Here is a 56,723-nt window from a genome sequence, read left to right on the forward strand (position 1 = left end):
GGTACAGCGCCACGATCACCATGTCGACCAGCGCGAGGGTGCGCAGCAGTCGATCCCGCCACACGAACCGCAGACCCTCGAGCGTGCCCGCCCACATCGACGTCGGGCGGGTCGCGTGGTCCGGACGGCCGGCGTTCTCGAGTCGCAGGAACGCGATCGTGACGATCGACAGCACGAAGCACACCGCGGTGACCCACAGCGTGCTCTCCGGGCCGACCAACGCGATCAGCACACCGCCGATGCCCGGGCCGACCAGATAGGCGACGTTGTAGTTGGCCTCGTAGAGGCTGTTGACGCGGTCGAGGCGCCAGCCCGCGGCCCTGGTCGCGGCCGGCAGCATCGACTCGCGCGCCGAGATCCCCGCCGGGTCGAACGTCGCCCCCAGCGCGGCCAGGATCGCCAGCACCGGCACGGACAGGCCCACGGTCCCGGCGACGATCGGGATGGCGGCGACCGACAACGCGGACAGTGCGTCCGACACCAGGGAGGTGGGACGCCGCCCGAACCGGTCGACGACCGTGCCCGAGAACAGGCTCGCCAGCAGCAGTGGCAGGGTCGCGGCGCCCGCCACGATGGCGGCGTCCGTCGCCCGCCCGGTCTGCTCGAGCACGAGCCACGGCACGGCGACGATCACGATGCCGTTGCCCGTCGCCGACAGCAGTGTGGCGAGGTTGAGCAGGATCAGCGGCCCACGGCGTCGAGTAGTGGTCACATCGGGGGCGGTCACAGCGGGGCCTTCGGGTCGATCGGTCGTCGAATCCGAAGCTAGCAGCGCTGCCGGAATCCGCGCGACCGGTTTTTCGGCTGAAGCGCCTGGCTCGATCCCGGAGGATTCCTCCCGGAGGCCGGGAGGAATGCTCCGGAGTCGGACCTACTCGCGGCTGCCGATCGCCGTCACCGGGTCCTGCCGCATCGCGGCCCGGGTGGGGATCGCGATCGCGACCAGCCCCAGCGCCACGGTGACACCGAGGATCAGGACGTAGGCGAGCGGGGAGACGGTCGGGACGGGCCGCCCGGACACCGCGACGGCGACGCCGGCGAGCGGCGGCAGCGCGATCGCGGACCCGACCACCGCGGCGACGGTCACCACGATCACCGACTCCGCCCGCATCATCCGGCGCACCTGACGGGTGCTCGCGCCGACCAGCCGCAGCAGCGCGAACTCCCGGCCGCGTTCGGCGGTGGCGAGCACCAGCGTGTTCACCACGGCGACGGCGAGGTAGCCGAGCAGCACGGCGAGGGCCACGATGCTCACCCACGCCTGCGTCCGGCGCTGCTCCTGGCCGGCGGCGGCGAACTCCGCGCGATCCGAGACGACCACCCCGCCCGTCGCGGCGATCGCGGCGCGGGCCTCGTCGAGGTGACCGGGTTCCGCGGTGACGAGGAGCATGTCGGTCAGCCCGGTGGTGGTGTGCGCCCGCACCTGCGGCGCCGGCAACGTCACGTCGCCGAAGCCGAGACCGCGGCCGTACGTGGCGACGACCGTCGGCGTGATCAGCGCGCCGTCCCCGAGGCGGATCGGCACCGTGTCGCCCACGCGGGCGCCCATGCCGAACGCGGCATCGGTGCTCAGCGCGACGGTGCCGTCCCGCAACCGGCCGAGGTCGCCGTCGCGGACGTCGAGATCGAGGGTGGACCCGGTCGCGACGGGATCGACGCCCTGGACCGGGTAGGGCTCGGTCGTGGGAGCTTCCCCACTCCCGGTGAACAGTGCCTGGCTGCGGACGATCGGATTGGACGCGCGCACAGCGGGATCCGCGGCGACGGACTCGACCAGCGACGGGGCCAGTCCGGCCGGCGCGGTGACGACGAGGTCGGCGGTGATGCCGCTGCGGGACTGGTCGTCAGCAGCCGCGGCGACGGTGGACTGGGTGAACAACTGCACCGCACCGATCGCGATGGCCAGAGCCAGCGGCGTGATCGCCGCCGCCAGGCGCCGCGCGCGGGCCCCCGAGTTCGCGGCCGCCAGGACCAGCGCGGGGGACGCACTGCGGCGCAGCGGGCCGCCGAACCTGCGGACGGCACCGGACACCAGCATCGGCCCCAGCAGCGCGACCGAGATCACCAGCAGGACAGCCGAACCGCCGGCACCCGCGAGCGCCGCCTGCCCGGGCAGCGCCGCCGGCAGCAACGCCGCGGCGAGTCCGCCGGCGCCCATGACGAGACCCGCGATCAGGCGCCCGCGGCCGATCGACGCCGGTTCGACGGCGGACTCCCGCAGCGCCTCGGTCGGGTCGAGACGGGCCGGACGCCGGGCAGCGACGGCGGCGGCGACGCGCGCGGTGCCGACCGCGAGCAGCACCCCGACCAGCGCCGGCAGTGGACCGTACGCGAGCGCGAAGTCCGCGGGGAGGACGCCCGCCTCGGTGAACTGCGCGCGCAGCACCTGCGCCAGCGCGTAGCCGGGACCCGCACCGAGTACCGCGGCGACTCCCGCCACGAGCAGCACCTCGCTCCCGATGAGCCGGTGGATCTGGCCGGGCGTGGCGCCCATCGCCCGCAGCAGCGCGAACTCGCGCCGCCGCTGCTGGATCGACAGCGACAGCGTGCTCGCGACCACGAACATCGCGATCAGCACCGCCAGTCCCGCGAACGAACCGCACAGCACGATCAGTTCGCTGCGGGCCGCACCGGCGTCGAGGTATTCGACGTCGCCGCGCCCTTCGCCGGTGTAGGTGCGCACGTCGACGCCCGCGAGCGCGTCGCGCGCCCGCACGGCCAGCGACGACGCATCGAATCCGCTGTCGGCGAGCAGGCCCACCGTCGCCACCCGATCCCGGTGCGGCCACAGGTCGCGGGCACTGTCGTCGGACAGGAACACCGCCGCGGGGCGGTCGGTCGGCTCCGCGGTGGGTGCGGCGGCGACACCCACGACCGTGTAGTCGTCTCCGATTCCGCCGTGCCGCAACGTGATCCGATCGCCGGGTGCGCCCGTGCCGGTCACGACGACCTCGTCGGGGGCGGCGGGTGCGCGGCCGGCGGTGAGGGTGTACGGCGCGAGTGCGGCCGACGCCCAGCCGTGGCCGTCCAGAAGGCGACCGTCGTCGGTGGTCAGCGGCACGCTGATGTCACCCACCGCGGCCCGGACGCCCGGCACCGCGGACAGTTCGGCCACGGTGGATTCCGGCAGCAGCGCGCGTTCGACGTACCGCTGGTCGATGTCCTCGCGGACGTCGAGCGACTGGGCGCCGCCGATCACGACGTCGGCGCCCGCGTACCGGTGCGGGGTGACGCCGCCGCGGATCCCCGATTCGAACAGCACTCCGAGCGCGCAGGTGAGCAGGGCGGCACAGAACACCGCGACGAACACGGCCGCGAAGCCGCCGCGCCGCTGCCGGATGTTGGCGCGCGCGAGCGGGCGCAGGCGGGACCGGCGCATGCTCACCACTCCCCGAGATGGGTCATGTGGTCGGCGACCGCGGCGGCGGTGGGGGAGTCCATGCGACCGACCAGGCGACCGTCGGCGAGGAACAGCACCCGGTCGGCGTGCGCGGCCGCCACCGGATCGTGGGTGACCATCACGATCGTCTGGCCGAGGTCGGTGGTGGTGCGGCGCAGCAGGTCGAGCACCTGACGGCCGGTGCGGCTGTCGAGCGCGCCGGTGGGTTCGTCGGCGAACACCGCGTGCGGCTGCGTGATGAGGGCCCGGGCGATCGCGACCCGCTGCTGCTGACCGCCGGACATCTCCGCCGGACGCCGGTCCCGCTTGTCGGCCAGGCCGACCGCGTCGAGCACGTGGTCGAGGTGTGCCCGGTCGGCGGTGCGGCCCGCGAGCAGCAGCGGCAGCGTCACGTTCTGCTCCACGGTCAGGGCGGCCATCAGGTTGTACGCCTGGAAGACGAACCCGATGTGGTCGCGCCGGAAGACGGTGCGGGCCTTGGGCTTCAGTGCACTGATCTCGGTGTCGCCGAGCCACACCGAACCCCGCGACGGCTGGTCCAGGCCGGCGGCGCAGTGCAGGAACGTGCTCTTGCCGGAGCCGGACGGCCCCATGACCGCGGTGAAGCTGCCGGGCGCGAGGGTGAGGCTGACGGTGTCGAGGGCGGTGACCTGGGCGCGTCCGGTGCCGTAGGTCCGGCTGACGTCGGCGAGCCGGACGGCGGCCCGCGGTGGGCTCTGCACGAGCGGCGGTGTGGAAGCGAAGGGGGACATGAGAGGAACGCTATGGAGCGGCGGGTTCCCGGAACATCCCGCGCGGTACCCGATCGATGGTGTAGCTGGCTGTACCGTGCGCGGTGCGGCGGACCCGGCTCCTCCGCACCGCGACACCACACGAGATCCGGAGGCTCGGAAGAATGCGCCAGGTGACCGACAGCGAACGACGTGCGCGGCTCGCGACTCGGCACGCGCTCGCGCCCGGGTGGTCCGCCGGGTCGCCCGAGGACGCAGCCCGGTCGGTCGTGGCCCTGCACGCCACGGATGCTCCGACCGTCTACCTGTCGACCTGGGCGCGGGTCCCGGGTGTCGGCATCGCGGACATCGAGCGCGCGCTCTACGACGACCGCACGCTCGTCAAGCAGCTCGCGATGAGGCGGACGCTCTTCGCGTTCCCCCGGGACGTCGTCCCGGCCGTGCTGTCGAGTGCCGCCGCGCGTGTCGCCACGACCGAACGCACACGGATGGCCCGCGACCTGGAACGCGCCGGCGTGGCCGGTAGCGGGAACGCTTGGCTCGATCGGGCAGGAAACGAGGTCTCGGTGGCGCTGGAGCGGAGCCCCGTCGCGCTGTCCGCCGCCGCGCTCCGGCGCGCCGTCCCGCTGATCGACGTGACCGTTCCCACCACCGCCGGAGAGACGTGGTCGGCGCCGCAGGTCCTCACGCTTCTCGGCGCGGAGGGCGCGATCGTCCGCGGCCCGTCCACCGGCCGGTTTCCCACCGCGCGACCACTCTGGGAACTCCCGTCCCGATGGCTCGGTCCATCTGCCGTCGAACCCGATACGGCCGAGGGATACCGCGAACTCGTCGGACGGTGGTTGCGCGCGTTCGGACCCGGCACCGAGGACGACCTCGTCTGGTGGCTCGGCGCGACGAAGACCGTGGTGCGCCGCGCGCTGCGTGAACTCGACGCCGTCGAGGTCACTCTCGACGGGACTTCATCCGGTTGGCTGCTGCCGGACGACCTCGACGTGGTGGAGCGCACCGCACCCTGGACTGCGCTCCTGCCGCCGCTCGATCCGACGGTCATGGGCTGGAAGGACCGCGACTTCTACCTCGGACCGCACCGCGGCCAGCTCTTCGACACCCGGGGGAACGCCGGCACCACCGCCTGGGTCGACGGCCGAATCGTCGGCTGTTGGCACCAGGACCCGGACGCGGTCGTCAGGGTTCACCTGCTGGAACCGATCTCGGATGAGGCGCGAGACTCCCTGAACGATCACGCGGCGCGTCTCACCGCGTGGCTCGACGGATCCAGGAACCCGACCGGATACCGCTCACCGGCCATGCGGGTGCAGGAGCACCAGTGGCAGACGACTCGAGGTGGCCGTTCGATGGTGTAGCCAGCTGTACCGACATCGGGTGGACGGTGCGGCATGCTGGACCGATGACGTGGACCGAACGCCTGAAGGTGAGATGGGGCGCCGTCCGCTACCTCGCGGTGGAGGCCGCTGCCGCGCTGGTCTCGATGTGCTTCCTGGTCGCCGGCCTGGTGATCGCGGCGACGCTCATCCTGATCGTCGGCTGGCTTGCCGTGCCGCCGTACCTGCGGGCGCTGCGCTGGTGGGCGGGCCTGGCGCGGGAGCGTGCCGGGCGGTACACCGGAACCGTGGTGGGGGAGCGCTACCCGCAGATCCCGGACCGGCCGGGCTTCGACGACCTCCGCCGGCTGCTCACCGCACCGTCCACCCGACGCGACTTCGCGTGGGTCTCGATCCACTCGATCGCTGCCCTCACCGCGGGTCTGCTCGCGGTCGGGCTGCCACTGGCCGCGCTCAATTCGCTTGCGATCCCGTTCTACTGGTGGGCGCTGCCGGCCGATCAGCCGGTGAGCAGCATCTATCCGGTCACGTCGTGGTGGGGCGCCGCGCCGATGCCGTTGGTCGCCGTCGCCTACGCGGTGCTGGGGTGGTGGGCGATCCCGGCGATGGCGCGTGGTGTGGCGGGTCTTGCGTCGCGGCTGCTCGCACCGCGGCGGGAAACCGAACTCTCCGAACGGGTCACGGCCCTCACCGCGAGCCGCGCCGCGGCCCTCGACGCGCATGCCGCCGAGTTGCGCCGGATCGAACGCGATCTGCACGACGGCGCCCAGAACCGCCTGGTGGCCGTCGTGATGATGCTGGGGCTGGCCGAGCGGTCGCTGCGCGTCGCGCCCGAACAGGCTCTGCCGCAACTTCTTCGAGCGCAGGACGCCGCGTCGGACGCGCTGTCGGAGCTGCGGACCCTCGTGCACGACATCTATCCGCCCGTGCTCGACGAACTCGGTCTCGGCGGAGCCGTCTCCGCCCTCGCGGGCCGGAGCGCCGTGCCGTGCGTGCTCGACGTCGACGGTCTGCGACGCGCCCCGGCCGCCGTCGAGGCGGCCGCCTACTTCGTCGTCGCGGAGGCCCTCACCAATGTCGCGAAGCACAGCGGCGCCGAGCGCGTCCAGGTGGCCATCGCGACCCGCGACGACGAGCGTGGGGCGACGATGGTGATCGACGTCCTCGACGACGGTGTCGGAGGCGCGGTCGAGCGACCGGGTAGCGGATTGGCGGGCATCCGTCGCCGCGTGGCAGCGTTCGAGGGGACCGTGACCGTGAACAGCCCGCTCGGCGGGCCGACGAAACTCGAGGTGGAACTGCCGTGCGGATTCTGATCGCAGAGGACGACGCGCTGCTGCGGGAGGGTCTCGCGCTGCTGCTCGGCAGCGTCGGCATCGAGGTGACCGCCGCGGTCGACGACGCCGAGAAGTTCCTCGACGCGTTCGAGTCGGATCCGCCTGACGGCGCCGTGCTCGACGTGCGGATGCCCCCGACGTTCACGAACGAGGGACTGAAGGCGGCGATCGAGGCCCGTCGTCGGCGCCCGGGTTTCCCGGTGCTCGTGCTCTCGGCGTACGTCGAGGACCGCTACGCCGGTGAGCTGCTCTCCGGTGGTGCCGGTGGGGTGGGGTACCTACTCAAGGAGCGAGTCGGCAAGGTCGAGGAGTTCGTGGACGCGCTGCGCCGCGTCGTCGACGGCGGCACCGTGATGGACCCCGAGGTGATCTCGCAGCTGATGAGCCGGCGGCGCGCCGACGACCCGATCCGCAGCCTGACGCCCCGCGAGTCCGAGGTGCTGGGACTGATGGCCGAGGGCCTCGGCAACGCCGACATCGCCCGCAAGCTGGTGGTCAGCGACACCGCGGTGAGCAAGCACATCGGCAACATCTTCGCCAAGCTCGGGCTCGCGGCGTCCGACAGTGGTCACCGCCGGGTCCTCGCGGTGCTCGCGCACCTGCGGTCCTGACAACGGATCACACGCTCTCGAGCGCCTCGCCGACCTCGTGCAGCGCGCGGTGGTGCTGGTCCTCGGCGAGCGCGTGCCCGACGGCGATCGCGACGGCGACGGGCCACTCGATCACCTCGAACACCGCGAGCAGGCCGAGGGCGGCGTAGTAGGCCACGTGTTCGGGACTGGGGACGCCGACGTCGCCCACGATCGGCAGGCGGATCGCGAAGCGTGAGCCCTGCGTGATCCGGTCCAAGGCGGCACTGTGCGATTGCGGGGAGTTCTGGCGATCCAGGATTGCTTCGGTCATCGTTCGCCCTGCCCATCCTCGTCGTTCACCTGATGTACACCTACGGCCGTCATCGTGGGCACCGTGATCTTTTCGTTACCGATGATCTCCGCGTTCGTGTCGTCCGTCCGTCCGTCGGGTCCGGACCCGTTGACCGGCGTGGTGACCTCCGTGCTCACCCCGCCGTTGCGCCACACGTACGCGGTGCTGCTGCGCGCGGGGGTGCTGGTCGTCGACTGATCGCCCGGCGCACCGCGGGTCGGCCACCTGGTGAGAACCCGCGGTGCGATGGCCGCGACGGCCGTCGCGCCCGCCGCCGACCCCAGGGCCTGGGCCCAGGCGAGGGGGCCGAGCGGCGTGCACCCCAGGAACTGGCTCAGCCCGGGAACACTGATCACCCCGGCCAGCGCCGCCATGGAACCGGCCGCCGTCGCCACCACGAGCGGGCTGCGGGAGTCGATGAGCGTCTGCCCCAACTGGGCGCCGACCAACGCGACCAGGCCCACCGTCGACGCCCGCCGGGGGCGCCCGGTGACCGTCGCCATGCCCCAGGCGGCACTCGCCCCGATCGCGGTGGTCGCGCCGCGGACGGCGACGGTCCGCCACAGCGCCGCGCGGTCCGGTCCGCGCCCGTCGTAGGCGTGGTTCCGGTTGGGGGGACTCACCGCGAGTGCCGCCGCGGGCAGGGCATCGGTGAACAGATTCACCAGCAGCAACTGCCGGGCGTTGAGCGGCGCCCGCCCGCCGATCGCGCTGCCGATCAGGGCGAACGCCACCTCCCCGGCGTTCCCGCCCAGCAGCACGGCCACCGCGGACTGCACCCGCTGCCACAACTGCCGGCCCTCGTCGACCGCGTCGAGGATCGAATCGACGTGGCCTCCGATCAGCAGGATGTCGGCCGCGCTGCGCGCCGGATGACTGCCGTGCGAGGTGACACCGATACCGATGCTCGCCGCCCGGATGGCGGCGGCATCGTTGGCGCCGTCGCCCACCATCGCGCACACGCGCCCGGCGCGCTCCAGGGTCTGCACGATCTGGACCTTCTGCTCCGGCGACATGCGCGCGAACACGCGCCGCTCGCGGACCGCGGTCTGCTGGTGCCGGTGCGACAGCGACTCCCACTCGCTGCCGCTCATCACGTCACCGGCGTCCACGTCGAGCCCGAGTTCCCGCGCGACGGCGGCCGCGGTGACCGGGTGGTCGCCGGTGATCAACCGCACCGAGATGCCGCGGTCCTCGAGTTCCGGTAGCAGCCCCGCCGCCTCGGGGCGGGCGGTGTCCGACAGGCCGAGCAGCCCGATCGGCTCCAGGCCACGGCCGCACAGGGACTCGACGGCGTCCGGATCCGACGCGGCCCGCTCGGCTTCAGGCCCGGTGACGGTGCGGCGGGCGACCGCGATCACGCGCAGGCCGTTCTCGGCCATCGACTGCACGTCGGCGACGATCGATTCGAGCGAGGTCGGCCCGGCCCCGGAACAGGCCGCCAGGACCACCTCGGGAGCGCCCTTCACGACCAGTTCGGTCCCCTGCAGTGCCGCGGCGTACGGTCGTCCCGCACGGAACGGCAGCAGGACATCCGATGCGAGCGCTCCGTCCGGTTCGTCCGCGGCCTCGACCACGGCCCGGTCCGTCGCGTGGGCGGCGGCCCGGCCCTCCGGCGTCACGGACGTCCGGGCGGCGGAACGGAGCACCCGATCGCGGTCGTGCATGCCGATCGGATGCACCTGGGTCACCCGCAACCGGTCCTCGCTGAGCGTGCCCGTCTTGTCGAAGCAGGCGACATCCACACGGCCGAGCGCCTCGACGGACCGCGGGGTGCGCACGAGCACCGACGCGTGCGTCAGGCGCCGGGCGGCCGCCTGCTGGGCCAGCGTCGCGACGAGCGGGAGTCCCTCGGGCACGGCGGCGACGGCCACGGCGACACCACTGGTGACCGCCGACCGTAGGCCGCCACCGCGGAGCATCGACGTGAGGGTGACCAGTGCGCCGCCACCGATGCTCACCGGCAGCACCCGGTCCGTGAGGCCGCGGAGCTGCGCCTGCAGGCCGACCTTCCGGACCGGGGCCGGCGAGAGTGCCGCCGCCCGTCCGGTCTCCGTGTCGTCGCCGACCGCGGTGACCAGGGCGGTGGCGGTCCCGGTCAGCACCGTCGTCCCCGCGAAGAGCATGCAACTGCGCTCCGCGAGCGGGACACCGGGCGTGGCGTCGGTCTGCTTGTCGACCGGCATCGACTCGCCGGTCAGCGAGGACTCGTCCACCTCGACGCCGTCGGTCTCGACCAGCCGACCGTCGGCCGGCGCCACCTCGCCGGCCCGGACCTCGATCACGTCGCCCGGCTGGAGGAGTCGCGCATCGATCGACTCGTACCCGCCGTCGGCCCCGGTGCCGACCCGTCGGGCCGGCGCGTCCTCGACGGCGAGTAGACGGGTGAGGAGACGCTCGGCATGCATCCGCTGCGCGGCGGACAGTGCGGCGTTGCCGACCAGCACCGTGCCGACCAGGATCGCGTCGACCGGGGAGCCGAGCACCGCGCTGGCCGCAGATCCGGTCGCCAGGATCGGGGTGAGCGGGTCGGACAGTTCGGTGCGCAGCGACCTGCCGAAGTCCCACAGACCCGTGACCGGACGTCGCGCCCAGTCGACGGTGGTGCCGATCCGTCCGGGGCCGGTGCCGGGCGTGCGCGTGTGCGGAGTGCCGAGCATGCGCCGGACACGGTCCACCGACATCGCATGCCAGTCGTGCTGCGGGTTCGGGCGCGGGGGATCGGCCCGGAGCACGTGCCGGGCCAGTGTGTGCCCGGTCCACAGGGCGGCGCCCGCGCCCGCGCTGACCGGCCCCGGGCCGCGTCCGTGTGTGCCCGGAATCATCAGGAGGGCGCCCAGCAGTGATGCGCCGGAAGCGATTTCGATGCCGCGTCGGCTCGCGGTACGGGCGGCGGGCAGTGCCCGGACGATCCGCCACGCCGCAGCCAGGTCCGGCACGACGAGATCGCAGTCCGGCGGTGCCGAACGCGACGCGCGTGGCGGAAGGCACATGCTCACGTCGGCCGCGGCGACCGCCTCCGGGCAGCCCGTCGCGAGTACCGCGACCGCGCCGCCCGCCTCCTGCAGGTTCCGGATGGTCGAGGTCAGGTCGGAATCGAGTGTGTCACTGTGTTTTCCGAGGTCGTCGAACGCCGAACGCAACGTCCCCAGGGCCTCGTCGTCGATCGAGTGGACCGTGACACCGGCCTGTCGTGCCTGCTCCAGCAGGGCCCCGGCGAGGGCGTCTCGGACCGGGGAGATCAGCACCGCCGCGCCGGGGGCGCCGTCGGTGTCCGTGAACCGGGCCAGGGCGTGCCACCCCACGTCGAGGGCACCGGCGTCGACCGCCGTGCGTGCCGCCTCCCACACCGCGGCGCGGCGGTCGTCGGGCACGCCCTGGATCCGGCTCACCCGCAGATCCGTCGTCAGGAGTGCGCGCGGGTCGACGACGAGCGCGGTCACACCGTCGAGGCGACGCAGGACGTCGGGGCCGCGGCACAGCACGTCGTGTCGGTCCGCGAGGCCGCGGCCCAACGTGCTCGCGAACGATTCGCGGGCGGTGCGGGCCGCCTTGGGCGCGGCGACCAGTGCCGCGGTGCCGGCAGCGCGGACGCTGCCGGTGGCGAGGCCGACGGCGGCCGCCCCGCCGAACTGGGCCCACGCCGCGCGTTCGAGGTGGCGATCGACCGGGCCCCGGTCGGCGGGCCGTGGCGAGTCGTCGCCGGCGGGTCCGAGGGGGCTGCGCTGCCACGCGCGCCGGTTGGCGAGCACCTCGCCCACGACCGAGTAGCGCAACAACGCCTCGACGGCGAGCGGCGGCGGAGCCTGCACGAGCGTGAAGCTGACCGCGGTCAAGGTGGAGAGGACGAGGTCGGTGCGGGCGCGCCCGATGCTCGATTCGAGCAGGCGGCGCAGCGCCGGCTGGTAGTCGACGAGGGTCACCGGTGCAGCCACCGCCAGCGGGAGTCGTGGTAGCCGCAGCAGCCGACCGGTCGTGGCGAGTCCGAAACCGAGCGAGTGCGCCGCGAGTGCGGTGATGCGGGCGGACAGTACGGAGTCGTCCCAGTCCCGCGGCAGTTCAGGCGTTGTGGCGTCCTGGATCGTGCGGGCCTGCCGGCCCGACGGCGCGAGCAGTCCCGTCAGCACGCCCGCGGTGGTGGCGGCGCCGACGGTGACGGTGGTGAGCGCGGCATGCGCGGACCGTCCCGGCAGGCTGCGCGCCCGCGTGACGATTGCCCCGACCCCCGCGATCCTCACCGAGTGGCACGCCCCCGTGGACGGGTTGTGGTGCTCTTCCTGGCCGTGCTCTTCTTGGCGCTGCTCTTCTTCGCCGTGGACTTCTTCGCGGGGGTGCGCTTGGCGGTGCTCGTGCTCGCGGCCGTCTTCCTCGCGGCCGTGCCGGTACTGTCCTTGCTCGCGCTCCCGTCGGTGCTGCTGCGTGCCCCGGTGCTCATCGCCGGTTGCTGACGGCCGGGTTGCGCGCCGCGCTCGTGGAGTTGCCTCAACACGAGCGCGGCGCCCCCGACGGTGAGGACCACCGGCCATTCGACCAGCCCGACGGCCCCGGCGGCGGCCATCGTGAGCAGAGCGGCCGGTGTCGAGTGGCTTCCCCGCTCGATGCCGCGACGGGTCCCGTCGGCGACTCCGCTGACGGCTCCCCGGACGCCGCCCACGACGCTGCCGACGGCGGCCCCGCCGAGCGCCCCGATCGACGACGTGGTCACCTCTGCGATCCCGGAGACGGTCCGCACCGCGCCATCGGCGAACGACATTCGGCCGCCAGGTCTGTGGCCGTTGTGTGAGGTGTGCCCTGTCTGTTCCATCGAACGCCCATCGTCCGGAAGTCGCGGGTCGGTTCGGCGGTGGATTTGCGCCGAGCCTTCGCGGGATCGGGTTGCCACTAGTAGCCGAGTCTAAACCCGACCACTTGTGATGTGAACCTTTCCGCCGACACGAAACACCTGGTGTGTCAAGCGTTGTGTTCACGAAAACGGCAACGGGTGGATTCTCGACCGTCCGGTCCTAATGTTGCTTCCCGTCACCCTGCGACCCTCCGACTCGATCGATGTCGGTGCGGCGCATTCGTTTCTGGTCGTATCCCATTCCTGCAAGGAGTCTCCGATGTCCCGTCTCCGCCGACTGCCCCGAGCTGTTCTCGCGCTCGCGCTCGTTCCCGTCGCCGGGTTGGCAGTCGCGTGCGGCGGCTCCTCCGCCGATTCGGAGACGGATGCGGCCGGCGGTGCGACGTTCACGCTCAAGGTCTTCGACCCGGGCAACGCGGGTGCCATCGCGGTGGGCAAGCGGGACGGCGACTACGATCGCGCGCTCGCGCCGCTGGGCGCGAAGATCGAATGGGTCAAGACCACACCGGGATTCAGCTCCAATCTCAAGCTGTTCAACACCGGTGAGCTGGACATCCAGACCGGTGCCTACAGTCCGGTGGTCGGCGCACTGTCCAAGGACGTCGGTGTGCAGATCTTCGCGACCTCGGATCCGTACAACAAGGATCAGAGCGGCATCATCGCCACCGCGGGGTCGGGCATCTCGTCGCTCGAGGACCTGAAGGGCAAGCGGGTCGCGGTCAACCCCGCCGCCAAGGGTGAGTACATCGTGCTCAAGGCGCTCACCGAGGCGAACATCCCGATCGACTCGGTCGAGCGGGTTCCGCTGCAGCAGACCGACGCGGCATCGGCGTTCTCCACCGGTCAGGTGGACGCCTGGGCGTCGTTCCTGGCGCCGTATCAGGAGGCGAAGACCAAGGGCGCCAGGGAGATCGTGACCGAGGGTGACATCAAGTCGGTCGACAACACGATCATCGCCGGCCGGACCGTGGTCCTGCAGGAGCATCCGGAGGTGGTGCAGAAGTTCCTCGAGGTCACCAAGGATCTCACCCGCCGCCAGCGGGAGAATCCGGCCGCGTTCGAGAACGTCTTCGAGCAGGCCGGGCCGCGCGCGCTGAGCGGTCAGCGCCTCGACGACGCCGTCGCGCTCGGCGGGCAGGTCACCGACTTCCGGTACCCGACCGCCGCGGACGAAGCGGACCTGCAGTCCGTCGCCGACCTCTTCTACCGCAACGGTGTCATCCAGCGGCAGCTCACCGCAGCCGACCTGACGTTCGATCTGCAGGGTGCGGTCGCCGCGAAGCCGGGGGCGTGACCGTGACCGCCACTCTGCGCGACACGCGTCGCAGCGGCCCGGCAGTGCAGCTGGACCTGGAGGAGCCGGCGTACCGGCGACAGCGCACTCGCCCCGCGTGGTTGTCGCTGCCGCTGCGCCTCCTGGTGCCCGCCGCCCTGCTCGCCGGATGGTGGATCGGCTCGGCCACCGGACTGATCTCCGAGGCCGTGCTGGCCTCGCCCACCAAGGTGTGGGACGCGTTCGCCGAGCTGTACTCGACCGGCCAGCTGGTCGACTTCTCGCTCGCGTCGCTGCAGCGGGCCGCGCTCGGCGTGCTGTTCGGCACCCTGATCGGCCTGGTGCTCGGGGTGCTGTCGGGGCTGTCGACGCTCGGCGAGGAGCTGATCGACTCGACGATGCAGATCAACCGGGCCGTGCCGTTCCTCGCGCTGGTGCCGCTGTTCATCGCGTGGTTCGGGATCGACGAGACGTTCAAGGTCGTCCTCATCGCCGTCGCGACCGTCGCCCCGATGTACGCCTACACGTATCTCGGGGTCCGCAACGTCGACCGCAAGATGGTCGAGGCGGCCCGCGGGTTCGGGCTCACCGGCTGGCGTCTGGTCGCCGAGGCGATCCTGCCGGCCGCGCTGCCCGGCATCCTGATGGGGCTGCGAATCTGCTTGTCGCTCAGCATCACCGGACTCATCGCCGCCGAGCAGGTCGGCACCCGCGAGGGTATCGGTTACCTGGTCACGCTGGCGCAGGAATACAACCGGACCGACTACATGGTGCTGTGCGTGGTGCTGTACGCCGTGCTCGGTCTCGTCTTCGACGCGATCGTGCGGGTCATCGAGCGGTTCGCGATGCCGTGGCGACGGTTGGCGGTGGTCCGATGAGTGCCGCTCAGGCGCCGTTGCCGCCGCTCGCCCAGCGGGAGCGGACGGCCACCACCGCGGCCGCCCGTCGCGCCGGGGAACCCGTCGCGGTGCGACTGCAGGCCGTCCGGAAGAGTTTCGGCGACAGGACGATCCTCGGCGGCGTCGACCTCGCGATCCACCGCGGCGAGTTCGTCGTCCTGCTCGGGCCCAGCGGCACCGGCAAGACCACGCTGCTGCGACTGCTCACCGGACTCGAACGCCCGGACGGCGGCGAGATCCGCGTGCCGCACCAGCGCACCGTCGTCTACCAGGAGCCGCGGCTGATCCCGTCCAAACGGGTCCTCGGCAACGTCGTCGTCGGACAGCGTCGGACCGCAGCCGTGCGGGCGGCGGGGGCCAAGGCGCTCGACGAGGTCGGCCTGGCCGGCAAGCAGCGGGACTGGCCGGCGACCCTGTCTGGCGGTGAGGCCCAACGTGTCGCGCTGGCCCGGGCGTTGGTCCGCGAACCGGAACTGCTGCTGCTCGACGAACCGTTCGCCGCGCTGGACGCACTGACGCGCCTGCAGATGCAGGACCTGGTCGGCGATCTGGTCGCCCGGCACCGGCCCGCCGTCCTGCTCGTCACCCACGACGTCGACGAGGCCGTCCGCCTCGCCGACCGCGTCCTGATCCTCAACGAGGGGTCGTTCGTGGTCGACGTCGACATCGACCTCGCGCGTCCCCGCGACCGCAACGACCCCGAGGCGCTGCGCTACCGCGCGGCCTTCCTCGCCGAACTCGGCGTCGGCAGAGACGCCACCCACCACCCCGAAGGGAGCACCCCGTGACCACCACCTCACCCCTCGACACCCTCTGGTACACGCGGTGCCCCGTGCCGACCGCGAGCGGCCTCGCGAATTCGCTGGGTTGGCTGTCCGAGACCGCCGACGCCGCCGGACTGCGGTTCGGGATCCTGCAGGACGCCGACGCCGAACTGGCCGGGCGCCACTTCGATCACGGACTGTCCGGCCTGATCCGGGAGGGCGGCAACGTGCCCGCGCTCGCGGCGCGCGCCGAGGGTGCGCCGACACGCCTCGTCGGACTGACGTGGATCGACGAATCGCAGGCGATCCTCGTCGGGCCGGCCACGGCCATCGACTCACCCGCCGAACTGGCCGGGCTGCGGATCGGCATTCCCGCCTGGGCGGACGACCGGGCCCGCAGCTTCCCGCGCGCGATGGCGTTGCACGGCTTCGCCTCGGCGCTGCGCCTCGGTGGGCTCACGTTCGCGGACGTCGTGGCCGTCGAGGTGCCCGCCGAACCGAACCCCCAGGTGCGCAGCGCGTCCCGATCCCGCACCACCACGTGGGGCGTCGAGGCGCTGCTGCGCGGCGACGTCGACGCGATCTACGTCAAGGGTGCACGGGCGCAGGAGGTGGCCCGCGAGCACGGCCTGCAGGTCGCCGTCGACCTGGACGCCACCGCGTCGAAGCGGCTGCGGGTCAACAACGGCACCCCGCGCCCGATCACGGTGCACGCCGACCTGCTCGAGTCCCGCCCCGACCTGGTCGCCGCGTTCCTCGCACAGACGCTGCGGGCCGCGGACTGGGCCGCCGACAACCTCGACGAGGTCCGCGACGTCCTGGCCCGCGAGACATACTCGGGCGCAGCGGGAGTCGAGGCCGCGTACGGCGACACGTTCCACCGCGGCCTGCACCCGACGCTGTCCGCGGAACGACTCGAACTGCTCGACATCCAGAAGCAGTTCCTCTACACGCACGGGTTCCTGGCCGCCGACTTCGACCTCGCGTCGTGGGTGGCGCCGGAGCCGCTGGCGCAGGCACGTGAACTGCTCGCGTCGGATCGGAAGGTGGCATCGTGACCGAGTTCCTGTGGGAGTTGCCGGTGCGCGGCGACGGCCGGCACGTCGCCGCGGTCTCCGAGCGGCGCGGCGGCTTCGACTTCCTCGACCAGGCGATCCTCGCCGCCGAACTGTCCGGGCTCGACGGCGTCGTGGTGCCGTACGACCCCGAGGGCGACGACTCGTGGGTGGTGGGCGGGTCCGCGCTGCGCCAGACCCGGCACGCCCGCGTCACCGTCGAGTTCCATCCGGCGTTCGGCACCCCGGTGTACGCGGCGAAGCTGTCGGCGACGCTGCAGCGGCTGTCCGCCGGTCGCCTCGACTGGCGGGTGCGGGTGGACGTCGACCCCGACGACGCGCGTGCACGCGGCGACCGGGTCACCGGGGCCGACCGGTACCGGCGGGCCCGCGAGTTCCTCGCCGTCGCGCGCGGCGTGTGGAACGAGGAGCAGGTACTGCCGGGGCGTTTCGGCGGCACCGGGTTCGAGTTCGCGGGCGAGTTCTACGACGTGATCGACGGCGGGTTCCGCGGCATCCTGTCCGGTCTGCCGGCTCCGACCGTGTACCTGTCGGGGACGTCGCCCGAGGCGATCGCGTTGTCGGCCGAGCACGCCGACGTCCACCTGCTCGACGAGCAGCCGCACGGCGTCGCCGCAACGGTCGCCGAACTCCATAGCGCCGCCGCCGGATTCGGCCGTACCGTCCGCATCGGGCTCGAGGTGCCGATCGTCGCCCGCGAGGACGCGGACGAGGCGTGGGCGCGGGTGCTGCGGCAGTGGCGCGAGGTCCATCCGGGCGCCACCGCGGCCGATGTCCGGGCACGCGCGCTGGACGGCTCCCGCTGGGCGGGGTTCGATCGCATCGGCTACCGACAGCAGATCGGGCTCGTCGGCAGTTACGAGCAAGTGGCGCAGGCATTGTCACGCTACCGGGAGCAGGGCGTCGAGGTGTTCGTGCTCACCGGACATCCGCACCTCGAGGAGTTGCACCGTGCCGGTGAGCATCTGCTGCACCTCGTCGACCCCGCCGGCCGCACGCTCGCTGGACAGGAGATCCCCGCATGAGCACCGACTTCTACTGGCGCATCGGCATGGAGGGCGACCACGCCTCGTTGCGCACCCCGCGCCGCTACAACCGCGGGCACGCCGGCGGTCACGGCCCCGGCAACATCGCCCCGGCGATCCGCGGCGGTGAACTCGACGGCTACAGCTACATCGACCACATGGCCGCCGTGGTCAAGGCCTCCGAGTCGGCCGGATTCGTCGGCGGCCTGCTGCCGTCGTTCCCGATCACCGAGGACCCGTGGGCGGCCGCGTCGGCGCTGGCCCGCGAGAGCGACACCTACCGGTTCATGGTGGCCTTCCAGCCCGGCTTCCTGCATCCCGTGCAGGCCGCGCGGATGTCGGCCAGCCTGCAGCGCGCGACCGGCGGCCGACTGGTCTACAACATCATCAGCGGCGGCGGGGGAGCGCCGCAGCTGTGGTGGGGCGACAAGGTCGCGCACGACGACCGCTACGCCCGCACCACCGAGTTCCTCGACGTGCTGCGCGGGGTGTGGGACGGGGCACCGTTCGACTACGACGGCCGCTTCTTCCGCACCGACGGAGCCGGGTTGCCCCCGCTGCTGGCCGGTCAGCCGTTCCCGGAGGTGTTCTTCTCCGGATCGTCCGGCGCGGCCGTCGCCGCGGCGGGAGCGCACGCCGACTACTACCTGTCGTGGCTCGAGCCGTTCGCGGACCTGCGGGCCAAGTTCGACGGTGTCCGGGAGCATTCGGCGAAGCTGGGCCGCACCCCGAAGTTCGCGGTCCGCATCGACGTCGTCGCCCGGCACACCGAGGAGGCGGCGTGGGCGGAGATCGAGAAGGGGTGGGCGTTCGTCGATCGTGACGCCGCCAACCGTGCCGCCCAGGGCGATTCGGTGGGCGCCGCCCGCATCGCCGGCTGGGTGCCGGAGAACATCACCGGCTACCGCGACCTCGAGGTCCAGCCCAACGTGTGGTGCGGCTTCAGTCTCATCCGCGGCGGGCCCGCGTTCGGTCTCGTCGGCAGCTACGAGCAGGTCGCCGAGCGTCTCGACCAGCTGATCGATCTCGGCGTGGACGCGTTCATCCTCGCCGGAAATCCCCACCTCGAAGAGGCCTACCGCGTGGGCGAGGAGGTGCTGCCGCTGCTGCGCCGCACCACGCCCACCCCGGTCCGCAGTCTTTCCGTCCGATAGGAGAATCCCCATGACCAGCACCGAGCTTCGCATCACCCCGGCCGTCGAGGCGTTCGTCGACGACGCCCGCCGGGCCGCCGACACCGCCTTCCGGGTGTTCCGCGAGACCGGCACCGTCTCGGCCAACGGCACCGTCAACTTCGTCGAGCGCGTGCCCGGCGAGGAACTCGCGGTCGCGCTCAACGAGCCCGGTCCGTGGGCCGAGGACCGCGGCGCCAAGCCGATCCTCGCGACGTTCGACGGTGACGTCCTGGCCGGTGACGGGCCGGCCGGGTTCGTCACCGGCTACGCCAAGGTGTTCCGCGAGCACCCGGAGATCACGTCGATCGTGCACGTCCACACCCCGTGGCTGGGCGGCTGGGCGCAGACCCACCGCACGCTGCGCATCAAGTACGCGGCCTCGCAGCGCCTGACGCTCTCGCGTGACATCCCGCCGCACATCGACCGCAGCCAGGCGCCCGGCGACTTCATCCTCGACCGCCTGGTCGACGACCCCGATCTGGTGGCGATCTTCGAGGCCAACGGCGGCGTCAACGTCATCGGCCGCGCCGGCCTGCTCGAACTCGCCAAGTTCGTGGTGCTGCTCGAGGAGGGCGCGCAGTACCAGGCGCTCGGCGAACTCGTCGGCGGCACCGTCGACTTCGACAAGACCAACCTCGTCGCCCAGTGGGGCCGCAGCGGCCTGCTCGACGAGGCCCGCCGCCGCGGACTCGTCTGAGCCGGGCAGTCAGGAGCATTCCCATGACGATTCGCATCGGATACTTCCCGAACAACAACTCGCTGTTCGCGCTGCGCCACAACGGCCTGCTCGAACTCCGCCTCCCGAACGTCGAATGGGTCGACCTGCGCGACCTGCCGCCGACGCCGCGCGTCGATCCCCGGCACGGGTTGCCGACGCTGCACTCGGACTGGCTGTTCGAGGACGGCGGCTACGACGTCATCGGCACCGGCTTCACCCCGCCGATCACGGCGCTCGGTCAGGGCCGGGACCTGGTGTACGTGGGCATCTCGGGTCCGCGTGTCGAGAACGGCCGGTTGGTCACCCTCGCCGAGTCGGGGATCCGCACCGTCGCCGATCTGCGCGGCAAGCGGGTCGGCGTCGCGCACGGGTCGTGGCAGACCACCCTCGCGCTGCTCGCGTTGGACCGGGAGGGGCTGACCTGGTCGGACATCGTCCCGGTCGACGTCGACGTCGACCGCGGCGGTGCGGCGCTGCGGGCCGGGGAGATCGACGCCTGGGTCGGCGCCTATCCGGGGCTGGCCGAGGTGGAGGCGGTCGCGAAGGTGCGCACCCTCGTCGACACCGACGGCCTGTTCAGTCACCCCTCGCTGTGGTTCGTCCGCCGCGATTTCGCCGAGAACCACCGACCCGAGCTCGAGGCGATCGTCGCGGCCCTGCAGGAATCGGACGCCTGGATCGTGGCGAACCCCCGGGAAGCCGCCCGCTTCTTCGTCGAGGACGCCGAAAGGAACGGCGGCACCGCCGATCTCGACCGCTGGGAGGAGGCGCTGCGCGGCCGGCCGTTCGGGATCGGTGCCGTGACCGAGGAGTTCCTCGACGAGCAGCAGCGCGCGGCCGACCTGCTGCACGCCAACGGTCTGCTGCCGCAGGCGGTGTCGGTGCGCGACGCCGTGCTGCCGTGGATCGGTGAGGTGGTGGAACGGAGTCGGTCCGTCACCGCGGTGTGATCCGGCGGCCGTCCCGCCCTGTTCCACCGGCTACCCTTGTCGTCGAGCGTCCGCGTCGGTTGCGGTGCGCGTGAACAGCAGGGATGGCGTCGATGGGCAGGCAGCGGGGCGGCCGCAGGAGTGAGGGCCGCGACCCTCGCGGCGACGGTGGTCCCGTCGCCGGAACCTACGAGATCGACACCGGAACGTGTGAGCTCGAGGAGGATCCGTTCGACCAGCAGAGCTGGATCGTCAAGATCAACGGTGAACCCAGTTCGCACATCGACCTGGCCGATCCGCAGACTCTGGCCTTCGACTACATGCGGTGGATCTCCGAACTGGTTCGTTCCCAGTGGGATTCGTCGTCGAGGCTGCGTGTGCTACATCTGGGTGGCGGGGCGTGCACACTCGCGCGGGCGTTCGCGTCCCTGTATCCGGAGGCGCGGCAGGTGGTCGTCGAACTGGACGGACGCCTCGCCGTGCTGGTGCGGGAATGGTTCGACCTGCCCCGCGCCCCGCTCCTGCGCGTGCGGGTGGGGGAGGCCCGCGCCGTCACGGAGACCCTGACCGACGACAGCCGCGATCTGGTGATCCGCGACGTGTTCGCGGGCCGCAGCACCCCGCGGGCGCTGACCACGCTCGAGTTCACCCGGCAGGCGCGCCGCGTCCTCGCGCCCGGCGGGATCTACGTCGTCAACTGCGGCGACACCCCGGACCTGCGCGGCGCCCGGGCGGAGGCCGCGACCATCGGCACGGTGTTCGAGCACACCGCGATCATCGCGGACCCGGCGATGCTCAAGGGCCGGCGCGACGGCAACGTCGTCATCGCCGGCAGCGACGTCCCGATCGGGACGTCGTCGGCACTGGCCAGTCGGGTCCTGGGCGGTGGCACCCAGGCGCACGTGTGGCAGGACGAGCAGGTCCGCAGGTTCGCCGAGTCGGCGAAGGTTCTGCGCGACGACGCCGCGTACACGACCGAATGACCGGGATGCGCGTGGTGGCCTGACCGGAGGGGCTAGGACGTTTCGGCCTCGGCCTCGGTCTCGGTTTCGGCGTCCAGTGGGGCCGCCTTCACCGCCCGGATCCCGAGCCACGCGCCCATTAGGGTGAAGCCGAGCAGGCAGGCCGCGCCGATGGCGCCGAGTGCCGTGAGCATCGATTCCGGCATCGGGGCCAGCGCGCCGAGGCCGGCGAGGATCGAGAGCCCTCCGCCGATTGCGGTCCACGGCTTGCTCACCCGATGCGCGGTGGACCACGCGTCGTCGCTGTACATGGTCGTCGGGGTGCGGATGCCCAGATAGGGATTTCGGCGCAGACGGCCACTCGCCGCCGCCCGAGAGGTCCACGCGATCACGGCGCCGCCGATGACGAACGTCAGGCACAGGGCTATCCGCAATCCGATCGGGTCCATACCGCCACGCTAGATCACGAACGCACCGAATCGGTCGATCCCGGCATCAGGTGAGTCGGTCGGTGCGCCGCCTCTCCGCGAACGCGGTCAGTGCCTCCCGGTTCGCCGGTCCACCCAGCATCTCGCGGAAGCAGGCATTCTCCCGCTCGCGGGCGGCGGCGATCTCGGCGCGGCGCGGTTCGGTCATGGTCTTCTTGACCGCGATCAAGCTCGAAACGGGCTTGGATGCAAGAATTTCGGCGTGGGAGCGTGCCACGTCCATGAGTTCGCCGGGCGCGCACACCCGCCACGCCAGGCCCATCTCCACGGCCCGGTCCGCGTCGATCCACTCCGAACTCATCAGCGCCCAGGCGGCGTTCTGCCTGCCGATCAGCGCCGGCATCAGGACGCTCGACGCGGCCTCGGGAGCCACACCGAGGTCGGTGAACGGGTACCTGAGGCGGGCCGCGCTCGACACGAACGTCAGGTCGGCGAAGCCCAGGATCGTCGCCCCGGCCCCCACCCCGACCCCGTTGACCGCGCAGATCAGCGGCTTGGGGAAGTTCGCCAGCGCATCGATCATGCCGTGGAAGCCGTGCCTGCCGCGCCGGAAGTCGGGGTCGGTCGTGAGGGCCTGCATCTCGCGGAGGTCGGCGCCGGCGCTGAAGGCGCGGCCGTTGCCGGTGAGCATGACGACCGCGACGTCCGGGTCCTGCGCGGCCGCCAGCAGGGCCTCGGTGGTGTCGTCGCACAGGGCTTCGTCGAATGCGTTGAGTGCCTCGGGGCGGTCGAGGGTCAGGGTCCGCACGCGGGCGCGGTCGTCGACGAGGATGCTCATCCTCAGCACACTAGAACGTATTTCAAGTTCGTGGGGCGTTTGCCGCGACGGGGGCGTCGGCGATCCGGCGATTGCCTAAAAAGTGATATCACTTTAATATCTGTTTCGGCGGTACGCGTCGAGGCGGGCCGCGCCGACGAGGAGGGCACGATGACATCGGTAACCGAGTTCGCTCCCAGGGATGCGATCGATTCGACGGGGGTGGAGGAGCGTCCGGGCTGGTCCGCGAACGGGTGGCCGTTCGCGATCGGCGGACTGCTGGCGCTCATCGTCGGCGCCGGTCTGATCGCCGCCGGGATCTTCCTCGGGTCGGACCCGAACATCGCGCTCATCGTCGCCGGGGGAGTACTCGTCTTCGTCGCCCTCGACGCCCTCGTGGGACTCGTGCTCGTCGAGCCCGGCCAGGCCCGGGTCCTGCAGTTGCTGCAGGGGTCGTATGCGGGCACGCTGCGCGAGAACGGTCTGCGCTGGGTCAACCCGCTGAACACCCGGCGGGCGATCTCCACGCGAATCCGCAACCATGACACCGGCAAGGCGAAGGTCAACGACGCGGACGGCAATCCGATCGAGATCTCCGCGGTCATCGTGTGGCAGGTGCGCGACACCGCCCGCGCCATGTTCGACGTCGACGACTTCGAGGAGTTCGTGGCGGTCCAGACCGAGGCCGCGGTGCGACACATCGCCGGCAGCTACCCGTACGACGGCGACGGGACGTCGATCTCGTTGCGGCAGAACGCGGACGAGATCACCTCGCGGCTGTCCGACGAGGTGGGCGAGCGGGTGCGGTCCGCGGGCGTCCAGGTGATCGAGTCGCGCATCAACCAGCTCGCGTACGCCCCGGAGATCGCGCAGGCGATGCTGCGCCGACAGCAGGCCGGAGCCGTCATCGCGGCGCGCGAGCAGATCGTCCACGGCGCGGTCGGCATGGTCGCCTCGGCGCTGGAGCGGCTCGAGCGCGAGCACACCGTCGAACTGGACGAGGAACGCAAGGCGGCGATGGTCTCGAACCTGCTCGTGGTGCTGTGCGGCGACCAGAGCGCACAGCCGATCGTCAACACCGGAACCCTCTACCAGTAGGCTGCGCCGTCATGGTCGAACGCAAGAAGGTGCTGTTGCGCCTCGACCCCGCGGTGCACGACGCGCTCGCACGATGGGCCGCAGACGAACTGCGCAGTACCAACGCACAGATCGAGTTCCTGTTACGGCGAGCGCTCGACGACGCGGGACGGGCGCCGTCGAACGCCGAGCGGATGCGGCGCCCGGGGCGTCCGCGCAAGGACGAGGAATAGAGACGCAGACGGGGCCCGGCGGCGAACCGCCGGGCCCCGTCGCGTTCTCGGTCAGCTGCGGGCGAACCGCGCAGGCTCGGTGCCGGGAACCGCGGCGACCTGCCCGCGGGCGACCAGGTGCCGCAGGTGGGCGGCGGCCTCCGACAGCGCCATGCCCTTCGCCATCGGGTGGAACTTGTCCCACGGCCGGTACCACTTCATCCGCTCGGCCACCTGCCACACGGTGATCTCGTCGTCGGCGAACGCCTCGTAGAGATGGTCGAGGCGTTCCTCGTGGTGATCGATCAGTTCGCCGGCACGGCCCGCCACGTCGAGGATCGGGACACCGTGCGCCCCGAGTCCGCGGGTGATGTCCATCTTCTGCACGCGGCGCAGCGACTCCATGAACTCCGCGAGCGCGTCGCGTTCCTCGAGCGGGTACTCGAAGTTGCCGACGTGCGGCGTGGTCTTCTGCAGCACGTGGTCGCCGGTGAACATGACGTCGGCGTCCTCGAGGTAGAAGCACACGTGGCCGGGGGTGTGGCCCGGCGTGAACACGGCCCGCAGGTCGCGCCCGGTGAGGGCGATCAGTTCGTCGTCGACGAGGATCCGGTCGGGCGCCGACTCCGGCCCGACGGGCGCGTCGCCCTCGGCGGCCCGCGCGAACGCCTCGCGGTCGGCGAGCGGAGCGCCGGCGCGTTCGAGATTGGCCAGGTGGTAGTCCATCCACTCCTGGTCCCGGCCGGACGACATCTTCTCGAACATGTCGTGATCGGCCTCGTGCATCGCGATCCACGCGCCGGACGCCTCCCGTACCCGCCCGCACAGACCCGTGTGGTCGGGATGGAAGTGGGTGAGCACGACGCCCTCGACGTCGGCCACCGAGTGCCCGATCGACTCGAGGCCCGCCGTCAGGCCGTCCCAACCCTCGTCGCCGTCCCAGCCGGCGTCGACGAGGATCAGGCCGCCCGGCGACTCCATCGCGTACACGAGGGTGCTGCCCAGCGGGTTGTGGGACATGGGGACCGTGATCTGGAAGATGCCATCACCGATGGCCGAAGCGCCACTCATATACGCAACCTCGTTGGTTAGATGAAGAACCCGTTCTACCTATGACGTCATAGTTACCCGCAGCCGCGTCCGCGCGGGTGAACGGGTCCCACTTATCGGTACGGGGCGGTGCGGGACTAGGCGACCAGGTCCGCGTACTCGGGGTGCGTGGCGACGTACTTCTCCACGTAGGAGCACGACGGCACGATCTTGAAGCCCTGTTCGCGGGACCTGTCGAGGGCCGCCTTGACCACCTGGCCGGCCAGGCCCTGCCCGCGGAAGTCCGGGTTCGTGACGGTGTGCCCGAAGTCCCGCACGCCGTTCGCCTCGACGTAGTCGGCGTACCCGGCGAGGGCGTCGTCGACGTAGATCTCGAACCGGTTGTCGTCCGCGTTGTGCTCGATCCTGTTCGCCACGGCCGGGCTCCTTTCGTTTTGCTTACGATCGCACGTTACCTGGGTACAGCACCGGCGCAGGGACCGAATATTCCCGCAGACCGGCCCGCGCCGCCTGCGCCGATGCGATACTGATCTCGCATCTACGAGCGGCTGACGATCGCGCCGGATCCGGCGTCGGGTGGGCCACCCCTCGTTTCGGGTCCGCCGCCTCGGGAAGTGAGGGCGTGCGGTGAACGACACGGAACTCGACGAACTCGGACCCATCGACTATCTCGTGGTGGAATTCCCGGCTGACCGGAAACCGGACGGATCGGCTCTGCCGCACCTGCGCGACCTCGTCGAGCGGGGCATCATCCGCGTGCTCGACCTGGTGTTCGTCCGGAAGGACGCCGACGGCGCCTTGGCCGGAATCGCAATCGAGGACCTGGGTTTCGAGGGCGGGATCGACGTGACACTGTTCGCGGAGGCGGCGTCGGGCCTGCTCGACCGGTCCGATCTCGAGGAGGCCGCGGCCGTCCTCGAACCGGGTTGCGCCGGCGCGGTCCTGGTCTACGAGAACTGTTGGGCCGCACCGTTCGCGGCCGCACTGCGACGCGAGGGCGCCGAGCTCGTCGCCTCGGGGAGGATTCCCATCCAAGGCGTGCTGTCGGCGCTCGACGCGCTCGACGACGCCAGCTGAGAGATCGAGGAGCGCATCATGCCTGGACTTCTGAGAGGTGTAGCCCGGACCGCGGTGGTCGCCGGAACCGCGACGGCGGTATCCAACCGAGTGTCGCGTCGTCAGGGACAGCGCTGGGCCGCACAGGAGCAGCCCCCGCAGTACCAAACCCCGCCACCGCCACCGCCCGCCCCGCCGGCTCCTCCCGCGCCGGGCGCGGGACCTGTCGACCGCATCGAGGCCCTCAAACAACTCGGCGAGCTCAAGGCCCAGGGGGTCCTCACCGAGGAAGAGTTCGCCGCCGAGAAGGCCAGAATCCTGGCTTCGTGAGCGGTGCCCGGTCGACAGGGAGAGACGGAGCCGAGAGATGGACAGCTTCTGGGAGTTCTTCTGGGTGGTCCTGGCGTGTTTCGCGTTCGGCGCGTACTTGATCGTGCTCTTCGCGATCTTCGCCGATCTGTTCAGGGATCACGAGACGCGGGGATGGGCGAAGGCGGCGTGGATTCTCTTCCTTTTCGTCGTGCCGTTCTTCTCGGCGCTCATCTACCTGATCGTCAGGGGACAAGACATGGCGCGCCGCTCGCGTTCCGCGTCCGAACGGCTCGCGGAGAGCCAGGACGCGACCGCCCGGCGGATCGTGGGCAAGTCTCGCGCCGAACAGATCTCCGACGCCCAGAGACTGCGGAGCGCCGGCGTCATCAGTGACGAAGAGTTCGCGGCGCTCAAAGCCAAGGCCCTTTCATAACTGCCTTCGGGCCCCGAACTACCGACGCCGAGTCGGCAATTCGGTGTTGGATGTGCGCACATCCATGGCGATGGTCGACTCGTGCGGTCCGGCATGGGTGAACAGCACTCAGATCGTCGGGCTCGGCCGCGGGATCACCGTTTTCTCAGTAGTAGCAGTACCCACCAAGCTCACACGGGACGTTCCGCATGAGCCAGATCCGAGTCGATTCGGGCAGGAACCAGAGCGTCCACCAGATGGGTGCGAAGTCCATCATCATCTCCCCTCAGGGCAGTGCCCGCCGAAGTCGCACGGGATCACGGCCCAGATCATGCGCCGCCACTCCCACGGCAACGGTGAGTGACCACATCGAGCTACCAGGGATCACGTGTAACCCCCAGGGTGTCTGACCGCCCCGACCCTGTCTGGTCAGGCTGGACCTCAGGGTGGCCGAACGGAAGGTTTGAATGGACATCCACTCGACCAGGTCCTGCGGAACCAGATGCGCCGTCGCGCCGCCCTCGACGGCGATGCACACGACCGTCGGGTAGTCCATGACCGACTCGGGTAGTCGGAGTGTGCGGAGACGGGCGGCCTGTTCCTCGGGGTTCGTACTCTAGCTCGACTCGGTCTCAGGCTCTTGGCCGGCGACGGCTTCCGCGCCGTCGGGAGTGCCGCTGTCGGGCGGCCCGCCGGCCAGAACCGGACGGATCAGGACCTCGAGCGCCAGGAGGGCGAGCAGTCCGATGAGCACGATCCACAGCACCACGAGACCGGTGGGGTAGCGCCAGAAGACCAGCAGCAGAGCGGCGACCCCGATGATGAGGCACCGCAGCGGAACTCGTGCCTGGGCGGCCCACCGTTCCACCGTGGTCGGCGTCCGGCCGGGTGTGGGGTGGCGGGCGATGTCGAGTCCCCGGCCGAATCCGCGCCGCACGAACGTCGCCGACGACGAGCCACCGATCAGGTACGCGCCCAGCGCGATCACGAGGCCGAACACCGCGACGGCCCGCAGGGTGGTCCGCAGCGGCACCAGGACGGTGTCGATCACCGCGGTCGCGGCATCGGGTGAGAGGACGTCCGGCGGAACCTCGTTGAGGTAGATCGCGCGCCCGATGAGGATCCCGATCGCCAGGACGAGCATCCCCAGGGCGATCGACAGCCCCGCGAGCGACAGCGTGTGCAACCGACGTCCGCTGGGTGCGACGGCGACGGCAGCGGCCGCGCACGCGATGGTCAACCAGGGCAGCACGGCCGAGACCTTGTCCAGGGCGTTGACCGCGCGCTGCGCCTTCACGAGGTCGGGCGACTGGAACAGCACGAACTGCTTGTCCACGGTCGGAATCTTCTCGGCGAACGTGAAGCCGCGGTCGGTCAGTTCGGTGCGCACGTTGTCGATGATCGTCGCGAGCGAGATGCTGACGGTGCCGCTCTCGTCGACCTCGACCGAACTGGGCCCGTAGTTGCCCGTCACCACCGACACGAGTGCGGTGTGTGCGGTGCGGTTGGCTTGAATCCAGAGGTCCTCGAACTGTTGTGACTGGACGAACGTGGTCACGGTGTCGCTGATGAAGCCCTTTGCCTGCCCGGCGATCACGGGCCCCAGCCCGGAGAGGATCTGATTGACCCGAGGGGCGTTCTCGGCCAGGTTCGAGGCGTCGGTGAGCGCCGTCAGCGCCTCGGTGGTGAGTGCTTCGACGTCGACGCGGTCGAAGATCTCGTCCGTGATCTGGTTCGAGATCTCCGCCTGGATCGCCGGATCCTCGCCCAGCGGTGCGACGGTGGTGACGTACCGATCGGTGTCGAGGATCTGACTGCGGGTGAACCGGGATGTCACCGAAACGATGGACAACACCGCCACCAGCACGAGCAGGATCGTCACCGCGATCCACCGCATGGTGTGTCGCGGGGCGCGTGCGACCGTCTCCGGTGCGGCGGTGGTGGTTTCGGCGACCTGCGTGCGCAGTGCCGTCACCTCGTCGCGCAACCGGAGGAGTTCGGCGCGTTCGTTCTCGTCGAGCGGCCGGGTGCCGTTGCCGTTGTCCATCGTTATCCCGTCCAGGTCACACCTTCTCGGGGTTCCAGGTGGTCACTGCCCAGATCACGACGGTGTTCAGCGCGATGATCAAGATCGCCCACAACGGGTAATACGGCAGCCACAGGAAGTTCACGATGATCGACACGGCACAGACCACCACCGCGCCGACCCGCGCCCACGTTGCGCCCGTGAACAACACGGCACCGATGATCGCGACGATGGCACCGAGCACGAGGTGGATCCATCCCCACGCGGTCACGTCGAACTTGTAGGTGTACTCGAGGCCGACGACGAACACGTCATCCTTGGCCACAGCGGAGATTCCCTGGAGGAACTCGAGCACGCCGGCGGTGACGAGGAGGACGGCGGCGCCCATCGAGGTTCCCTTGGCGACGCTCTGTTGGACGATCGAGTCCTCTGGTTTCTCTGACATGACCCTTCCTTTCCTCGAGGTCCGAAATGGTCTGGCGAGACTCATTGTCCCCCCGCGGGGCCGTCACGGCACCGCGTTCGGCACACGGGTTTTTCGTGGGTTTCGTCGGCGCCGCACGGGATCCGGTGGTGGGATCAGTCGCCGGCCACCGGATACGGGGTCACTCCGCGCCCCTCGCGGTGTGGTCCGGGGGTTCGATCGTGTTGGTGTCGAACAGGGTCGGCCCGGCCGAATCGCCGAGAAGGTCCAGTTGGTCGGGTTTGGCGGCCGTCGGCGCCGCACGCGGAGGGTCCGGCAGCGCGATCACCCGGAGCGCCTCGCGCAGCGACTCGTGAGTCTGCGCCCACACCCGGGCCTCGCAGTCGCAGACGTCGGCTTCTTCCGAATCGTCCTCGGTGCGGGCAGTTCTCGCGGACTCGCGCCAGCTGATCTCCTGCTCCTTGGTGATCCTCAGGTACTCGAGAACCGCATCGCGGTCGTGACCGCACACCGCCGCGACCTCGTGCGCGCTCAGCGCCCCGGTGCCGTTCGGGTCGAGATGGAGCAGCGTCATCAGCGCCGCGGGTAGGTCGGCCTCGTCCTCCTCGCCGCCGGCGGCATCGTCGGGGAAACCCTCGTCGGCGTCGACGTCGGCCCGATACAGCCCCTCGGCGAACCGCGAGCCGTCGAATCGTGTTGCGAACCCCGCGTCGATCGTGGGCACGAACTTGCCGAACTGGTCGAGTGCGTCGATGAGATGGCGCGGCACGAACGGGTTCCCGGAGATGTCGATCGACGCATTGAGCCGGTCGTCGTCCAGCGTGAAGCGGATGCCGGGCCAGCGCCGTGTGAGGTCGCAGATGTTCTCGGCGGCCCGGGTGCGCCCCGCAACCGCGTACAGCAGCGGCATCCACACCCGCACGAGCGGCCGGTCGGGATGCGAGATGACGAACACCGGTTGGTCGTCGAGTCTCAGGACGACGTCCCCGTCCTCGTCGAGTTCAGGCGGGAACCCCATGGCCTGTTCGACGGTGCGGGCGACGAGCTCGCGGAGCTCCTGCGGATCGCGGGCCACCACGGCCGCCGAGTCGTCGAGACCGGGGTGCTCGGGTTCGGCGTCGGTGGTGTCGGCGCCGGTCAGGTCGGCCCCCTCGAGGGTGCCGATCATCTCGGTGCGCAGGAAGCTGGGATGCGGGACGTTCCAGATCTCCCGCAGGGTCGTGACGGTCATCGCCGCGATCTGATCGGCCCAGCGCTGCTCCTTGTCGACGAAGAACGCGGGTGAACCGTCGTCGGGATCCTCGTGGGGCAGGTGCGTCGGACGGCCCCATCCCAGCGCGCACAGTCGGTCCTCGTCCTCCGGTGCGAGGGTGTACAGCGGCGCGAGGTAGGCGTTGGACGACACCTCGGCGCGCACGAACTCGTTGTCCCACAGCAGGAACTGCATCCACGGCGTGAATCCCTCCACGGTGGACTCCTCGATCCAGTCGAGGATCAGGACGTCGTCGTTCCGCATCGCGGAAAGATGGTCGGCGAGCTTGTGCTGGAAGGTGATCCACGACCGGTCGACGGCCTCGTCGAAGCTGGTGATCTCGAACATGTGCCCCCCTGTCTGTCGGGCCCGAATGTCACGGGGCGAGTGCCGCAGCGGCGCTCGTCTCGTGTCGGGTTCAACGTAGCGCGACGGACCGACAAGTCCGGTACGGCAGGCCGGTCGGGGGCGTCAATCCGTGAGCAATCCCGCGGCGCCGGCGGGAAGTTCGTCGTCGCCGCGGCGCCGGAACAACTCGGCCGGGCGCCCCGCGCCGCTGCTCGACATCCGTCCGGTCGGTTCGATCGCGTCGATGACGAGGCGCCGGAACGAATCCTTGGGCAGCGACCGGTCGAACACGGTCTCGTACAGGCGTCGCAGTTCGAGCACCGTGAACGAGTCGGGCAGCAGATCGGACGGGTCGACCCGGCGGGCGTACCGGGCCCGCAGATCGTCGACGGCGCGCGACACCATGTCGGCGTGGTCGAACGCCAGCGGCTCGCTCGCGACGCGCCCGTCGAGGCGGACCAGTTCGGCGTCCGACGGCAGTTGCTCGCGGGGCAGCGTGGCGCCGTGCGCCATCGACAGCACCCAGCCGCGGTCGTCGCGGTCGGGCGCGTCGAACATCGCGAGTTGATGGAAGTCGGCGCCGACCAGTCCGGCCTTGGTGCTCAGCGCCCGCTCGGCCGCGTCGGCCAGGCGCTCGCCGGGCCGCAGGAACGATCCGGGTAGTGCGAGTCCGCCGCGGGGCCGGCCGACCACCAGGACGTGCAGTCGGCCTGTCTGCACGGTGAGGACCGCGACGTCGACGGCCACCGACGGACGGGGGTAGTCGGTGAGTGCCTTCCCGTCGGCGTCCCGCCACTCGGATTCCGTTGCGCGCCCGATCACCCTTGCAGATTAGCGCAGTGCCGATCTAATATTTAGCGCGAAAACGATCCAAAGGAGTTCGATGAGGTTGACCGAGGAACGCGCCGATCGCGCCGCGGGGGTACTGCTCGCCACCGCCGCGGGCGATGCGCTGGGTGCCGGCTACGAGTTCACGACGCCGGCGTCAGGCGCGGTGATCGACATGATCGGTGGGGGAATCGGTGCGTTCGCCCCAGGGGAGTGGACCGACGACACCTCGATGGCCCTCGCGATCGCCGAAGTCGCCGCGACCGGTATCGACATCGCGGGTGGTCCGGGGTTGGATGCCGTTGCGGCGCAGTTCGTCCGGTGGTACGACTCGGAACCGGCCGACATCGGGAACCAGACGTCGGCGGTGTTGTCGCGGCGGCCCGCGTCGGCCGACGAGATGCGGCAGATCGCGTGGTCGCTGCCGGGACGCAAGGGCGGGAACGGCTCGCTCATGCGAACGGCCCCGGTCGCGCTGGCCTACCTCGACGACGCCGAGGGATGCGTGCGGGCGGCGCGGGCGATCGGCCTGCTCACCCACCACGACGAGCGTGCGGTCGAGGCGTGCGAGATGTGGACCCACGCGATCCGGCACGCCGTCCTGCATGGCACGTTCGACGGAGTCCGCGGGTACCTGGACGGCGCATCGGCGGGGACTCGCGGCTACTGGGCGCCGCTGCTCGACACGGCCGAACGCGGCACGCCGGCCGACTTCCCGAACAACGGGTGGGTCGTCGACGCGCTGCTCACCGCGTGGTGGGCGATCACCACCACGATGGATACGGGCGCGGCGTCGGACACTGGGCACCTGCAGCGCGCACTCGAACAGGCGGTGCGTGCCGGTCACGACACCGACACCACCGCGGCGATCGCGGGCGGTCTGCTCGGGGCGCGGTGGGGTGCGTCCGCCGTCCCGGAGCGGTGGCGTCGGATGCTGCACGGCTGGCCGGGCTACCGGGCGGACGACCTGGTCCGCCTGGCCGAGAGCGCCGCGCGCGGCGGCGCCACCACGACGACACCGGAGGAGCACGCATGACCGTCATCGACATCGTCCAGGGCGACATCACCACGCAGCGGGTGGACGCCGTCGTCAACGCCGCGAACTCGTCACTGCTCGGCGGTGGTGGGGTGGACGGTGCCATCCACCGCCGCGGCGGTCCCGCGATCCTCGCGGCATGCCGCGCGCTGCGAGCGACCACCCTGCCCGACGGCCTGACCGAGGGCGCGGCCGTCGCGACCACCGCGGGGGAGTTGCCCGCGAACTGGGTGATCCACACCGTCGGGCCGCGCTACTCCCAGCAGGAGGACCGCAACGAGGTGCTGCGGTCGTGCTACCGGCGCAGCCTCGCGGTTGCAGACGAACTCGGCGCCGTGACGGTCGCGTTCCCGCTCATCTCGGCGGGCGCATTCGGATGGCCCACCGGTGACGCGGTGCAGCAGGCCGTCACCGCGATCCGGTCCACCCCGACGAAGGTCGGGATCGTCACGCTGGTCGCCTTCGATCCGGTGGTCGCCGACCTGATGCGCCGGGCGGTCGGCTGATCGCCGTAGCTGAAGGGACCGTTCATGCGCTCGCAGCGCACGTCGGGTCCCTTCAGCTGACGGGCCCGAGTTCTCGGAACCGTTCGACGCTACGGCCCGGGATTCCCCGCCGGGCCGATGGACAGAAGGAGTCGGACGAGTTCGGCCTGGCGGTGCGTGGTGGTCTTCTCGAAGATGTGCTGAAGATGGGTTCTGATCGTGGTGGTCGAGACGGACAATTCCTCGGCGATCGGCCTCAACCCGTCGCCCTGAGCGACCCGTAGCGCGACCTCTGCCTCCGTGCTGGTGAGCGCGTACAGCCGGCGCAACATGGCGGTGTCCAGTCTGGGCACGCGATCGGGGTCGTCGATCACCACCAGTGCGGTGGCCTTCGCTGTGTCCAGCCAGACGGTCGCCTCGACGGTCTCCGGGCTGAGCGGGATCACATGGACTGCGTACTCGCATCGCCCGGACGGGCGAGGACAGGAGACCGAGCCTCCGGCGGGAACACCGTCGCCGTGTGGGTCCAGCGCGCGGTAGGCGAGGGAGCGGAGTTCTCGATCGGAACGTGTGACGGACGCCGAGACGGATCCCTGAGCATCGAGGTGCAGGCCGTCGTCGGAAGCGAAGATTCTCTCGGCTGCCGCGTTGAGGTGCAGAATCCGCGTGTCCGATCCGATGATCGCGATGCCCCGCGACACCTGTTCGAGCGCCGCGGACAGGTCGCGTTCGCTCTGCTCGAGGTCCGCGAGCCTGGCTTGGGTGCGAATCGCCTGTTGCAGGTGTGGAATCAACTGTCGGAACGACGAAAGCCGATCGGTGGTTCCGAACGGCTCCGCGCCGCGCTCTGCGGCAACTCCCAGCCACACGGTGTTGCTCCCGCTCGTCAGGCGGACGAACAGGCCGTCCTCGAAACGATTGGGGCGGCACCAGTCGGCATAGAACTCCGTGTGCATGTTGGGGTAGATCAACTCGGTCCCGGTGTGTATCCGGCCGATCGGGGCCCTCACCACGGCGTCGGCCACGTAGTCGAGTCGGCCGTAGTACTCGTTGTAGGTCGCCAGCGCCGAAGGCTCACCACCGACCTGCCGGAGCATGGTGTCGACTCGCGGCTTGCTCGTCGCCGACGTCACCAGGCCGGACCCGCGGCCGTCGAAGGCGCGCACGAGGCCGCGGAGTACCGAATCCCACTGCCCGGGAGCTACGGCCGTCGCGTAGATCGCGGACACAAGGCGGGAGAATTCATCGACTCTGATCATCGACCGCCCCTTGCGGAGGTCGGGTGCACAGCATTCGTCCTTCGATTATCGCCGATTTCGTCTGTTTGCACGAGGTCGAATTCGGTATCGAGTGATTTTCTGGATCTGGGCCTTCCCGACCAATCCGATTGCATCCGCTTTCGGGACGATCATGGACCCATGTCCTCCCGAAGCGTCGAGGGAGTTGCGATGGAAACCTATGAAAACCATTATGGGACAACCCTTCCGGGTGAATATTTCCGGTGTGCCTCACGTCGGATACCGACGCCGCCGCCACGCTGGAATCCGGCCCGGTCGCTTGCATTGCAGTCGTCAACCATTACCAATTGCGGTCCTCAGTCTGCGAATCGCGCCTTCGAGTGACCCGCCCCACTAGAGGTGAGAATTGTGACGTACGCCACTATGCCAATAAATGCGACAGTTCGCGACCGTGCCTATTTGCCGGCCACCCATGTCCGGACTCGGTGGACCGTCGCCCGATGGGCGATCAGTTCTGTCGGAATCGCTCGGGTTCTCTACGGCATCCTCCCCCTGGCACTCCTGGCCAACGGGTTCGAGGCGGGTACCGGCATCGCGACGGCAGTGCTCGCGACCATCGGGGTCGGGTTCGTCGTCCAAGGCGCCGCTATGACAGCGCTGGCGAGGATGCTCTCCGACATCGACGCCGCCGTGATCATCTCGGTCGCGCTCGATGCACTCGTCACCGTCCTCGCGATCTCGTCCATGGTCGCCGGATGGAACGACCTCACCGCCGCTGCGGGACTGGTCGTGCTCGGCGCGGTGGTGCTGGCCGGCGTCTCGGCCGTCATCGTCGCTATGACGTCCACGCAGTCCTGACGGTCCCGGGGCGAGTTCCGCGGTACTCGGGCGCCGCAGTCGGATCGGCGATAGCGTGATCGCTACAGACCGACTGCGGGAGGTCCCATGCGAATTGCCCTGTTCGCGACGTGTATCGGCGACACGCTCTTTCCCGAGGTGTCGAAGTCGACCGCGATCCTGCTCACCCGACTCGGGCACGAGGTGGTGTTTCCGCCCGGGCAGACGTGCTGCGGGCAGATGCACGTGAACACGGGCTATCAGCCCGACGCGCTGCCGCTGGTGGAGAACTACGCCGATAACTTCGGGGACGCCGCGATCGACGCGGTGGTGGCTCCATCCGGGTCGTGCGTGGGTTCGGTGCGGCACCAGCACGAGATCGTCGCTGCCCGGTACGGGAGCACCGCGCTGTGCGAGCGCGTGGAAACGGTGAAGGCCAAGACGTACGAGTTGTCGGAACTGCTGGTCGACGTGTTGGGCGTGACCGACGTCGGCGCCTACTTCCCGCACCGGGTCACCTACCACCCGACGTGTCACTCGCTGCGGATGCTGCGGGTCGGCGACAAGCCGCTGCAGTTGCTGCGCGCGGTCCGGGAGATCGACCTGGTCGAGTTGCCGGAGGCGGACTCGTGCTGCGGGTTCGGTGGCACGTTCGCGATCAAGAACGCCGAGACGTCGACCGCGATGCTGGCGGACAAGGTGCGCAACATCGGCGATACCGACGCCGAATTCTGTTGTGCGAGCGACTCGTCGTGCCTGATGCACATCGGCGGGGGCATGTCCCGGCTCCGGATGGGTGCCCGGACGATCCACCTCGCGGAGATCCTCGGCTCGGTCGAGGCCCGCGTTCCCACCGGGACGCCGGCATGACCGCCGTCGGTCTCGGGAATCCGGAGTTCCCGCCGCGCGCACCCGGCGACATCGGGTTCCTCCGCGGCGACGAGACGTTTCCGCAGGCCGCACACCACGAACTCGCGAATCCGCAACTGCGCCACAACATCGGTAAGGCGACGCACACGATCCGGGCCAAGCGGCTGAAGGTCACCGGTGAGTTGCCGGACTGGCAGGCGCTGCGCGCCGCGGGATCGGCGATCAAGGTCGACACGTTGAACCGGCTGCCGGAACTGCTCGAGCAGTTCGAGGCCGCGGTGACCGCGCGGGGTGGCGTGGTGCACTGGGCGGCCGACGCGATCGAGGCCAACGCGATCGTGGCGGAGTTGGTGCGGGAGACCGGCTCCGACGAGGTCATCAAGGTCAAGTCGATGGCCACGCAGGAGATCGGTCTCAACGAGTACCTCGAACAGCACGGCATCCACGCCCACGAGACCGATCTGGCGGAGCTGATCGTCCAGCTGGGGCACGACAAGCCGTCGCACATCCTGGTGCCGGCGATCCACCGCAACCGCGCGGAGATCCGGGAGATCTTCCTGCGCGAGATGGACGGGGTGGACCCCGATCTCGACGACGACCCGCAGCACCTGGCCGCCGCGTCGCGGAAGTTCCTGCGGCACAAGTTCATGACGGTGCCGGTGGCGATCTCGGGCACGAACTTCGGTATCGCCGAGACCGGCACGCTCGGCGTCGTCGAGTCGGAGGGCAACGGGCGGATGTGCATCACGATGCCGCAGACGCTGATCACCGTCATGGGCATCGAGAAGATCATCCCCACCTACGCCGACCTCGAGGTGTTCCTGCAACTGCTGCCGCGCTCGTCCACCGGCGAGCGAATGAACCCGTACACCTCGTTGTGGACCGGCGTCACACCCGGCGACGGGCCGCAGGACTTCCACCTGGTGCTGCTCGACAACGGCCGCACCGCCGCCCTCGCCGACGCGATCGGGCGGCAGGCGCTCAAGTGCATCCGCTGCTCGGCCTGCCTCAACGTGTGTCCCGTCTACGAGCACACCGGCGGTCACGCGTACGGCTCCACCTATCCCGGGCCGATCGGCGCGGTGCTCACCCCGCAGCTCACCGGCATGGAGGGCGCCGACGACCCCAACTCGTCGCTGCCGTTCGCGTCGAGCCTGTGCGGGGCCTGCTTCGACGCCTGCCCGGTCGAGATCGACATCCCGTCGCTGCTGATCGAACTGCGGCACCAGAAGGTGGAGCACAGCGGGTTCGGTGCCGAGGCCGCGGCGATGCGGGCCGCGTCGGTGGCGATGTCGTCGGCGGGGCGATTCTCGTTGGCGCAGAAGGCGGCCGGGCTCGGTCGGTTGATGGCGGGGAAGAAGGGCAAGATCTCGACGCTGCCGCCGCCGCTGAGCGGATGGACGTCGGCGCGCGACATCCAGGCGCCGCCCAAGCAGACGTTCCGGCGGTGGTGGGATTCGCCGGAGGGTCGGGCGGCGATCGACGCGGCGCGGAAGGAGGCACGGCGGTGAGTTCGCGCGACGAGGTCCTGCGGCGGATCCGGGGTGCCCTGGCCGTGGCCCCGCCGACCCCGATCGAGGTGCCGCGCGAGTACCGGGTGGGCCGCACGATGCCCGACGCCGAACGGCTAGACCTGCTGGTCGACCGCCTCGAGGACTACGGCGCGCACGTGCACCGGTGCGCCGCCCCCGAACTGCCGGCGACCCTGGCCCGGGTGCTCGCCGACGTGGGCTCCCGCCGGGTCGGTGTGCCTGCGGGACTGGACGATTCGTGGCTGTCCCGGTTCGACGGCGAGGTGGTGGTGGACGCGGCGGACATTCCCGCCCCCGATCTCGGAGACCTGGACGGCGTGGTGACGGCGTCGACGGTGACGTGCGCCGAGACCGGGACGATCTTCCTCGACGGCAGCCCCGACCAGGGGCGGCGGGCGCTGACGCTGGTGCCGGACCTGCACGTGTGCGTGGTGACCGTCGACAGCGTGGAGGTTGGGGTGCCCGAGGCGATGGCCCGCCTGGTTCCGGAACGGCCGACGACGCTCGTCAGCGGGCCGTCGGCGACCGTCGACATCGAACTCGAACGTGTGCAGGGTGTGCACGGACCGCGGAACCTGCACGTCGTGATCGTGGCTCAGTAGTCGCGGCGCACACCCTCGTAGTAGCCGGTGATGTGGTCGACGATCCGCTTCTGGGCGAGCGGTGCGTCGCCGCGGGTGACGGCCTCGACCAGGCCGCGGTGCTCGTGCCGCAGGCGGGTACACGTCGTCGGCCACGCCGTCGGATCCACGCCTTCCACGACATAGGACTCGATCGACGCGCGCAGCCCGGCCATCATCGCCGCGATCACCTGGTTGCCCGCCGCATCCGCCATCGCGACGTGGAACTGGGCGTCGAGGACCAGGAACTCGTCGGCGGTGAGCGTCGGCTCGTCCATCGAGTCGAGCAGTTCGACGGCGGTGGCCAGGTCCACCGACGGGGTGTGCGCGAGCGCGCGCATCACCTCCGATTCGAGGACCAGACGGGTCTGCACGACGTCGGACACCGGGAACCCGTGGGCGGCGACCTGCATCCGCATGAGCATCGTCATCCCGCCGGTGGGGCGGGAGACGATCATGGCGCCGGCGTTCGGTCCCGACCCGGTCTGCGCCTTGAGCAGGCCGAGGGCTTCCATCACCCGCAGCGCCTCCCGGACGGACGAGCGCCCGACGCCGAGATCGGCGGCGAGGGTGCGTTCGCCGGGAAGGCGCTGACCGGGCGACAGTTCCCCCGAGACCATCATTTCCTCGACCCGGCTGAGCACGTGCTCCCACGCGCGGGGATGCGCCGCGGGCGGCAGGTCGGTGGTCGGGGACTCGGACGTCATGACACGTCAGCCTAGGCCGTGCGCCGGTCGCGTCCGAGCCCCCGGGCGGTCACGGCAGCATCCAGTCCAGGACCGGGGTGGACTGCAGGTAGACGAGCGTGCACAGGATCAGCAGCATCGCCAGGCTGTAGCCGACGACCTTCCGCAGCAGAATCGGTTCGCTGCCCGGCTGCCCCACCGCCGTCGCCGCGATCGTCAGGTTCTGCGGGCTCACGAGCTTGCCGACCACACCGCCCGAGGTGTTGGCCGCGACCAGCAGGGTCGGGTCGATGCCAGCGTGCTGGCCGGCGGTCTGCTGCAGCTTCGCGAACAGCGCGTTGGCGGAGGTGTCGGATCCGGTGACCGCGGTGCCGAGCCAGCCGAGGATCGGGGAGAAGAACGCGAAGATCGCGCCGGTGCCGGCGAGCCACGTGCCGATCGAGACGGTCTGGCCGGACTGGTTCATCACGTAGCTGAGGCCCAGGACGGTCGCGACGGTCGCGATGGCCAGGCGCATCTTGACCACGGTGACCCCGAACGTGGTGACCGCGTCGCGGGCCGAGAGCCGGAACCGTCCGCCGCTGGTCCACAGCGAGTAGACGATCGTGACGATGATGCCGGAGATCAGCAGCAGGGTGCCGGGGTTCGACAGCCACGAGAACGTGTACACCGCGCTGGACGCCGGATCGCCGCTGCCGGTGATCAGGTTGCCGTACAGGCCGGGCCATTCGATCTTGCGATCGGTGCCGGTGAGCCACGCGGGGATGTCGACCCCGAGGGTCCACAGCTTGGCGATGCCGAACACCACGACCACCAGGAGGTACGGGAACAGCGCCAGGAACACGCGGGACGGGCCGAGGCGCTCGGGCTCGACCTGCGACCGCTGATCCTCGGGGGTCTTCGGCTTCCAGAACTGCAGCATGGTCACGGCGGCGGCCAGTCCCGCGAGGGCGGCGACGACGTCGGTGAGTTCGTACGAGAAGTGGGCCGAGCACCAGAACTGGGCCAGTGCGAACACGGCGCCGGTGACCAGCGCGATAGGCCATGCCTGCTTCATGCCGCGTCGTCCGTCGACGAGGAAGAGCAGCAGCAGCGGCACGAACAGCGCCAGGATCGGCGTCTGGCGGCCGACGACGGCGGCGATCTCGGTCGGCGGAATGTCGGTCAGGTTGCCGGCGGTGGTGATCGGAATCGCCATGGCGCCGAACGCAACCGGGGCGGTGTTCGCGACCAGGACCGTCACGGCCGCGCGGATCGGCGGCATCCCGATCGCGATGAGCATGGCGCCGGTGATCGCGACGGGTGCACCGAATCCGGCGAGCGCCTCGAGCATGCCGCCGAAGCAGAACGCGATCAGCATGGCCTGCACCCGCATGTCGCCGCGGCCCACCGAACTGAACACCCGGCGCAGATCCTCGAAGCGTCCGCTGACGACGGTCAGTTCGTAGAACCAGATCGCCGTCACCACGATCCACATCACCGGGAACAGGCCGAAGGTGATGCCCTGGAGCGCGGACAGGCCGGTCAGCGACGCCGGCATGTCGAAGCCGACGATCGCGACCAGGGCCGCGACGGCGAGCGCGCCGAGCCCGGCGTACCAGGCCTTGAGCTTGAAGCCGGCCAGCAGCACGAAGAACGTCGCGAGCGGGGCCAGGGCGACGAGTGCCGACGCGGTGAGGCTGCCGCCGACGGCATCGGTCGCGGGTGTGAAGGTCACCGCGAGGATCTCGGAATCCACATGAAACTCCTGGTTTGCGCCGGGTCGCGGCGTCTCGGGGAAGGCCTGCATCGACAGGTCCCTGTGGTCAGACCACAGCGACCGTACACGATGACCCCGGTCACATTCGAGGTCTGGACGAAAGTTGGTGCAGAACTGCGTCCGGGTTTGCGCCGACGCGCTGACCATGGCTTACTGTGGTCTGACCACATTCACGTTCGACCTCGGAGATACGCATGCGCATTGCGATGTTCGCCACGTGCCTGGGCGACACGATGTTCCCGAACGCGCCGCGGGCCACCGCGCTGCTGCTGACGCGGTTGGGGCACGAGGTGGTGTTCCCGCCCGGGCAGACGTGCTGCGGGCAGATGCACGTGAACACCGGCTACCAGCCCGACGCGCTGCCGCTGGTCGAGAACTACGCCGACACCTTCGGGGACGGTGCGATCGACGCGGTGGTGGCGCCGTCCGGGTCGTGCGTGGGGTCGGTCCGACACCAGCACGAGATCGTCGCCTCGCGGTACGGGACGTCGTCGCTGTGCGGCCGGGTCGAGACGGTGAAGGCCAAGACGTACGAGCTGTCCGAGTTGCTGGTCGACGTGCTCGGCGTGACGGATGTCGGCGCGTACTTCCCGCACCGGGTCACCTACCACCCGACGTGCCACTCGCTGCGCATGCTCGGCGTCGGGGACAAGCCGCTGCAGTTGCTGCGCGCGGTGCGGGAGATCGACCTGGTCGAGCTGCCGGAGGCCGACTCGTGCTGCGGCTTCGGCGGCACGTTCGCGATCAAGAACGCCGAGACCTCCACGGCGATGCTGGCCGACAAGATCCGCAACGTCGCCGACACCGGCGCCGAATTCTGTTCTGCCAGCGACTCTTCCTGCCTGATGCACATCGGCGGCGGCATGTCCCGGCTGCAGATGGGCACGCGGACGATCCACCTGGCCGAGATCCTGGCGTCGACGGAGAGCGTGGAGGTGACCGCATGAGCGGCGTTGCACTCGGGCTGCCGGCGTTCCCGCCGCGCGCCCCCAAGGGGGTCGGCTTCCTGCGCGGGACCGAGAAGTTCCCGGCCGCCGCGCACCACGAACTCGCCAACACCCAGCTGCGCCGCAACATCGGCAAGGCCACGCACACCATCCGCGCCAAGCGGCTGAACGTGACCGGCGAGCTGCCCGACTGGGAGGACCTCCGCGACGCCGGCTCGGCGATCAAGTCCGACGTGATGGGCCGGCTGCCGGAGCTGCTCGATCAGCTCGAGGCCGCGGTGACCGCGCGCGGCGGCACCGTCCACTGGGCCGCCGACGCGAACGAGGCCAACGCCATCGTCACCGAACTGGTGCGCGCCACCGGCTCCGACGAGGTCATCAAGGTCAAGTCGATGGCCACGCAGGAGATCGAGCTCAACGAGCACCTCGAGCAGCACGGCATCCACGCCTACGAGACCGACCTGGCGGAGCTGATCGTCCAGCTCGGGCACGACAAGCCCTCGCACATCCTGGTGCCCGCGATCCACCGCAACCGGTCGGAGATCCGCGAGATCTTCCTGCGCGAGATGGCCGACGTCGACCCGGAGCTGGACGACAACCCCAAGCACCTCGCCGCCGCGGCGCGGAAGTTCCTGCGGCACAAGTTCATGACGGTGCCCGTGGCGATCTCGGGCGCCAACTTCGGCATCGCCGAGACCGGCACGCTCGGCGTCGTCGAATCCGAGGGCAACGGCCGCATGTGCCTGACGCTGCCGCAGACGCTGATCACCGTGATGGGCATCGAGAAGGTGATCCCCACGTACCAGGACCTCGAGGTGTTCCTGCAGTTGCTGCCGCGCTCGTCGACGGGGGAGCGGATGAACCCGTACACGTCGATGTGGACGGGGGTGACGCCCGGCGACGGGCCCCAGGACTTCCACCTGGTGCTGCTCGACAACGGCCGCACCGCCGCCCTCGCCGACGGTGTCGGGCGCGAGGCGCTCAACTGCATCCGCTGCTCGGCGTGCCTGAACGTGTGCCCGGTGTACGAGCGCACCGGCGGGCACGCGTACGGGTCGACGTATCCGGGACCGATCGGCGCGGTGCTCACCCCGCAGTTGGCGGGCATGGACGGCAAGGACGATCCGAACTCGACGCTGCCGTTCGCGTCGAGCCTGTGCGGTGCCTGCTACGACGCCTGCCCGGTGAAGATCGACATCCCGTCGCTGCTGGTGGAGTTGCGGCACCAGAAGGTGCAGCAGTCCGGGTTCGGTGCCGAGGCGGCCGCGATGAAGGCGGCGTCGGTGGCGATGTCGTCGGCCAAGCGGTTCACGTTGGCGCAGAAGGCCGCCGGACTCGGTCGCATCGTGGCCGGGAAGAAGGGCAAGATCTCGACGCTGCCGCCGCCGCTCAACGGGTGGACCGAGGCCCGCGACATCCCGGCGCCCCCGAAGCAGACGTTCCGGCAGTGGTGGGACTCCGCCGAGGGACGCAACGCGATCGACCGAGCACGCAAGGAGGCGCAGCAGTGAGCTCACGCGACGTGATCATGGGCCGGATCCGGGACGCGCTGACGCTCGCGCCACCCGCCGCGGTCGAGGTGCCGCGGAACTACCGCACCGGACGCACCATGCCCGACGCCCAGCGCGTCGACCTGCTGGTGGATCGCCTGCTCGACTACAAGGCCGTCGTGCACCACAGCAGTGTCGCCGACCTGTCCGACGTGCTCGCCCGCGTGCTGGGCGACCTCGGCGCTCGCCGCGTCGGTGTGCCTGCGGGACTGGCGGATTCGTGGCTGTCCCGGTTCGACGGCGACGTCGTCGTCGACTCCCCGGACGTGCCGGCCCCGCGGCTGTCCGACCTGGACAGCGTCGTGACCGCGTCCGCGGTGTCGTGCGCCGAGACCGGCACGATCTTCCTCGACGGCAGCCCCGACCAGGGCCGGCGGGCACTGACCCTGGTGCCGGACCTGCACGTGTGCGTCGTGACCGTCGACAGCATCGAGGTCGGCGTGCCCGAGGCGCTCGCCCGCCTGGTGCCCGAGCGTCCGACCACGATGATCAGCGGGCCGTCGGCGACGTCGGACATCGAACTCGAGCGGGTCGAGGGCGTCCACGGGCCGCGGAACCTGCATGTGGTGATCGTGGGCTGAGGATTCCTCAGCGCTCAGCGCTCAGCGGCCCGCAGCGCGGCAGCGAAATCCGGGTGCGGGTCGGTGACGATCACCGCGGACCCGTCCGGGGCCGCGGTGGCGTGAAAGAGCTTCTCCGGCCGGATGGTGTGGAGCAGCCCAACCGCCGCCGGCAGCGCGAGGAGTCCGGCCACGAACATGACGCTCGGAATCGGGCCCTCGAGGTCGGCCACAGCGATGCCAACAGCGAGGGCGATCAGGACGACCCCCGCGACGGCTAACGCGGCGGCACCGCGCAGACCTCTGGATCGGCGAGAATCGCAGTGAATGCAGAGCGGCCATTCGGCGCGCACGGAGGGTCCATGCCGGAGGCGGTCGAACGAGTTCGCAATACCCTTCCAAAAGGGCCCGACCCCACCTGGAACATACGATGAGACTCCCTTCGGGAGGTCTTCAGTGACCTTGCGGCTCGGGCGTATCCATGTGGTTGCGGTGCTTGTTGCAGGCAGGCCGTGCTCGACGCAGATCTCAGGCAAGGGCGAGACAAGGCAGTGCTGTCCGGATTCGTCAACTGGCACAGCTCTCAACCTGACGGTGGTCTCCGGGATGGCTGACATCGATCACCAATCCGACGACAGGATACTGGTGGACGTGGGAAAGTCATCCGAATCATCGCTCGATTCTTGAGCTTTGGGCGGCGAATCCGATTCGGCCAGAAGGGACAGTTGACGTTCGCCTTCTTCTGCGAGTTCAGTCTTCGTATCGCTATCCAGTTCGCGATAGCGCGCAGCAGACTCCGCGATCAAAGGGTTGAGCGTGCGCGCGAACGCGTCTGACGTGAAGACATCGCGAAGCTGTGTTCGCCCGCTGAGCACTTCGTCGACAAGCTTCGAAAACTCCGGATCATGGCTGTGCTGCTTGAGGGTTCGGAGAGAGCTGGCCAGATGCCGTGCAACACCGAGGTCGCCGCCTGCCAAGTCTCGAAATTGGTCGTCTGACGACATGTCATGCTCCTGGATGGTCGTACGAGGCCTGTGGAAGTTGATGTATCGACACGTTCTCCAGCCCAGCCATGAGGCCAGCGATCAACCCGATTGAGCCCTGAGCGCCGTCCCATGCCTTGCCGGTCGTGTCTACGACCTGTCGCCAGATCGCGGTCGCTGCGGCGATCTCGGCGACGACCGCAGCACCGCCGACAACGCCCCCAACACCAGTCCAGCTGGTGAGTGCAGCGGCAGCAAGGGTTACGCCGATCGTGATCAGCCAGTCGAACAGCGTTTGCCACAGTCCTTTGACGGCGTTGGCGGTTTCGTACATGCCGACCGCCATCTGGCGGATCTGTTCGCCGATCTGGGCAAAGTCCTGCGATTGGCTCCGGATTGTCGACGAATAGTCGGTCAGATAGTTCGACGCGCCGTCGGCCGCCTCACCCCGCCAGAAGCTCGGAAATCCCGCGACACCCTGATCAATGCGACGCGAGTACTCTGCATTGAACTCGCCCAGAGTGGCGATGCTGACGCCAGCACGCTGAACGGCTTGCCAATCCCCCGCGAACTGCGAGGCGATCCATGACATCGGGTCGGTGCCGCAGACCAATTTCGCGGCTTCATTGATCCAGTAGGTCGGGCTCATGTACTGAGCTGCGCCGAGGATGTTCTCGACGAGGTCTGGGACCGGATCGGTCGCGACAGGGTCCTTCAAGTCGATTGTTGTCATTCTTCCCCCAAAAAGGCTGACGATCGAAGTCAGTACGTGGATTCGATCCGGTCGTGAGACGCTCCGTCGGTCGACCTGTACATCGCAGCTGCCCTCGTCAGTTCGTTCGCTGCGTCCGCCGAGAGTTGAGAGATACGGCGAAAGTTCTCCGACAGCACGTCGTGCAACCCGCTCAATTTCTCGACGACCGGCACGAACATCCGGCCCTCGCTGTATCCGATCGCGGTCCACTTCTCGGCGTACTGCTGCGCGGAGCTTGCCTGTGCGCTCAGGTCCGCCATGTGTTTTGCGAACGCGTCCACGTCGTCCGGTTCGACGAATAGTTCTGACATCTCGCCCCCCTGGCTACTACTGTCGCGTGGCAGCGTAGCAGTGCGGCTGCTGGGGTTCGTTGGTCGATCGTGCGGGTCGTCTCGATTGCTCGGCGGTCCCGCGTATCGTCGAATCGATGTGATCATTCTTGGCCGATGCTGCACCGGGACGGCGCCGCGGGGGATGGCGCTAGGTCGACATGCTCTGCGCGGCGAGTGGATTCGGCGACGATGCTGTTCGCTTGATCGGTCGCGGAATGGGGCGCTCGGTGCTGTGCCGGTGATAGCGAACGAATTCAACGGTGGATTGGACGCTGGCAAAGCGGTGACGACCGAACTGGCCGGGGCTGGCGCATGTCTTGCGGCCGGTCTTGTCGTCGGCGCCGTAGCGGGTGGGCTGGCCGCATACCTGGGATCGAAGGGGCTTCAGCGGGTATGGGATTAACAGGCAGGAGAGCGGCGATGGAGATGGAAGATCTGACACTGGTCTGGCCGCAACGACTTCGATGGTTTCCGTTGCTGGGTGCTGTACTGACCGGAGTGATGTCGTGCATCATGCCGATTGCTGCCGTGAAGAGTGTGATTCACGACGAGCCCGCGATGGTGTGGGTCGCGTCTGGCATGGCCATGGCTTTTGCGTCCGCCACGGTAGGGCTCTCGGGTATTGCGGGGTTTCGATATCTGAAGCTTTCGAAACGGATCGCTGCCTGCCAGGACACGATCGGTCCGGGGATTGCGATTCCGAGCCGAAAGCACCTTGTCCCGATCCTGGTCTGCCTTGGATCGGTGTCGCTAGGCGGTCTCGTCGTTGCGGCAGGCTGGTTCTTCGGAGCCGACGTTGGACCGCTTGCGGCCCAGGACCGCGGACAAGCGCAGTTCCTGACAGTATTCGGCGTAGTTGCGCTGGCATTCTTTGCGGCTCTCCTCGGGTTCCGCTCATCGAAGGAGATTCGCCTGTACCCGAGCGGGATTCAGCGGATGGTCACGCTTCGGCGGCTGTGGTCGACGCGGACGGTTGACACCTTCGTTTCGTGGGACGACATCGTAGAGTTCGAGGTCGATGAGTTGGTGGTGGGCGGCACTATCGAGGTTCGCAATCCGATCATCTGGTTGGTCAGTGGGACCGAGATTCCGGTGTCGAGTCGGCTGCGGTTCGACGAATCGAACCGGCTGAGACTTGACGCCTATCTCCTCCTGGCGGAACCGAATGTGCTCCTCGGGCTGTTGTCGTCACTGCGGGAATCACCGGACCGGCGTCGTGTGCTCGCGGACGCGGCGGCCCGGGAGCTCCTGGCACCACCACCATTACGATCGCGATTGTGGCCCGCGTCATCTGCTCCGGTTTCCGCCGGTGAATCCGAGGCATCATGACGCCCGGCGACGTCGGAGGGAGTGCACGGAAGCGCGGAACATTGCTCGATTACCTGGACGAGAACGATCTCGAATGCGTCCCGTGCAGTGCGGCCGATCCTGCTGTTCCGATCGTGACCGTTCCTGTGCTGCCCGGCTGGACAAGGGCGGCGCCGGAGACGTTCCCCGGGGCGCTGTCGGTGCTCTTGGCGCCTGATCTCGTGTGCAACGGCTTCATGCCCAACGCGGTCGTGTTGCACGGACAACTGTCGGGCGCCGCTGATGCGGACCGGCTCCTCGACGCTGCCCGAGGGACTTCCTCGCAGTTGCCCGGTTGGCAGGAGGAGGAATCCTCGGATGCGGACTTCCTCGGGCATCGCGCACTCTTCGTCAGTGGCATTTACGACGCCGACCCCTGGATGTTGGCGAGTACGACGCGTTTCGTCGTCGTAGAGAGCGCGGGGACGCAGTACCTGACTCAGTTGACGGTTACCACTGTCGCGGAACAGACGGAGGCCCTCGCCACCGATGTGATGGTGATCAACTTGGGGCTCGAGATCAGAGTGTGAGGCGTGCGGATCGCATGCGCCGCGCTGGTGGCGTCGGTGTCGGTGCGGTGTGATACTTCTAGGCCGAATCTGTTGATCCGATGACGCCGACTGGGCCACCTAGGGGGTACGACACTTGCTGACGCTGCACCGCGCCGAGAGTGCTGGCACGCTCGCGTCCGCGCTCGCCGAGGTGCTGGTCAGGCCCCTCGCGGACCCGTTCCAGCGTGAGGTGATCGCGGTTCCCGCGAAGGGTGTCGAGCGGTGGCTGACGCAGCGCCTGTCACACGTGCTGGGTGCGGGTGACGCCGGCCACGATGACGGTGTCGCCGCCAACATCGAGTTCCCGTCGCCCACGCGCCTGATCGACCAGGCGCTCGCGGCCGCGACCGGCTACGACGTCGACGACGATCCCTGGCACCCGTCGCGGATGCTGTGGACGCTGCTGCAGGTGATCGACGACTGCGTGTCCGAACCGTGGTGTGCGGTGCTCGCCCGTCACCTCGGGCACGGCGCTGACGACCACCGGGCCGGGCGCCGCTACGGCACCGCCGCGCACCTGGCCGAACTGTTCCGCTCGTACGGTGCGCAGCGGCCCGCCATGCTCGTCGACTGGGCCGCCGGACGCGACTCCGACGGCACCTCGCCGCTGGACGACGATCTGCTGTGGCAGGCGCAGTTGTGGCGTCAGCTGCGGGAGAGGATCGGCAGCCCGAGTCCGGCCGAGCGACTCGGGGGTGCCTGCATGCGACTGCGGGCAGAGCCGGGCCTCCTCGACCTGCCGGAGCGGCTGTCGCTGTTCGGGCCCACGCGCCTGGGCACCGACCAGATCGAGGTGCTGTCCGCGATCGGCGCTAATCGCGATGTGCACCTCTGGATTCCGCACCCGAGCATCGAGATGTGGGGTGCGCTGGCGGACACCGATCCGCCGCGGCGGCGCGCCGACGACATGCGGGCGCTCGACGTGGACCATCCGCTGCTCGCAAGCCTCGCCCGGGACGTGCGCGAGTTGCAGTCGCGGCTCGCGGCCGTCGGCGTGGTCGACGTCCATCACCCGGGCCCGTCGCGACCGCCGACGCTGCTGGGGCGCCTGCAGTCCGACATCGCCGCCGACCGGGCGCCGTCGGCCTGCCCGCCCGACGACACCGTCGAGATCCACTCCTGCCACGGGCCGGCCCGGCAGGTCGAGGCGCTGCGGGAACGCCTGCTGCACCTGTTCCAGACCGATCCGACGCTCGAACCGCGCGACGTGATCGTCATGTGCCCCGACGTCGAGACGTACGCGCCGCTGGTCCGCGCGGCGTTCGGGCAGGGCGTCCACGGCCCGCTCAGCCACCCGGGCCACCGGCTGCGGGTGCGGCTGGCGGATCGTGCACTGCACCAGACCAATCCGGTGCTCGGGGTCGTGTCCACGCTGCTCGATCTCGCGGACTCCCGCGTCACGATCAGCCAGGTGATCGACCTCGCGGCCACCGGTCCGGTCCGCCGCCGCTTCCGGTTCGACGACGACGCCCTCGAACGCATCCGGGAGTGGACCGCCGCGGCCGGTGCGCGCTGGGGCATCGGTATCCGCGAGCGGCGGGCCTTCGGGCTCGACGGCTTCGAACAGAACACCATCAAGGGCGCGCTCGACCGGATCCTGCTCGGCGCCGCCGCCGACGACGCCGACGGCGAATGGCTCTCGCTCGCACTGCCGCTCGACGACGTCGAGAGCAACGACATCGACCTCACCGGGCGCCTCGCCGAGTACATCGACCGGATCGACGTGTCGCTGCGCGGGCTCACCGGACCGCAGTCCGCCGAACAGTGGTCGGCCGCACTGTCCCGCGCCCTCGACCTGCTGGTGGACGTGGCTGACGCCGACTCCTGGCAGCTCGGGCAGGCGCGGCGCGAGCTGGCCGCCGCCGTCGAGCACGGCGGCGACGCGCAGCTGCGCCTCGCCGACGTCCGGGCGATGCTGCGGTCCCGCCTCGCCGGCCGGCCCACCCGCGCCAACTTCCGCACCGGCGAGCTCACCGTGTGCACGATGGTGCCGATGCGATCGGTCCCGCACCGTGTGGTGGTGCTCCTCGGTCTCGACGACGACGTCTTCCCCCGCGGCACCAACATCGACGGCGACGACGTCCTGGCCCGCGATCCGCTTCTCGGGGAACGCGATCCGCGCAGCGAGGACCGGCAGCTGCTGCTCGACGCGATCATGTCCGCGGCCGAGCGGCTGCTGCTGTTCCACACCGGTGCCGACCCGGTCAACGGCACCCCGCGGCCGCCCGCCGTGCCGCTGAGCGAGCTGCGCGACGTCCTCGAGGCGATGACGGGATCGGGCGCCGTCGTGACGCGGCACCCGTTGCAGCCCTTCGATCCCCGCAACTTCGACCCGGCCGCCCCGCGGAGCTTCGACGCCGCCTCGCTGGCGGGGGCGCGCTCGGCGCAGCAGCCGCCGGCCGCCGAACCGGCGTTCCTACCGGGGCCGCTGCCCGCCGCCGAGGTCGGCGACGGCGTCGTCGACCTCGCCGACCTCATCGCGTTCCTCGAACACCCCATCCAGGGGTTCCTGCGCCAGCGTCTCGGGTTCCGGGTGCCCGACCTCGACGAGGACGCCGCCGACGCCCTCGACCTGGAACTCGATCCGCTCGCGCGGTGGGGGATCGGCGACCGCATGCTCGCCGCCCGCATCGCCGGCACCGACCCGGCCGCGTTCCGGGCGGCCGAGTGGCGGCGCGGCACCCTGCCGCCCGCGAGGCTCGGCGAGACGGCTCTCGCCGACATCGAGTGGACCGTCGAATCGCTCGTCCGCGCGGCCGCACCCGTGCACACCGGGGGCGCCGAGGCTGTCGACATCGACGTCGACCTCGGCGGTGGCCGTCGGCTCGTCGGGACCGTCGACGGCGTGCACGGCGACGTCGTCGCCCGGACCACGTTCTCCCGGCTCGCCGCGAAGCACCGGATCGGCGCATGGGTGCGTCTGCTCGCGGTGGCGGCCACCGGACGGTTCGCGAACCCAACCGCGGTCACCACCGGGCGCGGCCGGGGCCGGTCGCCCGTCGCGCGCTCGATGCTGGTGGCACCGGAGAACGCGCCCGAGATCCTGCGCCGCCTGGTCGACATGCGCGATCGCGGCCTCCAGCATCCGCTGCCGATGGCGCCCGGTGCCTCTGCCGCATACGCCGACCAGCGGTTCCGGGGACGATCCATCGAACTCGCGCTGGTGGCCGCCGACCGGGAATGGGGCGGCGACTTCGGCGACGGCAAGGACCGACACATCCAGTACGTGCACGGGGCCGGCGCCAGCCTGTCGGTCCTCACCACCGAGCAGGCGCCGCCCGGCGCCTACGAACCCACCTGCTTCGGCACCGAGGCCGCCGTGCTGTGGGGCCCGCTGCTGGCGGCCGAGACGCTGGGGGAGCCGTGACGACGGGAGTGACCGAGATCGACACCGCCTTCGACCTGTTCGCGCCGCTCCCGACGGGCACCACGGTCCTCGAGGCCAGCGCCGGCACCGGCAAGACCTACGCGATCGTCGGGCTGGCGGCCCGCTTCGTCGCCGAGGAGGGCGTCGACCTGTCGCAGCTGCTGCTGGTCACCTTCAGCCGCGCCGCGACCAAGGAGCTGCGCGAGCGCACCCGCGAGCGGTTCGCCTCGGCGGCAGCGGGATTGACGGACCCGGCGGCCGCGCGCGCCAGCAGCGACCGGCTGGTCGCGCACCTGGCGAACGCCGACGACGTCGAGGTGGCCGAGCGCCGCCGACGCCTGGTGCAGGCGCTGTCGGACTTCGACGCCGGCACCATCGTCACCACCCACAGCTTCTGCCAGCGCATGCTCGACGGTCTCGGCATCGCCGGCGAGCGCGACCCCGACGCCGTGCTGGTCGAGGAGGCCGACGACCTCGTCGAGGAGGTCATCGCCGACCTGTACGTGCGGCACTTCGGGCGCGCCGACACCCGCACCCTGCGGCCCGGCGACGCGCGCGCGGCGGCCCGGGCCGCGATCTTCGACCCCCAGGCGGTGCTCGCGCCGGAGGACGCCGACGGCACCCGCGCCGGCGACGCCGTCCGCTTCGCGACCGCGGTGCGGGAGGAGACCCGCCGCCGCAAGCGGTTGGCCGGGATCCGCGACTTCGACGACCTGCCCGCCCTGCTGCACGGTGTGCTCACCGACCGCGAGCACGGTGCGGCGGCCTGCCGCCGGGTGCGCGAACGCTACCGGGTGGTGCTCGTCGACGAGTTCCAGGACACCGACCCGCAGCAGTGGGGGATCCTCAGCGCCGCCTTCCACGGGCATTCGACGCTGGTGCTCGTCGGCGATCCCAAGCAGGCCATCTACGCGTTCCGGGGCGCCGAGGTGCTCAGCTACCTGGACGCGGTCGACGCCGCGGATCGTCGGCTGGAGCTCACCTGCAACTGGCGCAGCGACGCGGATCTGGTGGCGGCACTGCACTATCTGCACGGCGGCGCCGCGCTCGGGCACCGGGACATCGTCGTGCACGCCGTCGACGCGGCCAAGGCGGGATCGCGGCTGGACGGCGCGCCCCCGCTGCGGGTGCGCTACCTGCCGCGGGCCGGCGCGGGGCGGCTCAACAACTCCGGATTCCCGGTCGTCGGGCGGGTGCGCGAGCGCGTCGCCGCCGACGTGGCCGCCGACATCGTCCGCCTCCTCGACAGCGACGCCACCCTCGACCTGAACGGCACCCGCCGCCGCGTCGAACCGGGCGACATCGCGATCCTCGCGGGCACCAACGCGCAGATCGCCCTGGCCCGGGAGGCCCTCGACCGGGCCGGTGTCCCGTCCGTGCTGGCGGGCGGCAGCAGCGTGTTCGAGACGCCCGCCGCGCACCACTGGCTGCGGGTGCTGCAGGCGCTCGAACAACCGCACCGGCCGGACCGGGTGCGCCTGGCCGCGCTCACCCCGCTGTTCGGGTGGACCGCCGAGCGGATGGACGCCGCCAGCGACGACCTGGTCGCGACGGTGGGCGGCCGGCTGCGGGACCTGTCCGCGCTGTTCGGCCAGTCCGGGTTCGCGGCGTTGTTCGAGCGGCTCGCCGCCGACACCGAACTCGAGAAGCGCCTGCTCGCCGTCGCGTCCGGGGAGCGCGCCCTCACCGACCTGCGGCACATCGCCCAGCTGCTCGGGGCCGTGGCGGTCGACGAATCCCTCGGCCTCACCGCGCTCACCGGCTGGCTCACCGACCGCATCGAGGACCCCAAGTCCGGGGGCGGCGACCGCAGCCGCCGCCTCGACTCGGACGCCGCCGCCGTCCAGCTGGCGACGGTGCACGCGAGCAAGGGCCTCGAGTACCCGATTGTCTACGTGCCGTTCGCGTGGAGCACCGGGCGCTACTCCGACCCCAACCGGCTGCTGCTGCACGACGAGCACGGCCGGCGCGTCCTCGACATCGGCGGCGAGGGCAGCCCCGAGTACAACGACCGCCGGCGCCGCCGCGACGCCGAGGCCGCGGGCGAGGACCTGCGGCTGCTGTACGTCGCGCTCACCCGGGCGAAGTGCCAGCTGGTGCTGTGGTGGGCGCCCGCCTACGGCACCAGCGAGGGACCGCTGCACCGGATCCTGTTCGGGCGCGACCCCGCCGAGGCCGAGGTGCCGCAGAAGGTCGGGGTGCCCGACGATCCCGCCGTCGCGCAGCAGCTGACGCGGTGGGCCGACACCGCGCCCGCCGCGATCTCGGTGGAGGCTGTCAGCGCCGACCCGATCCCGCGGCTGTCGTGGACGCCGCCGCAGGAGGAGTCCGGCGCGCTCGCCGCCGCCGTGTTCGACCGGGTGCTCGACGCCGGGTGGCGGCGCACGTCGTACACGGCGCTGACCGCGTCGGCGCACGAGCATCCCGGCGTGACCAGCGAGGCCGAGGAACCCGAGACCGACGACGAGCCCGAGGAACCCGCGTTGATCACGCCCGCCGAGGCGGCGGATGCGATCCCGTCGACCATGAACGACATGCCGTACGGCGCGGTGTTCGGCACCCTCGTTCACGAGATCCTCGAGCACGTCGACACCGCGGCCGACGATCTCGAGACCGAACTGCGGCGGCACTGCGCCGAGGCGGTCGCGGCGCGGATGTCGCAGGTGGACCCGGTGGCGCTGGCCGACGCGCTGCTGCCGGTGCTGCGCACCCCGCTCGCCGGGGGTCGCGGCACGCTCGCCGACATCACCCCGCGGGACCGGCTGCCGGAGTTGGACTTCGAGCTGCCACTCGGCGGCGGCGACGATCCCGCGGTGCTCACCGTGACGCTGCACCGGATCGTCGAGTTGCTGCGCCGACACCTGCCGGCCGACGACGTCCTCGCGCCGTACGCGGACCGGCTCGCCACGCTGGAGCCGACCCCGCTGCGCGGCTACCTCACCGGCAGCATCGACGCGGTGCTGCGGCTGTCGGGGGCGGACGGGCCGCGGTTCGTGATCGTCGACTACAAGACGAACCGGATCGCCCCCGGTGAGCTGACCACCGCCGACTTCACCCGCGACGCGATGGCCGGGGAGATGATGCGCTCGCACTATCCGCTGCAGGCGCTGCTGTATGCCGTTGCGCTGCACCGGTATCTGCGCTGGCGGCTGCCCGGCTACGACCCGGCCACGCATCTGGGTGGGGTGCAGTACCTGTTCGTGCGCGGCATGGTCGGCCCCGACACCCCGGGCGGGGCGGGCGTGTTCGACTGGGATCCGCCCGCGGCACTGGTGGTGGAGCTGTCGGATCTGCTGGCGGCGTCCGGCGATCGGGAGGGGGACCGGTGATCGAGGCGCGCGTCGCGCAGCGCGGCAAGGGTGTGCTGCGCGAATTCAACGAGGCCGGGGTGCTCGAGGCGGCCGACGTGCACGTCGCGCTGCGTCTGGCGGCGCTCGGCGGGGAGACCCGCGAGCCGGTGCACCTGGCGACCGCGCTCGCCGTGCGGGCCGTGCGCTCCGGGTCGGTGTGCCTGGACCTGAGCCGCCTCCGGGAGGTGACCGTCGACGAGGAGTTCGACGTCGACCCCGCCGCGCTGCCGTGGCCGGACGACGCCGTCGTCGCCGAGGGGCTGGCGTCGAGCCCGCTGGTCGTCGGCGGCGACGCCGGGCCGCTGCGACCGCTGCGGCTGGTGGACGGCCTGCTGTACCTGGACCGGTACTACCGGCAGGAACAGACCGTGCGCCGGATCCTCGACGAGCGCGCCCACGGCCATCCCGCCGTCGACGAGGCCCTGCTGCGGGCCGGGCTGGACGAGTTGTTCCGCGACTTCGCCGATCCGTCGCGGCCGTCGGACGCCCCGGACCGGCAGCGCATCGCGGCGGCCGTCGCGGCCACGCACTGGACATCGGTGATCGCCGGCGGCCCCGGCACCGGCAAGACACACACCGTCGCGCGGGTGCTGGCGCTGCTCGAACGGCAGCAGCCCGGCCTGCGCATCGGGCTGGCGGCGCCCACCGGTAAGGCCGCGGCGCGGCTGCAGGAGTCGGTGCGCGAGCAGGCCGACGCGGTGGGGCTGCGGGCGGACCTGCCGGCGATGACGCTGCACCGGATGCTCGGCTGGCAGCGGGGGACCAGCCGTTTCCGGTTCAACGAGACCAACCACCTGCCCTATGACGTGATCGTGGTCGACGAGACGTCGATGGTGTCGCTGACGATGATGTGCCGGCTGCTCGAGGCCGTGCGGCCCGAGGCGCGGCTGGTGCTGGTCGGCGACCCCGACCAGCTGACGTCGGTGGACGCAGGTGCCGTCCTCGCCGATCTAGTGGTCCGGCCGGTGACCGGTGTCGAGAACCCGGTGCTGGCGCGGGTGGTGGGCGCCGACCTGTCGGCGTCCGACGACCCGGCCGAGGCGGCGCTGAGTGCGACCGAGCGGGACCGCTTGCGGGGCGGCGTGATTCGGCTCAGCCGCGGACGCCGGTTCGGCGGCGCGATCGCACAGTTGGCGGTCGCGGTGCGCGACGGCGACGAGGAGCGCACCCTCGAGATCCTGCGCAGCGGGGCCGCGGACGTCTCGTTCGTCGACCCCGAGGACCTGGCCGGGCTGCGCGCCGACGTGGTGTCGACGTCGGCAGAGGTGACGGCCGCCGCGCTGGCCGGTGACGCCGCCGCCGCGGTCCGGGCGTCGGAGAAACACCGGTTGCTGTGCGCGCACCGGGAGGGCCCGTTCGGGGCGTCGTGGTGGGCGCGCAACGCGATGACGTGGATCGGCGAGGCCACGGGCAGCCGGCTGGATCCGGACCGCTGGTACGCGGGGCAGCCGCTGATGGTGACCGCGAACGACCACGAGATGCGGATCTACAACGGCGACACCGGCGTGGTCGTCGCCGACGGTGCCGACGGCGACCTGGTGGCGGCGTTCGCGCGCGGCGAGGAACCGTATCTGCTGCACCTGAGCCACCTGGCGTCGGTGCAGACGGTGTACGCGATGACGATTCACCGCAGCCAGGGCAGCCAGTACGACGTGGTCTCGGTGATCCTGCCGGGGGAGCAGTCGTCGCTGCTCACCCGAGAATTGCTCTACACCGCCATCACCCGCGCCCGCACCCACGTCCGGATCGTCGGCACCGAGGACGCCGTGCGGGCCGCGGTGGGGCGGCGGGTGCTGCGGGCGAGCGGACTGCGGAGGTAGGCGAGGGTTTCGCGACCCCGCCTACCGCCGCACAGTAGCTCTAGAGTGTGCCGTTCTCGATGTCGCGCTTCATGGCCTGCTGGTTCTCGATGTGTGAGGACACGCCGTTCTGCACGGTGTAGTCGATCAGCACCGCCGGCGCCGAAAACGTCAGGTGCTCGGTGACCGTCGTCGCGCCGCCCTCCTCGGCGAAGGTGACCTTCTGCTGGGTGATCACGCCGGGCATGTCCCAGGTGTCGGTGCTGTACCAGCGGTCGGCGGCGTACACCCGCTGCTGCCCGACGGTGCGTCCCGGAATCGACACCGAACCGGCCGGGACGTCCTCGAGGGCGATGAACTCCCAGACGTCGGCGTCACCCTCGGTGTACGTGCGGTGGTCGAGCACGTCGCGCAGGAACGGGTGCCGTCCGAGGCTGTTGTAGAGGTTCGAATACGCCGGGAACACCCGATCAACG

53 protein-coding genes (2 of these 53 cut by a window edge) are annotated in these 56,723 nt (G+C 70.5%); 31 read left to right on the forward strand and 22 right to left on the reverse strand.

The features are described from left to right. The 3 genes from EGT67_RS17290 to EGT67_RS17300 all read right to left on the reverse strand — a co-directional run. A protein-coding gene (locus tag EGT67_RS17290; RefSeq protein ID WP_127917323.1) for an MFS transporter crosses the window boundary here: on the reverse strand, positions 1-727 show its 5' portion. Its footprint begins 524 nt before the window's first position; only the first 727 of its 1,251 coding nucleotides appear in the window; the start codon lies at positions 725-727; its stop codon lies beyond the left edge, outside the window. A 144-nt stretch (positions 728-871) separates the two neighbouring features. Further along, on the reverse strand, positions 872-3,379 hold the full coding sequence (locus EGT67_RS17295; RefSeq protein ID WP_241566090.1) for an FtsX-like permease family protein: 2,508 nt from the start codon (positions 3,377-3,379) through the stop codon (positions 872-874). A 2-nt stretch (positions 3,380-3,381) separates the two neighbouring features. After that, the gene (locus EGT67_RS17300) at positions 3,382-4,152 is read right to left on the reverse strand and encodes an ABC transporter ATP-binding protein (protein ID WP_127917325.1); all 771 of its coding nucleotides are present in this window, start codon (positions 4,150-4,152) and stop codon (positions 3,382-3,384) included. A gap of 143 nt (positions 4,153-4,295) precedes the next feature. On the opposite strand from EGT67_RS17300, the gene EGT67_RS17305 reads away from it, so the two are divergent. From EGT67_RS17305 to EGT67_RS17315, 3 genes are read left to right on the forward strand one after another with little or no spacing between them, the layout of a single operon-like run. Beyond that, positions 4,296-5,498: a winged helix DNA-binding domain-containing protein gene (locus EGT67_RS17305; protein WP_127917326.1), complete on the forward strand. Its 1,203-nt coding sequence runs from the start codon at positions 4,296-4,298 to the stop codon at positions 5,496-5,498. A gap of 44 nt (positions 5,499-5,542) precedes the next feature. Further along, entirely contained in the window at positions 5,543-6,793 is a 1,251-nt protein-coding gene (locus tag EGT67_RS17310; protein WP_127917327.1) for a sensor histidine kinase, read from the forward strand. Then, positions 6,781-7,425, forward strand: a complete 645-nt coding sequence (locus tag EGT67_RS17315; RefSeq protein ID WP_127917328.1) for a response regulator — start codon at positions 6,781-6,783, stop codon at positions 7,423-7,425. Before EGT67_RS17310 ends, EGT67_RS17315 begins: the two co-directional genes overlap by 13 nt. A 7-nt stretch (positions 7,426-7,432) precedes the next feature. Here EGT67_RS17315 and EGT67_RS17320 read toward each other — a convergent pair whose 3' ends face one another. From EGT67_RS17320 to EGT67_RS17330, 3 genes are read right to left on the reverse strand one after another with little or no spacing between them, the layout of a single operon-like run. Then, on the reverse strand, positions 7,433-7,717 hold the full coding sequence (locus EGT67_RS17320) for a hypothetical protein (RefSeq protein WP_127917329.1): 285 nt from the start codon (positions 7,715-7,717) through the stop codon (positions 7,433-7,435). Continuing rightward, the gene (locus tag EGT67_RS17325) at positions 7,714-11,976 is read right to left on the reverse strand and encodes a cation-translocating P-type ATPase (RefSeq protein WP_127917330.1); all 4,263 of its coding nucleotides are present in this window, start codon (positions 11,974-11,976) and stop codon (positions 7,714-7,716) included. Before EGT67_RS17325 ends, EGT67_RS17320 begins: the two co-directional genes overlap by 4 nt. After that, positions 11,973-12,491, reverse strand: coding sequence for a hypothetical protein (locus EGT67_RS17330; protein ID WP_127917331.1), 519 nt, complete (start codon positions 12,489-12,491; stop codon positions 11,973-11,975). Before EGT67_RS17330 ends, EGT67_RS17325 begins: the two co-directional genes overlap by 4 nt. A 349-nt stretch (positions 12,492-12,840) precedes the next feature. Between EGT67_RS17330 and EGT67_RS17335 the strand changes: the two genes are divergently transcribed. The 9 genes from EGT67_RS17335 to EGT67_RS17375 all read left to right on the forward strand — a co-directional run bounded on the left by EGT67_RS17335 (position 12,841) and on the right by EGT67_RS17375 (position 21,423). Next, on the forward strand, positions 12,841-13,875 hold the full coding sequence (locus EGT67_RS17335; RefSeq protein WP_127917332.1) for an NrtA/SsuA/CpmA family ABC transporter substrate-binding protein: 1,035 nt from the start codon (positions 12,841-12,843) through the stop codon (positions 13,873-13,875). Between the two features lie 2 nt (positions 13,876-13,877). Then, complete coding sequence (locus tag EGT67_RS17340) at positions 13,878-14,732, forward strand: ABC transporter permease (RefSeq protein WP_127917333.1); 855 nt, start codon at positions 13,878-13,880, stop codon at positions 14,730-14,732. After that, on the forward strand, positions 14,729-15,541 hold the full coding sequence (locus tag EGT67_RS17345) for an ABC transporter ATP-binding protein (RefSeq protein WP_127917334.1): 813 nt from the start codon (positions 14,729-14,731) through the stop codon (positions 15,539-15,541). The genes EGT67_RS17340 and EGT67_RS17345 overlap by 4 nt, the downstream gene beginning before the upstream one ends. Next, positions 15,538-16,575, forward strand: a complete 1,038-nt coding sequence (locus EGT67_RS17350) for an ABC transporter substrate-binding protein (protein ID WP_127917335.1) — start codon at positions 15,538-15,540, stop codon at positions 16,573-16,575. Before EGT67_RS17345 ends, EGT67_RS17350 begins: the two co-directional genes overlap by 4 nt. After that, entirely contained in the window at positions 16,572-17,618 is a 1,047-nt protein-coding gene (locus tag EGT67_RS17355) for an LLM class flavin-dependent oxidoreductase (protein WP_127917336.1), read from the forward strand. Before EGT67_RS17350 ends, EGT67_RS17355 begins: the two co-directional genes overlap by 4 nt. Continuing rightward, positions 17,615-18,772, forward strand: coding sequence for an LLM class flavin-dependent oxidoreductase (locus tag EGT67_RS17360; RefSeq protein ID WP_127917337.1), 1,158 nt, complete (start codon positions 17,615-17,617; stop codon positions 18,770-18,772). Before EGT67_RS17355 ends, EGT67_RS17360 begins: the two co-directional genes overlap by 4 nt. A 10-nt stretch (positions 18,773-18,782) precedes the next feature. Further along, the gene (locus EGT67_RS17365) at positions 18,783-19,490 is read left to right on the forward strand and encodes a class II aldolase/adducin family protein (protein WP_127917338.1); all 708 of its coding nucleotides are present in this window, start codon (positions 18,783-18,785) and stop codon (positions 19,488-19,490) included. Between the two features lie 23 nt (positions 19,491-19,513). After that, complete coding sequence (locus EGT67_RS17370) at positions 19,514-20,461, forward strand: ABC transporter substrate-binding protein (RefSeq protein ID WP_127917339.1); 948 nt, start codon at positions 19,514-19,516, stop codon at positions 20,459-20,461. A gap of 92 nt (positions 20,462-20,553) precedes the next feature. Further along, positions 20,554-21,423, forward strand: coding sequence for a spermidine synthase (locus EGT67_RS17375; protein WP_206612427.1), 870 nt, complete (start codon positions 20,554-20,556; stop codon positions 21,421-21,423). Positions 21,424-21,455: 32 nt separating this feature from the next. Here the strand turns inward: EGT67_RS17375 and EGT67_RS17380 are convergent, their stop codons facing one another. After that, positions 21,456-21,851, reverse strand: coding sequence for an SdpI family protein (locus EGT67_RS17380; RefSeq protein ID WP_127917341.1), 396 nt, complete (start codon positions 21,849-21,851; stop codon positions 21,456-21,458). A gap of 46 nt (positions 21,852-21,897) precedes the next feature. Further along, on the reverse strand, positions 21,898-22,668 hold the full coding sequence (locus EGT67_RS17385; protein ID WP_127917342.1) for an enoyl-CoA hydratase/isomerase family protein: 771 nt from the start codon (positions 22,666-22,668) through the stop codon (positions 21,898-21,900). 150 nt (positions 22,669-22,818) lie between these two features. On the opposite strand from EGT67_RS17385, the gene EGT67_RS17390 reads away from it, so the two are divergent. Both EGT67_RS17390 and EGT67_RS17395 read left to right on the forward strand, forming a co-directional pair. After that, positions 22,819-23,745 (forward strand): SPFH domain-containing protein, encoded by a 927-nt coding sequence (locus EGT67_RS17390; protein WP_127917343.1) that lies wholly within the window; start codon positions 22,819-22,821, stop codon positions 23,743-23,745. Positions 23,746-23,756: 11 nt separating this feature from the next. Beyond that, positions 23,757-23,957, forward strand: a complete 201-nt coding sequence (locus EGT67_RS17395) for a type II toxin-antitoxin system antitoxin (protein WP_127917344.1) — start codon at positions 23,757-23,759, stop codon at positions 23,955-23,957. Positions 23,958-24,008: 51 nt separating this feature from the next. Here the strand turns inward: EGT67_RS17395 and EGT67_RS17400 are convergent, their stop codons facing one another. After that, complete coding sequence (locus EGT67_RS17400) at positions 24,009-25,007, reverse strand: MBL fold metallo-hydrolase (RefSeq protein WP_127917345.1); 999 nt, start codon at positions 25,005-25,007, stop codon at positions 24,009-24,011. Between the two features lie 116 nt (positions 25,008-25,123). After that, positions 25,124-25,402, reverse strand: a complete 279-nt coding sequence (locus EGT67_RS25545) for a GNAT family N-acetyltransferase (protein ID WP_241566091.1) — start codon at positions 25,400-25,402, stop codon at positions 25,124-25,126. Positions 25,403-25,613: 211 nt separating this feature from the next. On the opposite strand from EGT67_RS25545, the gene EGT67_RS17410 reads away from it, so the two are divergent. The 3 genes from EGT67_RS17410 to EGT67_RS17420 are packed head-to-tail and all read left to right on the forward strand — an operon-like array spanning position 25,614 to position 26,787. Further along, on the forward strand, positions 25,614-26,063 hold the full coding sequence (locus EGT67_RS17410) for a DUF6325 family protein (RefSeq protein ID WP_127917346.1): 450 nt from the start codon (positions 25,614-25,616) through the stop codon (positions 26,061-26,063). A gap of 18 nt (positions 26,064-26,081) precedes the next feature. Then, on the forward strand, positions 26,082-26,372 hold the full coding sequence (locus EGT67_RS17415) for an SHOCT domain-containing protein (RefSeq protein WP_127917347.1): 291 nt from the start codon (positions 26,082-26,084) through the stop codon (positions 26,370-26,372). Between the two features lie 37 nt (positions 26,373-26,409). Beyond that, complete coding sequence (locus tag EGT67_RS17420) at positions 26,410-26,787, forward strand: SHOCT domain-containing protein (protein WP_127917348.1); 378 nt, start codon at positions 26,410-26,412, stop codon at positions 26,785-26,787. A 595-nt stretch (positions 26,788-27,382) separates the two neighbouring features. Here EGT67_RS17420 and EGT67_RS17425 read toward each other — a convergent pair. The 4 genes from EGT67_RS17425 to EGT67_RS17440 form a co-directional block, all read right to left on the reverse strand. After that, entirely contained in the window at positions 27,383-28,813 is a 1,431-nt protein-coding gene (locus EGT67_RS17425) for a hypothetical protein (protein WP_127917349.1), read from the reverse strand. A 16-nt stretch (positions 28,814-28,829) separates the two neighbouring features. Beyond that, positions 28,830-29,237 (reverse strand): DUF7144 family membrane protein, encoded by a 408-nt coding sequence (locus EGT67_RS17430; protein WP_127917350.1) that lies wholly within the window; start codon positions 29,235-29,237, stop codon positions 28,830-28,832. 160 nt (positions 29,238-29,397) lie between these two features. Next, positions 29,398-30,816, reverse strand: coding sequence for a T3SS (YopN, CesT) and YbjN peptide-binding chaperone 1 (locus EGT67_RS17435; RefSeq protein ID WP_127917351.1), 1,419 nt, complete (start codon positions 30,814-30,816; stop codon positions 29,398-29,400). A 123-nt stretch (positions 30,817-30,939) separates the two neighbouring features. Further along, positions 30,940-31,638 (reverse strand): NUDIX hydrolase, encoded by a 699-nt coding sequence (locus EGT67_RS17440; protein WP_241566092.1) that lies wholly within the window; start codon positions 31,636-31,638, stop codon positions 30,940-30,942. Between the two features lie 61 nt (positions 31,639-31,699). On the opposite strand from EGT67_RS17440, the gene EGT67_RS17445 reads away from it, so the two are divergent. Together EGT67_RS17445 and EGT67_RS17450 are read left to right on the forward strand one after the other, a co-directional pair. Then, positions 31,700-32,680: an ADP-ribosylglycohydrolase family protein gene (locus EGT67_RS17445; protein ID WP_127917352.1), complete on the forward strand. Its 981-nt coding sequence runs from the start codon at positions 31,700-31,702 to the stop codon at positions 32,678-32,680. Next, positions 32,677-33,186, forward strand: coding sequence for an O-acetyl-ADP-ribose deacetylase (locus EGT67_RS17450; RefSeq protein WP_127917353.1), 510 nt, complete (start codon positions 32,677-32,679; stop codon positions 33,184-33,186). Before EGT67_RS17445 ends, EGT67_RS17450 begins: the two co-directional genes overlap by 4 nt. Before the next feature lie 89 nt (positions 33,187-33,275). Here EGT67_RS17450 and EGT67_RS17455 read toward each other — a convergent pair whose 3' ends face one another. Further along, positions 33,276-34,424, reverse strand: a complete 1,149-nt coding sequence (locus EGT67_RS17455) for a helix-turn-helix transcriptional regulator (protein WP_127917354.1) — start codon at positions 34,422-34,424, stop codon at positions 33,276-33,278. Between the two features lie 438 nt (positions 34,425-34,862). Here EGT67_RS17455 and EGT67_RS17460 point away from each other — a divergent pair, with 438 nt between their 5' ends. The 4 genes from EGT67_RS17460 (at position 34,863) to EGT67_RS17475 (ending at position 38,244) form a co-directional block, all read left to right on the forward strand. Beyond that, complete coding sequence (locus EGT67_RS17460) at positions 34,863-35,261, forward strand: hypothetical protein (protein WP_127917355.1); 399 nt, start codon at positions 34,863-34,865, stop codon at positions 35,259-35,261. 87 nt (positions 35,262-35,348) lie between these two features. Continuing rightward, positions 35,349-36,110 (forward strand): (Fe-S)-binding protein, encoded by a 762-nt coding sequence (locus EGT67_RS17465; protein WP_127917356.1) that lies wholly within the window; start codon positions 35,349-35,351, stop codon positions 36,108-36,110. Next, positions 36,107-37,621 (forward strand): LutB/LldF family L-lactate oxidation iron-sulfur protein, encoded by a 1,515-nt coding sequence (locus EGT67_RS17470; protein ID WP_127917357.1) that lies wholly within the window; start codon positions 36,107-36,109, stop codon positions 37,619-37,621. The genes EGT67_RS17465 and EGT67_RS17470 overlap by 4 nt, the downstream gene beginning before the upstream one ends. After that, entirely contained in the window at positions 37,618-38,244 is a 627-nt protein-coding gene (locus EGT67_RS17475; protein WP_127917358.1) for a LutC/YkgG family protein, read from the forward strand. The genes EGT67_RS17470 and EGT67_RS17475 overlap by 4 nt, the downstream gene beginning before the upstream one ends. Here the strand turns inward: EGT67_RS17475 and EGT67_RS17480 are convergent. Further along, positions 38,238-38,969 carry a FadR/GntR family transcriptional regulator gene (locus EGT67_RS17480; protein WP_127917359.1) on the reverse strand — a complete coding sequence of 244 codons (732 nt, stop codon included), beginning with the start codon at positions 38,967-38,969 and terminating at the stop codon, positions 38,238-38,240. The two genes, EGT67_RS17475 and EGT67_RS17480, sit on opposite strands and share 7 nt — an antisense overlap. Positions 38,970-39,018: 49 nt before the next feature. Continuing rightward, a complete protein-coding gene (locus EGT67_RS17485) occupies positions 39,019-40,686 on the reverse strand; it encodes an L-lactate permease (RefSeq protein ID WP_127917360.1) in 1,668 nt (555 codons plus the stop codon). 215 nt (positions 40,687-40,901) lie between these two features. Here EGT67_RS17485 and EGT67_RS17490 point away from each other — a divergent pair, with 215 nt between their 5' ends. Genes EGT67_RS17490 through EGT67_RS17500 form a run of 3 tightly spaced genes read left to right on the forward strand, consistent with a single transcriptional unit; the run spans position 40,902 to position 43,785 of the window. After that, positions 40,902-41,654: a (Fe-S)-binding protein gene (locus EGT67_RS17490; RefSeq protein WP_127917361.1), complete on the forward strand. Its 753-nt coding sequence runs from the start codon at positions 40,902-40,904 to the stop codon at positions 41,652-41,654. Then, the gene (locus EGT67_RS17495) at positions 41,651-43,165 is read left to right on the forward strand and encodes a LutB/LldF family L-lactate oxidation iron-sulfur protein (protein ID WP_127917362.1); all 1,515 of its coding nucleotides are present in this window, start codon (positions 41,651-41,653) and stop codon (positions 43,163-43,165) included. The genes EGT67_RS17490 and EGT67_RS17495 overlap by 4 nt, the downstream gene beginning before the upstream one ends. After that, positions 43,162-43,785, forward strand: a complete 624-nt coding sequence (locus tag EGT67_RS17500; RefSeq protein ID WP_127917363.1) for a LutC/YkgG family protein — start codon at positions 43,162-43,164, stop codon at positions 43,783-43,785. The genes EGT67_RS17495 and EGT67_RS17500 overlap by 4 nt, the downstream gene beginning before the upstream one ends. A 14-nt stretch (positions 43,786-43,799) precedes the next feature. Here the strand turns inward: EGT67_RS17500 and EGT67_RS17505 are convergent, their stop codons facing one another. The 4 genes from EGT67_RS17505 to EGT67_RS17520 form a co-directional block, all read right to left on the reverse strand. After that, complete coding sequence (locus EGT67_RS17505) at positions 43,800-44,117, reverse strand: hypothetical protein (RefSeq protein ID WP_127917364.1); 318 nt, start codon at positions 44,115-44,117, stop codon at positions 43,800-43,802. Between the two features lie 267 nt (positions 44,118-44,384). After that, positions 44,385-44,768 carry a hypothetical protein gene (locus tag EGT67_RS17510; RefSeq protein ID WP_127917365.1) on the reverse strand — a complete coding sequence of 128 codons (384 nt, stop codon included), beginning with the start codon at positions 44,766-44,768 and terminating at the stop codon, positions 44,385-44,387. A gap of 1 nt (position 44,769) precedes the next feature. Continuing rightward, positions 44,770-45,480 carry a hypothetical protein gene (locus EGT67_RS17515; protein ID WP_127917366.1) on the reverse strand — a complete coding sequence of 237 codons (711 nt, stop codon included), beginning with the start codon at positions 45,478-45,480 and terminating at the stop codon, positions 44,770-44,772. 29 nt (positions 45,481-45,509) lie between these two features. Further along, on the reverse strand, positions 45,510-45,812 hold the full coding sequence (locus EGT67_RS17520; protein ID WP_164877594.1) for a type VII secretion target: 303 nt from the start codon (positions 45,810-45,812) through the stop codon (positions 45,510-45,512). A 441-nt stretch (positions 45,813-46,253) separates the two neighbouring features. On the opposite strand from EGT67_RS17520, the gene EGT67_RS17525 reads away from it, so the two are divergent. The 5 genes from EGT67_RS17525 to recD all read left to right on the forward strand — a co-directional run bounded on the left by EGT67_RS17525 (position 46,254) and on the right by recD (position 56,268). Then, entirely contained in the window at positions 46,254-47,162 is a 909-nt protein-coding gene (locus EGT67_RS17525) for a hypothetical protein (protein WP_127917368.1), read from the forward strand. Continuing rightward, a complete protein-coding gene (locus tag EGT67_RS17530; protein WP_127917369.1) occupies positions 47,159-47,710 on the forward strand; it encodes an LpqN/LpqT family lipoprotein in 552 nt (183 codons plus the stop codon). Before EGT67_RS17525 ends, EGT67_RS17530 begins: the two co-directional genes overlap by 4 nt. A 115-nt stretch (positions 47,711-47,825) precedes the next feature. Then, a complete protein-coding gene (recC, locus tag EGT67_RS17535) occupies positions 47,826-51,098 on the forward strand; it encodes an exodeoxyribonuclease V subunit gamma (protein WP_127917370.1) in 3,273 nt (1,090 codons plus the stop codon). Continuing rightward, positions 51,095-54,427 (forward strand): UvrD-helicase domain-containing protein, encoded by a 3,333-nt coding sequence (locus EGT67_RS17540; RefSeq protein ID WP_241566093.1) that lies wholly within the window; start codon positions 51,095-51,097, stop codon positions 54,425-54,427. The genes recC and EGT67_RS17540 overlap by 4 nt, the downstream gene beginning before the upstream one ends. Continuing rightward, entirely contained in the window at positions 54,424-56,268 is a 1,845-nt protein-coding gene (gene recD / locus EGT67_RS17545) for an exodeoxyribonuclease V subunit alpha (protein ID WP_127917372.1), read from the forward strand. The genes EGT67_RS17540 and recD overlap by 4 nt, the downstream gene beginning before the upstream one ends. Before the next feature lie 40 nt (positions 56,269-56,308). On the opposite strand, the gene EGT67_RS17550 is transcribed toward recD, so the two are convergent. Beyond that, positions 56,309-56,723, reverse strand: partial view of an SRPBCC family protein gene (locus tag EGT67_RS17550; RefSeq protein WP_127917373.1) — the 3' portion only. Its footprint extends 278 nt past the window's final position; the window shows 415 of its 693 coding nt (coding positions 279-693); its start codon lies beyond the right edge, outside the window; its stop codon occupies positions 56,309-56,311.

Origin of the sequence: Prescottella agglutinans, from assembly GCF_004011865.1 — a bacterium.
GTDB lineage: Bacteria > Actinomycetota > Actinomycetes > Mycobacteriales > Mycobacteriaceae > Prescottella > Prescottella agglutinans.

Coding starts and splice junctions, on each gene's coding strand:
- EGT67_RS17470 (WP_127917357.1), top strand. CDS start 36,107: ATGACCGCCGTCGGTCTCGGGAATCCGGAGTTCCCGCCGCGCGCACCC.
- EGT67_RS17335 (WP_127917332.1), top strand. CDS start 12,841: ATGTCCCGTCTCCGCCGACTGCCCCGAGCTGTTCTCGCGCTCGCGCTC.
- EGT67_RS17510 (WP_127917365.1), bottom strand. CDS start 44,768: ATGTCGTCAGACGACCAATTTCGAGACTTGGCAGGCGGCGACCTCGGT.
- EGT67_RS17300 (WP_127917325.1), bottom strand. CDS start 4,152: ATGTCCCCCTTCGCTTCCACACCGCCGCTCGTGCAGAGCCCACCGCGG.
- EGT67_RS17395 (WP_127917344.1), top strand. CDS start 23,757: ATGGTCGAACGCAAGAAGGTGCTGTTGCGCCTCGACCCCGCGGTGCAC.
- EGT67_RS17400 (WP_127917345.1), bottom strand. CDS start 25,007: ATGAGTGGCGCTTCGGCCATCGGTGATGGCATCTTCCAGATCACGGTC.
- EGT67_RS17385 (WP_127917342.1), bottom strand. CDS start 22,668: ATGAGCATCCTCGTCGACGACCGCGCCCGCGTGCGGACCCTGACCCTC.
- EGT67_RS17365 (WP_127917338.1), top strand. CDS start 18,783: ATGACCAGCACCGAGCTTCGCATCACCCCGGCCGTCGAGGCGTTCGTC.
- EGT67_RS17515 (WP_127917366.1), bottom strand. CDS start 45,480: ATGACAACAATCGACTTGAAGGACCCTGTCGCGACCGATCCGGTCCCA.
- EGT67_RS17465 (WP_127917356.1), top strand. CDS start 35,349: ATGCGAATTGCCCTGTTCGCGACGTGTATCGGCGACACGCTCTTTCCC.
- EGT67_RS17330 (WP_127917331.1), bottom strand. CDS start 12,491: ATGTCGTTCGCCGATGGCGCGGTGCGGACCGTCTCCGGGATCGCAGAG.
- EGT67_RS17345 (WP_127917334.1), top strand. CDS start 14,729: ATGAGTGCCGCTCAGGCGCCGTTGCCGCCGCTCGCCCAGCGGGAGCGG.
- EGT67_RS17455 (WP_127917354.1), bottom strand. CDS start 34,424: ATGATCAGAGTCGATGAATTCTCCCGCCTTGTGTCCGCGATCTACGCG.
- EGT67_RS17520 (WP_164877594.1), bottom strand. CDS start 45,812: ATGTCAGAACTATTCGTCGAACCGGACGACGTGGACGCGTTCGCAAAA.
- EGT67_RS17530 (WP_127917369.1), top strand. CDS start 47,159: ATGACGCCCGGCGACGTCGGAGGGAGTGCACGGAAGCGCGGAACATTG.
- EGT67_RS17445 (WP_127917352.1), top strand. CDS start 31,700: ATGAGGTTGACCGAGGAACGCGCCGATCGCGCCGCGGGGGTACTGCTC.
- EGT67_RS17295 (WP_241566090.1), bottom strand. CDS start 3,379: ATGCGCCGGTCCCGCCTGCGCCCGCTCGCGCGCGCCAACATCCGGCAG.
- EGT67_RS17420 (WP_127917348.1), top strand. CDS start 26,410: ATGGACAGCTTCTGGGAGTTCTTCTGGGTGGTCCTGGCGTGTTTCGCG.
- EGT67_RS17390 (WP_127917343.1), top strand. CDS start 22,819: ATGACATCGGTAACCGAGTTCGCTCCCAGGGATGCGATCGATTCGACG.
- EGT67_RS17305 (WP_127917326.1), top strand. CDS start 4,296: ATGCGCCAGGTGACCGACAGCGAACGACGTGCGCGGCTCGCGACTCGG.
- EGT67_RS17310 (WP_127917327.1), top strand. CDS start 5,543: ATGACGTGGACCGAACGCCTGAAGGTGAGATGGGGCGCCGTCCGCTAC.
- EGT67_RS17435 (WP_127917351.1), bottom strand. CDS start 30,816: ATGTTCGAGATCACCAGCTTCGACGAGGCCGTCGACCGGTCGTGGATC.
- EGT67_RS17320 (WP_127917329.1), bottom strand. CDS start 7,717: ATGACCGAAGCAATCCTGGATCGCCAGAACTCCCCGCAATCGCACAGT.
- EGT67_RS17525 (WP_127917368.1), top strand. CDS start 46,254: ATGGAGATGGAAGATCTGACACTGGTCTGGCCGCAACGACTTCGATGG.
- EGT67_RS17430 (WP_127917350.1), bottom strand. CDS start 29,237: ATGTCAGAGAAACCAGAGGACTCGATCGTCCAACAGAGCGTCGCCAAG.
- EGT67_RS17480 (WP_127917359.1), bottom strand. CDS start 38,969: ATGACGTCCGAGTCCCCGACCACCGACCTGCCGCCCGCGGCGCATCCC.
- EGT67_RS17450 (WP_127917353.1), top strand. CDS start 32,677: ATGACCGTCATCGACATCGTCCAGGGCGACATCACCACGCAGCGGGTG.
- EGT67_RS17375 (WP_206612427.1), top strand. CDS start 20,554: ATGGGCAGGCAGCGGGGCGGCCGCAGGAGTGAGGGCCGCGACCCTCGC.
- EGT67_RS17415 (WP_127917347.1), top strand. CDS start 26,082: ATGCCTGGACTTCTGAGAGGTGTAGCCCGGACCGCGGTGGTCGCCGGA.
- EGT67_RS17380 (WP_127917341.1), bottom strand. CDS start 21,851: ATGGACCCGATCGGATTGCGGATAGCCCTGTGCCTGACGTTCGTCATC.
- EGT67_RS17360 (WP_127917337.1), top strand. CDS start 17,615: ATGAGCACCGACTTCTACTGGCGCATCGGCATGGAGGGCGACCACGCC.
- EGT67_RS17370 (WP_127917339.1), top strand. CDS start 19,514: ATGACGATTCGCATCGGATACTTCCCGAACAACAACTCGCTGTTCGCG.
- EGT67_RS17495 (WP_127917362.1), top strand. CDS start 41,651: ATGAGCGGCGTTGCACTCGGGCTGCCGGCGTTCCCGCCGCGCGCCCCC.
- EGT67_RS17490 (WP_127917361.1), top strand. CDS start 40,902: ATGCGCATTGCGATGTTCGCCACGTGCCTGGGCGACACGATGTTCCCG.
- EGT67_RS17425 (WP_127917349.1), bottom strand. CDS start 28,813: ATGGACAACGGCAACGGCACCCGGCCGCTCGACGAGAACGAACGCGCC.